This is a genomic window from Pelagicoccus sp. SDUM812003, assembly GCF_031127815.1.
GTDB lineage: Bacteria > Verrucomicrobiota > Verrucomicrobiia > Opitutales > Opitutaceae > Pelagicoccus.
Map to the genome: position 1 here is coordinate 230,685 of NZ_JARXHY010000006.1, position 57,671 is coordinate 288,355.

Consider the following 57,671-nt stretch of genomic DNA (forward strand, 5'->3'; position numbering starts at 1 on the left):
AGCGCTCGAGCGCTTGTCGGATCCCCAGCTTGCGTTGACAACGGAAGCCCCGCTCAAGCCTGCGTAGTCCAGAGCGCGTATCATATCAGCGGTCGTACCTCGACCGTCTGAATTGAGCGCTTTGATGGCCATCAAGCGTGTGCTCCATGCGACGCCTGCGATGCCGATCCCGTTGTCGCCTACCGCGCCTGCGATGCCGGATACGTGAGTGCCATGGCCATTGTCGTCGCTGGGATCTCCGCTGTTGGTGATCGCGTTGATGCCATGTATGTCGTCGATGTATCCATTGTTGTCGTCATCTCTCCCGTTGTTTGGGATTTCGGATACGTTAGTCCAAAGGTTGGCGGCAAGGTCCTCGTGGTCGAGGCGAAGACCCGTATCGATGATAGCGATGACCGCGTTGTCAGTGTTCGTTCTGAGCGACCATCCTTCGGATGCGTTTATACCAAATTCCGACTTTGGGCCAAGTCCCCATTGGTCGTCTGCTTGGTATCGTTGATCGTTTGGCGGGTTTGTAAGGGCGTAGACGATAGGGTTCGCTTCTGCCGTAATCAAATCTCGAAACTCGGCCAAAGCTGAAATTGCTTTGTCGGTAGTGCCGATTCCCGTCTCATCAGTCTGTAGCACTGCTAGAGACGATTCTGGCGAGTAGGAATGCACCTCCCATGAAATTGCTTCCGCAATGTTCTGTAGGTCTTTTTCAGATACATCCTTTTCGAATGAGATCAGAACCTGATTTGCTACATGCGAGGAAATCAGTTTCTCGACTTTGGAGCTCGGGGTCGCTGTGGAGACCAGTTCCTCCAGTTCGATGGGTAAGCCTAACGTATCATCGAAAACGATACGTGTGCGAATGATCAATGCTGCGTCTTTAGTCTCCGCGGCGGAAAAGCGTTCTTCTAGTATCCGAGACTTGCTCCAGTCCATCGCGGGATTTGCCTGCAAGGGAGCTCGTTGTTCAAATGAAGTCTCTGGGTCTGATGGAGCAGCACTCGGCGGAACGGCTTCGGAGACGTAGCCTCCATCGATCGATTCATTCGGGGAAATGCGTGTAGGCTGGCCTGAGTAGCCATCAAGCGTAGGTTCGGACGCAAACCGGACAAGTGTTGCTAGAAGCAACAAGAATATAACTGTGGAAGCGATGAGCCTCCATGGGGCAACAGCTTTTTTCATGAGGTATAATGATTCGCGCTATCGATCTTTGGAGTGGTGAGCGCTTTGGTTGCGGGAATTTTCCGGCATCGCGAGTCTCCGAGCAAATTGATAGGAATCTATATTTGGCTATATTTTATCTATACCTTGTATTGCTGCTGAACAACCAGTCTACGGATCGTTTCATCGTCATGAGATCGGAGGACGCTCAGTGGTCCAATGGGAGATCAATGGTCCTCAATCGGGCTACTTGGCCCAGGCTTTGCCTTCGGGGGTGCGGCGCCATTCGAAGTAGTCGTCGAGGACTTCCAGAGCGCAGGCGCTGGGGACTTCGGTGACGGAGGCGGTGTCGTTGAAGTACATGACCTTGCGGTTCTCGAGCGTGTATTCGGGCCACTCGGGAACGCTTGGGCCATTTGGGTCGCCGCGCTTGGCGAAGTTGGTCCAGTAGGTTGATACGGTGTCCGAGATATTGAAGTCGCCCTCGTCTAGGTTCTTGTCGTTCGGATCGAGGGTTTGGAAAACGTAGGGCACGTCGACGCCGTGGGGCATGCCGTGATCGGCTGCTTCGGAGTCGGCGGGATGATCCGCGTGCTGGTCGAAGTAGTAGTAGAACACTTTGGAATCGCCAGTCTTCGCTTGCAGGGTGGCCCAGGCCCAGGTCTGCCAGCCAAAGGCGGCGTCGCGCATGAGGTCGCGGGCGGTCTTGCTCACACGGTCACCAACGGGTGGATACGCAGCCATGAGCTCCTCGGCGAAGGGACCGTAGCGGGTTTCCACGTTGGTTTTCCATTCCTCGACGGTCTTTTCGCGCGAGAAGCTAAGACCTTCGTCGGAGTTGTAGCCCACGAGAATGTCGACATCGTTGTAGTTGCCATTCTCGTACATTACATGCTGAACGTCTGGAATGACGAATCCATCGACGATGGGCCACGCGGTGCCGGTGCCCCAGCCGCCTGGAAGCTTATCTGGCGAGAGTTCGCGCAGCTTGGCGAGGCTGTCCGCTCCGGCGTTCTTAAGGTACTCGACGCCGGATTGCTCGGCCATGGCGAGGGTGCGCATGTTCTCGCCGGGATAGGTGGTGGGACGGGTTGGTCCAAAGGAGCCGCCGCTTTGCGAGATGGCGCCGCGAAATAGCCCTTTGGCTTCAGGCGAGGCGCAAAGCATGCTGACGGAGATGCCGCCGGCGGATTCGCCGAAAATGGTTACCTTTTCCGGATCGCCTCCGAAAGCGGCGATGTTTTCCTGTACCCATTTCAGACCGGCGATCTGGTCCTTTAGTCCGTAGTTTCCGGATACGCCGTGGGGCGATTCGTCGCTGAGCTCGGGATGGGCGAGAAAGCCAAGCGTGCCGACGCGATAGTTGATGCTCACCAGCACCACGCCTTTGCGGGCGAGGTGTTCGCCGTTGTGGACCGGGGTGGAGGTGGAGCCGAAGGAGAAACCGCCGCCGTAGATCCAAACCAGGACGGGCAGCTTCTCGTCGGAGTTTTGGGCGGGCGTCCAGACGTTGAGGTAGAGGCAGTCCTCGCTGACGTTTCCTTGGCCATCGCCTTGGTAGGGGTCGGGGGCGAAATCGGTGGTGGACCTCACTCCCTGCCAGGGGGTGACGGGCTGAGGGGCTTTCCAGCGCAGCTCTCCAACGGGTGGCGCGGCGAAGGGGATGCCCTTGTAGATAACGAGGTCGTTTTCGGCGAGGCCCTGAACGAGACCCGCTTCTGTCATGACGGGAGAGGGTTGGTTTGCGCTCAGGCCGGAGCTTGCGAGGGCGGCGAAAAATAGGGCTGCAATTCGGATTCTCATTTCAATCTTTGGGGGAAGTGGGTTTCTCTGCTTTCCCTTTACGGAAACGGACACGGGAAACCGCCAAACTTTGCGGAGCGACGAAATGAGGGCAGTCGCGGAGAGGCGAGGTGGCACGAGGCGGCGATACGTCGAGGCGGGTCGGCGTCCTTGGTCTATCGGGTTGGCGCCCTGCTCTACAGGGCTAGAGGAGCAGGCGCTCTGAGGATAGCGTTTGCTCGGCCTCCTGCAGCAGTATTCCGGCGGCTATCCAGTCATGCCAGAAGCCCTGCATGTGATATTCGAGAGGACCGGCGAGCGTGCTTTCGATGCGGTGTTGAGCGTCTTGAAACTGGGTGAGCGCCTCGGGGAGTTGGCCCAGCTTATACAGAGCCATGGCTTTGATGGTCTGGCAGTAGGCCTGGCGGCTGATCTGCTCGTCCTCGAAGCTCGCTCCGCGGTCGCACCAGACGATGGATTTCGCGAATTCACCCTTGCGGTAGTGCCACAGGCCGAGCACGGCGCAGCGCCAAGCCTCCAGCCAGTCCTTGGCTTGGTAGTTGTTGGCGGCGAGCGAGTCTTCAACGACGGTAGCAAGGGATTCCATCTGTGAGAGCCACGCCTCGTCTCCGGGCAAGAGAAGCCCTCCTTTCAGCATCTGTTCCGCGGCGATCGGATTTTCGGAGCTTCCTTTCCGTTTGATCAGGTCGTAATGAAAATCCCAATACTCGTCGTTGCGGCCCGCTTTGATCAGAGTCGGACCGATCGGTAGGTAATTTCGAGTGGCGTTGTCGCTTTGATCGCTTTCATCGAAGCGATTGACGCGAGCGAGGGCGAGAAGGCGTTCGCTCGCGGTTTCCCAGTTCTTGCGCAACCCGTTCCAGATGCCCAGCTCCCAGAATACGAAGGACGCTTCCACGGAGGTTTGGGTGAGGGGACCGGCCAGCTGCTCGATCTCTTGATCGGCTTCGGCAAGTTTGCCCTGCATGATGAAGTTGGCGCTTTTGGTGACGCGTTCGCGTTCCTCCGCGGCGATTCTCAATTCGGATTCCTTCCGTTCAGCGGCCTTCGCTCTAAAGAGGAGAACGGTGGAGGTGGTCAAGCCAATCAGCATCGCGACGATGGCGAGGGCGATGGCCCCGCTGGTGAGGCGGTTTCTCGCGAGCAGCTTGCGGGCTCGGTAGAGGGTGGACGGGGGATGGGCTTCGATCGGTCGATCTTCTAGAAAGTACTCGAGATCCTTGGCCAAGCCGCGAACCGTGTGGTAGCGGTCTTCCGGTTTTTTGGCGGTCGCTTTTTGGACGATCATTTCCAAGTCGCGAGGAATCCGGGCGCTTTTCGCGCGGTCGCCAGCGGTTTTAGAGTTCTCCCAGTCGCCTGCGAGGTCATCGAGAATGACGCCCAAGCTGAAGATGTCACTTCGGGTATCGCTGGTAAATTCGCCCGAAGATTGCTCGGGGCTCATGTATTTCGGGGTCCCGGCTAGACTGATCTGGGTTTCGTCGCCGTCTGAGAGGCATTGCTCTGCGATGGCTTGGGCGATCCCGAAGTCGATGACTTTGGGGATGGGGCGCTCCTCGATTTGGCTGATCAGGATGTTGGAGGGTTTCAGGTCGAGGTGGATGATCCCTTTCTGGTGGGCGTGCTGGATGGCGGCGCAGACGCTGATCAGCAGACGCAGCCTTTCCTCCAGCGAAGCGTTGGTCTCCTGGCAGAAATCGGTGATCCGGGTCCCTCGGACCCGCTCCATGACGAAGTACGGATGGCCCTGTTCGGTGGTGCCGGCATCGATGACGCTGGCGATGTTGTGGTGCTCCATCATCGCGAGGGTCTGTCGTTCGGCTTCGAAGCGAGCGATGACCTTTTGCGAATCCCGACCGGGGCGAAGAATTTTGAGAGCGACGGTGCGTTTGACGGGCGCTTCCTGATTCGCCTCGTAGACGAAACCGCTCCCGCCTTTTCCCAGAAAATGGGTGATGTGGTAGTATCCGACGGTTCGTCCGATGAAGGCATCCCCCGTGGTGGCGTCGACCGCTTCCTTTTCCATCTGGGGGGTCCAGGTCAGGCTTTTTCCGCATTCTTCGAAGACGGTGTCCGCCCGCTCGAAGTCAGCGAGCATGGACTCGACGGTTTCGCGTAGCGTGGGGTCGCAATGCTGGTCGAGATAGGCTTTCCGCTGAGCGGGATCGGCGATCTCGAGGGCGTTGCAAAAGACTTCTTCTTCTCTGTCCGAAGGAAGCATCATTGGTTTCGGGAAGCCTGGATGGGGTTTCGAACTCAGTCCGCGTTTAGGCGGGCGCTCTTTCTCTCCATCCAGCGCAGCAACCATACTTTGGAAAACGCCCAGTAGCGCTCCACGCTTCGTTCGCTGATTCCAAGCTCCTTGCTCACCTCCTTGTTCAGCAGGCCGCCGAAAAACTTGGCCACCACGACTCGCGCATGCACCGGGTGGGCGGCTTCGAGGGCGTTGATCGCCTCGTCGAGCTCGAGCAGGTGGGCCGCTGGCGGCTCCTCGTGGATGGCTTCGGTGTTCTCGGTCTTGTCGCCTATCGCTTTGCGGATGGTGGATTTGCGTCTGGCGTGGTCGATAAGGATGCGCCGCATGGTCAAGGTAGCGCTTGCGATGAAGTGCCCCTGGTTTTGCCAGCTGCGCTCGTTCTTGTTGAGCTGCAACCATGCCTCGTGGACGAGGACGGTCGGCTGAAGGGTCGTGTGTTCGGAAGGCAGGCGCGACATGCGGCTCCGGGCGATGCGACGCAGCTTTTCGTAGACCTCGTGGCTGAGACGGTACTGGCTACCCGGTTGCTTGAAAGGCGCGTGAACGTTTTCGGCCGGACTCGTTTGGTTGGGTAGCTGTTGGCTCATATGCGGGGTAGGGTGACAGTTATGCCGAGGGAAGCCCGAGAATCAAGGAAGTCTCGTTTTTCAAGCATTTTGGGATGGTCCCAACTTTTTGGCGGTTCCGCTCTTGTTTTTCCGTAAAAGGCGATTGAGTGGATGGGTCTATTTCGTATAAATCCTTTTTGAAATACCCCTTTCACGCTCTCCCCTGTGTTTCCTCGCTACGCCTTACCTCATGCGAATGGGCCGAATTCTCTGCCCTTGCCGCCTGCGAATCCCTGACTCGGTCCGCAACCATCCCCGTCGGAGTGCCGTGCGCTCCGCGCTTTGTCGCAACAACCCAAATCCTCGCTACATCATGAAACGACATCCTCATCGACCTGGCTTTCTCATATTTGATCATCCGCTCGTTGCGCGCTCGGGGCGGAGCGATTCATCCATTTGAAGTCACTGATGAGCCCGCTGCCATCCGGATCAAGACGGATGACGTCGGAACGCCTGTCCGATTTCGGGAAGGCCAGCAGGCTGCAGTGGATGCCCCTCCTCGCGGGGCGAAACGACCGACCTCCCGGTTTCGACGTTTGTTCCCAATCAGAAATCGGCGCACGGGCGAATACAGTCCCCCTCTCGACTCGCTTTCATCGAAAAAGCGCTTATTGATAATCTCGTTGATCTGCTCCCAGATCCCTACCCCTCAAACAAGAAAATGAACCCCCTTTCCCGATACTCGCAGGTCAGGTCTCGATGTGTGTTGGGGATGCTTGCGTTGGCGCTTTCGAGTCAGGTTTGGGGTGGAACGAGGGTCGGCGCTTTGGAAGGGTTGCCGCCGACGCGGAAGCACCCCTTCGAGACGATCGGTTCGGTTTCGCGCGGGGCGCGTCTGGGATTCGATTCCTTCGGTAGGCTGGTGGTGGTCGAAGAGGGCGTGTACTCGGTTTTGAACGACGAAGTTTGGCTGGACCTCGCTGGTCGGCAACGCGCTGTGCGGCGACCGAACATCGTGAGTCTGGCTCTCGGCGCGGATGGGAGCTCGTACTACGGAGGCTTTGGCGATTTCGGTTCGGTGCGCTTTGGGGTGGACGGACGGTTTTCGGGGCGTTCCTTGGTGGGCGACGTCTATCCGGAGTGGATACGCACAGCGATTTTCGACGATATCGTAGCCTCGTCGGAGGGGGTGTACTTCAGCAGCTGGAACGGGATAGCCTACCAATCGTTTGGCGGCGGTCCGCCGACGTATTTCCAATTCGAATACCTAGGCGACGTGTTTCTTGTCGGGAGCCAGGCGTACGCATCCACTGCGGACGGCGAGCTGTTTCGCGTCGATGTGGAGACCCGGAGACTAGTGCCTCATCCTGCGGTCGAGCGGAATCGAGAAATTGTGGTGGAAGACGCGGCGCCATGGAGAGAGGGACGGACCTTGCTCGCTGACAGGGAGGGGAAAACGTGGAGTTTCGATGGGCGCGATCTGCGTGCCGAGAGCCCTTTGGACCGTTACGAAATCGCGGGACGGGTGTCGGCGCTGGAGCCGCTCAAAGAGGGGGGTGTCGCGGTAGCGGTATCGGGTCGAGGCGTGTTTCTGGTGGATCGGGAGGGTGGACTGCTCGTTTCGCTCGACGCTCCCGAGTATCACCGCGTGAGCGAAATGGCCTCGAACGAGGCGGGGGTGCTGTGGGTGGTGACCTCCAATTCCGTAGACAAGGTTCACTACGGAAGCCCGCTGACGGAGTACGGGCAGCGCTTTGGCATGTTTTTGGATTGGCCGCTGGTCGGCTTCGACGGAGATCGCATGTTCGTCGTCTCGAGCGGATTGCTCTATGAGGAGGCGAAGGAGCGAGGAGTGGGAAGCGCCCGGTTTCGACTGGCGGACAACCAGCCGGAGGGAGGCGTCTACAGCGTAGCCACTGGAGGCGCTCGAATGCTGCTGGGCACCCGCGATGGCGTTTTCCAGCCGAGCGACGGCGGCGGTTTTTCACCTGTTTTGAAGATGGACGGGCTTTTGAATCTGGCCATGGTCGGCGCTGACCTCTGCTTCGCCATCGGCCGCAATGAAATCGTCGCCATCGGCTTTCGACGGGGAAAATGGGAGGAAGTGGCCCGTCATTCGGAAGGTGTCGCCTACGCCCCGATCACCCACTCCACCAATCGCAGCGCCTGGGTCGAATTGGGGCGCAAGGGAGTTCTGAGGCTCTGGATGGACGCCGATCAAACCATTCGCAAAGACTACTTCGAGAACGAGGATTGGAATAACACCTGGTGGGTGAACGTCGGTTCGATCGGAGATCGGGTGGTGCTGTCGACGCTGGACGCTCGCAAGGTCTTCGATGAAGAGCGGGAACGCTGGATCGATTCCGAGGAGGTAGACGAGTTGCTGAACCGATCGCCCAAGCGAATCGATCGCGTTTGGGAAGACCAGAGTGGGGACATCTGGGCCACGCATGGCGAGGGGGTGGTGCTCTTTGCTCGCGCCGAGGAAGGCTTCGAATTGGACTCCTACGGATTAGAGGTCATCAACGATCGTTACCCCAGAGTGGTGTTCGGCTCCGGTGACGAAGTCTGGATCGTCGCGGCGCATTCCTTGTTGAAAGTCAGAAAGGATCGGGGGCCGCTCGCCAAGGCTCTGGCCAAACCCGTGCTGGTATCGCTCAAGGCGGGGAGCGAGAACCGGGAGCTCGTGGATCATGGCGTCTCCTTTTCGCATCATTCGGTGAGTTTGTCTTATGAGGAAAACAGTCCGTCTTTCAGGTTCTTTTCTGGGGCGTACGGATGGAGGGAGCCTCCAACTTTTGAATACAGGTTTCAGAGCGAAGCTCATTGGACTAGTCTGGGCGCGGGCTCGCTTCTCGCCTTTGGCGATTTGAGGGAGGGGGACTACCTGCTCGAAGTGAGGACAGTGGAGTCATTGGGGCGAAAATCGGAGCCGCTTCAACTCGGCTTCTCCGTAGGATCGCCCTGGTATCGTACCTCGTCGGCCTTCGTCGTTTACGGGGCGGGGGCATTGTCGCTCGTGTCGTGCTTGGCCATGCTGCCGAGCTACTTGACGCGGCGGAGGAACCGGGAGCTGGAGGGGATCGTGCACGAGCGCACGCTTCAGTTGGAGTCGGCGATGGAACGCTTGGAAGAGAACACGCGGAACGCGGCTACGCTCGAGGAGCGCAATCGGCTCGCTGGCGAGATACACGACAGCCTTCAGCAAGGAGTAATTGGGGCCATCATTCAGCTGGATGCCACGCTCACCCTGCCGGACCTGTCGAAGGAGGCCGCGGCGCGCCTGAAGGTGGTTCGAAATATGGTCACGTTTGTGAAGCAGGAGGTGCAGCATTTGGTTTGGGACTTGGATTCCACGCTCAACAGCAAGTCGGAGCTGGGCGAAGTGCTTGAGGATCTCGTGCGCGCGCTGAATTCGACCAAGCCCAAGGTTTCGATCGAGCGGAGCGGGGAGCCGGTGACCCTCTCCAACGATACGAGACACAACCTCCTGAGAATCGCCCAGGAAGCATGCACCAACGCGATCCGTCACTCCGGGGCGACGAACGTCGTAGTTCGTCTTTCGTATACCCCGCATTCGGTCGAGCTCTGCATCGAGGACGATGGAATTGGATTTGAAAAAAGCAAGGGGCTGGCGGAAAGTGTCGGCCACTTCGGACTGAGAGGAATGGTGTCCCGTTCGAAGAAGATCGGGGCGGACTTCCAGCTTGATAGCGCTCCCGGAGAGGGGGCTCGAGTCCGCGTCGCCGTACCGATAGGAGAGGAGGTCCAGGTCTTCGTATGAATCAGCGCTGCGAGAGCTCGCCTGTTCGAATCATGCTGGTGGATGACCACATGGTCATTCGCATGGGTTTGGCGACCGCCATCGGCGACACCAGCGATTTGAAGGTGGTCGCCGAGGTCGAATGCGGCGAGGAGGCTTTGGAGACCTATGAACGATCTCGGCCGGATGTAGTCGTCCTGGACCTCAGGATGAGAGGGATGGGAGGCGTGGAGACGATCCGGGTTATGCGAAAGCAGTTTCGAGATGCGAAGATTATCGTTTTCAGCAACTATGCGAAAGGTGAGGACGCCTACCGCGCCATCTCCGCTGGCGCTGCCGGCTTTGTCGTGAAAGACATGCCGATCTCAGTGCTGCTGGAGGCGATTCGAAGCGTATCGAAGGGCGGCCGCTATTTGCCGGATGCCATCGCGGCAAGGGTGGTCGAGCGCACCATCGCCCAGCTGTCGCCTAGGGAGATCGAGGTGATCGAGGAGCTTGCCAAGGGCGGGAGCAACAAGGAAATCGCGAATCGGCTCGGATTGGTCGAAGGCACGGTCAAGCGTCACATCGCGAACATTCTATTGAAGCTGGGGGCGTTGGATCGCACCCATGCCCTGGTTCTAGCTATTAGAAACGGTATCATCAGTTTAGAATGATATTAGCCGACGTGGCTGGGCGCTATTTGTTGACGCCAAGAGATTGAAGGATAAATCTTTACGGTTTCGCTTCATGTCTTGGGCTCATATCATCAATATCAGGGGAACGCCTTGTGTCGAAAGGTGTAGTCTATGGTGTGTCTATTGCCCGTTTGACCGGGTGATTTGGGACGTCACCATGTAATGATATCGCAGGAGTTTCGCTTCACGAATCTCCTTTTTGTATCATAGCCTACCAACTTTATACTACCCCCCTTCCCTTTTTCTTCCTCTCTAGGAGAACTGCCTGGTCCGGTTTCTAGCTTCTCGCTGACGATCTACCTCAAATCTGCCGAGTTCCGGTCCGGCGTTCGTCTTGTTCTCGCATACCCGATAGTAAGCTGAGATTGCGCCCCTGAGTCCATGTATTTGGGATTCGGATACCCGTGGTCTGTCTCTAGGTCGGTATCGGTATGCGTCCGGTTGATGGGATTGCGATGGTGGTGAAGTCGGTACGCCTCAACCGTGAACAAACAAATCGAACAAACTATGAGATACCTTGAACCAAGGCGTCGATCATGGAGGGGACTCTGTGGGCTGGCGCTGTTAATCGCTCCTCTTTGCTGGGGGCAGTCCGATGACGTAGACGAAGAGGAAGTATTCGAGCTTTCGCCCTTCGAAGTCACCGCGGATGAACGAGAGGGCTACCAAGCGGCTGATACGCTTGCTGGAAATCGCCTGAATACCAAGCTGCGCGACATCGGAAACGCGGTGTCGGTGGTAACCACGCAGTTTCTGGATGATACGGGAGCTACTGACAACCAGACTTTGCTTCAATATACCGTTGGAACCGAAGTCGGCGGAACCCAAGGCACCTTCGCAGGTGTTGGCGATGGAGCCTTGCTGGACGAGTCGAGCAATTTTATAAATCCGAACCAAAACACTCGCGTTCGCGGACTGACGGCCGCCGACAATACCCGAAACTTCTTCACTTCGGAAATCCCTTGGGACAGTTATAATATCGATCGCGTCGAGCTGCAGCGAGGCCCGAATAGCATACTTTTTGGACAAGGCAGTCCCGCTGGTTTGGTGAACGTAGGCCTGCAGGGCGCCTCGTTCGAGGACGAAGGGGAAGTGGAAATGCGCTTCGACGAGCATGGAAGCGCTCGCTACGTTCTCAACTACAACAAGCAAATCCTAGAGGACGAGCTAGCGATTCGCGTCGCTGCTCTCTACAACGACCAGAAGTATCAGCAGGATCCTGCATTCAGTCGCGACGAGCGCATCTACGCCGCGTTGAGATGGGATCCGAGCTTTTTGAATGGCGACAATGTTAGAACCATGTTCAAGGCCAACTTTGAGGATGGCGAGGTTCGAAGCAACAATCCCAGAACCCTCCCTCCGATCGATCGTATCTCTCCTTGGTTCGATACTGGAACGTACAATGGAACCTATATATCGGATGGAAACATTCTGGTTGATGGCGAACTCGTGCCAGTTTCCAAAGGGGATACGCGCGTCTACAACGCGTTGAACCGGGCCACCTTCAATCCGCACCAGCTGCAGCAGGACAACGTCGCTTTTCCGAATCATGGACAGGGCAGGCCTGGGATTAACGGAGGGCCGTTCAGCGGCGCGTTCAATCCCGACTACAATCCCCGGCTGGGGAACTTCGCGAATAGCTTCGGCGGCCCGATGCACTTCTATGGCTCCGATGGGGGCGCGCCAGACATCTGGTCGCTCGAAATTCGGCAGACTGGAGGGATCAATTCCGCTGGCGAGGTAGACGGCGGCATTGGCGGGTATGACTTCCACCGAGCCATGGGCATCGCCACGGAGTCCGCTTTCGCTCGTAACGCTGGCCTCCCGTTTGGCGAGTTCGGCGTCTACAAGAATAATTCTATAACGGATTCGTCGATATTCGATTACTATAACAATCTGATCGACGGTCCGAACAAGAACGAGTGGCAGAACTTCGAGTCCCTGAATCTCAGTTTCTCGCAGACCTACCTGAATGACATGGTCGGCTTCGATCTGTCGTATTACAAGCAGGACTACGACAATGGTCAGGTCTCGCTGCTGTCGGGAAGCCAGCAGGCGATCTACATCGATATCATGAAGGTCTATCCGGATGGCGATACCAACACCTGGACTCCAGGCGAAATCCCATTCGACAACGGAACGCCCAACCCCAACGTTGGTCGGCCCTTCGTCGCGGACAGATCTCAGTTCGGAAACAATTCGCACGTCAGCGAGAGAGAGGCCTTCCGCGCCACTCCGTTCGTGAAGTACGACTTCGTGAAAGGGGATGGTGGAAACTGGTTCACCAATTTCCTGGGCAAGGGAACCTTCACGGGGCTCTACAGCGACGAAACCATCGAGCGAGAGGATCGCTCCTGGCAACAATATGCGATCCTCGATCAATCGTTTATCGAATTCGCTGATTTCGCGGGCGGACTCACCGACTTCACGACCGACTTCCTCGCGCCGACTCCTGTGATCTACTTGGGAGACTCGCTGATCAATTCGTCGAGCGCCGCTGGAGCGAACATCCCGCGCGTCATGCAGAAAGCCGTTCTTCCGCGGAACGCCACCATTTCCATATTCGATTCCACTTGGGCTGGAGGCGATATCGATCCGGCGGCGGAGTGGATCAACAACGCCTACCTGCCACCGGAACTCGAGTATCCTGACTACAACCCGGTTGATCCAAACAACTTGACCGAAGCGGAAATGGAATTGTGGCCGGATCGTCGCTTGAGCACGCAGGCTGAGAATCCGGCCAATTACGTAGGCTTTAGAGAGGTGCCCTACACCTTGACGGCGGCCGAGGATTCGGCGGCAAATCGCGAGCTGCTGGGCCGTTCTGCCAGGTTGGACAAGCGTGAGACCAAGTCCGAAGCCTTGATCTGGCAGGGACATTTGTGGCACGAATCGATCGTAGGCACCTACGGCTGGAGAAAGGACACCACCAAGTCGTGGGGCTTCAGCCAGACCAATAGCAACCACACAGGGCCGGACACGTTAGGCCACCTGAATTTCGATCCTTCGTATTACAGGTTGCCTGACGAGAACGACACCGAGCTCACCGTTCAATCCAGAGCCTACAGCGTGGTGGCGCACTTGGACAACATGCCGTTTTTGCGCGAGACGTTCGCGGACCTGCCGTTCCGTTTGAGCTTGTTCTACAACAATTCCACAAACTTCCAGCCAGAGTCGGCTCGTGTGGACATTTACGGACAAGCCATTGCTCCACCGTCCGGGGAGACCATCGACAAGGGAATCCTCATTCAGTCCAGGGATGGTCGCTACTCCTTCAAAGCCAATAGCTACAAGACGGAAGTGACCAACGCCACCAGCACCGCCCTCAGCGACGAAGGCTTCATCGGCGCTTCCCAAGCGTGGGGAGCCAATTGGGCGAATCAGTACGAGTACGACATGTCGATCGATAACTTCTCGCACATCGTCACCCATGTGGCCCGCAATCGTCCGGCAGGCGCCGCCGTGCCCCCGAACTACTCGGAAGATCGCCTGCTCGACACAGTCGATGTTTGGAACGACGGGCAAGGAAACGACATCAACGGCAATCCGGTGGATGGCGGAAGAGGCTCGCTGTACAACTACGGACTCGCTCCAGGGGAGACGGCTGCGGATGCGGCGGCTCGCGAGGCGGCGGCCGTCTCAGCATGGCGAGCGTGGCAGGCCCAGGTCGATCCTCGCTTCTACGAAGCGTGGCAGATCGATCTGGACGCTCCGTTCCGTCTGGACAACCCGTCGCGAATCGACGCTGTGAGACCTCAGAACTTCTCCATAACCGAGGATAGCGTCTCGGAGGGGTACGAGTTCGAGTTCGCGCTGCGGCCGGTCGACAACTGGAACATCATGATAAATGCCGCTAAGACCAAAGCGACCCGCAACAACATCGGCGGGGTGTATCTCAGCGAGTTTATCAATTCCTACCAGGACGCCTTGCGCAACACCGCTGCCGGAGACCTGCGCATCTGGTGGGGCGGCGCCGGCAACGAGACCTCGCTCTTCCAATGGAACTCGAATGTGGGATCCGAGTGGACCGCCCGCAAGCTCCAGGAAGGCACAAACGCGCCGGAGCTGAGAGAATGGCGTTGGAACATCATATCCAACTACGAGTTCTCCGATGGACGATTTAAGGGCTTGAGCGTCGGAGGAGGTCTGCGCTGGCAGGACTCGGTGATCATCGGGTACCGGCCGATTCCGGGAGAGACCGACGCCGAGATCTCCTTCGATCTGGGCAACCCCTATACCGGACCCACCGAGACGAACCTCGATCTATGGGTCGGTTATGGGAGACCGATTAACGATTGGCTGGATTGGCGAATACAGGTGAACGTGCGAAACGCCTTCCAGGATAACGATTTGATACCAATCACCACTCAACCGGATGGCACCCCGGCCGGGTACAGAATCGCTCCAGCGGAGACCTGGTCCATACGAAATACCTTTTCGTTCTAGTTATCAACGATACACGGTAGCATGTTCAAGAGTATCGCTTGATCGGTTGGCCCCTGGAGATTCCAGGGGCCTTTCCGTGTCCCACTCCCGCCGGAGGCTGCACGGACTGGCGTCGAGCGTATGGGCGTTCGCATGCTAGAAAGCCTTTTTCTGGCGGATTTGCGGGGCGCGTTTCGTTATGCGGGATATGAGGCCAAGCGGGATGGCGGTCGAGCGAGACGAACTCGATTGCTCGTCGCCCAACCGATGCGGGCAGGGGGACCTTTTGCCCCGACATTCTGGTTTGGCCGTTGAAATTCGCATGATTATGAGAAAGACGCTGAGAAACTTAGTACGAGCAATCGCTGCGATGGCCGTTTCCCTGGCCGGATACGCCTCGGCCCAGGAGCCGACGCAGTATGAATGGCAGAGCAATCCCATCTTGCGCGATGTTTGGACCGCCGATCCCGCGCCTTTGGTGGTGGGCGATACCCTTTACGTCTACGTCGGTCACGACGAGGCCAAGGAAGGCGAGATGTTCAACATCACCGAGTGGCTGTGCTATTCGACCAAGGACATGAAGACCTGGACCGCTCATGGTTCGATCATGAAGCCGACGGACTTCGAGTGGGCCATTCGCGACGCCTGGGCGGCTCAAGTAGTGGAGCGCGATGGGAAGTTTTATTTCTACACTACCGTACAGCATGACGATACCCATGCAGGCAAGGCCATCGGGGTGGCGGTTTCGGATAGCCCGACCGGTCCGTTCGTGGACGCTCGCGGATCGGCTTTAGTGACGGAGCAGGACACCCCGTCGCCCTACGGCTGGGATGATATCGACCCCACGGTGCTCATCGACGACGACGGCACTGCTTGGATGGCTTGGGGGAACCCCAACTGCTACTTAGTCAAGCTCAAGCCCAACATGATCGAGCTCGACGGTCCGATCCAGAAACTTCACGTGCCCAACTACACCGAAGGGCCTTGGTTCCACAAACGCGATGGGCTCTACTACCTTTTCTATCCAGCCTTCGCTCATCAAGGCATGTGGGAGAAGATCTGCTACGCTACCGCGGAGAATATCACCGGACCTTGGACCTACCAAGGCATCTTGACTGACCAAGCGGAAAACAGCTACACCATTCATCCCGGTGTAGTGGAGTTTCAAGGACAGACTTATCTGTTCTACCATAACGCCACGCTCTCGCTCAATGGCTTGGAAGGCACGCTCGGGCGACGCTCTGTATGCGTGGAGTACCTCTATTTCAACCCCGATGGTACCATCCAGCCCATCGAGCACACCAAGGAGGGAATCAGCGTGCCGCCCTCGCCAGCGAGCGGATCAGTCGCGGAGGAGCCATCCTTTCAAAAGTCGAGTCCAGGGGTTAAGGTGATGCAGTCGATCGAGCCGGATCCGAAATCCTGGCCAGGCGCCCCTCGGCTGGCATCGGTCGCCAACCCCTACTGGAACGCTCCGCGAGTGCTTGGCTTCAACATGGATGGGGGCTCATCGCGCATGGGGCAAACCTTCGTCGTAGATCAAGACTTCCGTCTGACGCGCGTACTGCTCTATGCGGGTGACGGCATGGGGGCAACCAAAGAGGAGCCGGTACGCTTGGCCCTCTATGATCTCGGTCCGGGCGATTCCACCCCAGAAGCCTACGAACCCGGAGAAAACCTGCTCGGCGAAAGCGGAGTCGAAATCGCCTACACGCCTCAGGCCCGCGGCTTGTTGCGCATCGACTTCAACGGGAAGAAACGCGTTCATCTAAAGAAGGGGCTCGTCTACGCCTTCGAGCTTCAGGGCGAGCCCGGTACTGCGCCGCTCTTCTGGCGTCGTAGTGATGAGGACGTTTACTCCGCGGGCGCTGCCTACCGGGACGGGAAACCGATCACCGTAAGAGAGAACCAGTGTGACTTCGCGATCGCGCTCTACTGAAAGCGCAACTCGAGTATTCGAAGGGGCATTACTCTGACGCTGAAAAGGATTGTTATTTATACTCTGAATTCGTTGTTTGGACGAATATAAAATGAGTTATAAAGAAATGATATACAAAAGATATATAAAAGGTTTTACCTTGGTTATAGCGGGCTTGGCGCTTCTCTCCAAAGCGAGCGCGGATTACCCGATCGTGTCGCATCGATACCTAGCGGATCCCTCTGTTTTGGTGACGGAGGATCGGGTTTATGTCTACTGTTCGAATGACGATCTGAGCCCGCTGGAAGGCGGCTACAATATCCCCAACGTGGTCTGCGTCTCCAGCAGCGACATGAAGAACTGGACTGACCATGGCGTCGTTTTCGATGCGGAGCGTGACACTTCCTGGTCCAAGAAAACCTGGGCTCCTTGCGCCATCGAGCGTGACGGCAAGTTCTACATCTACTTTGGAAACAGCGGGGCCAACATCGGCGTAGTTGAAGGCGAGAGCCCCGTCGGCCCATTCAAGGATGTGCTGGGCGGTCCGCTCATCACCCACGGCACGCCGGGCGTGCAACCGGCTAAGAACATGTGGCTCTTCGATCCCGGCGTCTTCATCGACAACGATGGGCAGGCCTACATCTACTTCGGCGGAAATGGCGATGACAACGTACGAGCCGCCAAGCTCAACGAGGACATGGTTTCGCTCGATGGCGACGTCATCAAGATGCACGCTCCCAACTTCTTCGAAGCCGCTTGGGTGTGGCGCATCGAGGATACCTACTACTTCTCGTATTCCACCACGCCGCGAGCGGAGATGCGCATCGACTACATGACCAGCGATCACCCGACGGAAGGGTTCGAGTACGCGGGCATCGTTGGGGCTCAGCCGCCTTTGAATAACAACAACAACCATGCCGCTCAGTTTCTCTTCAAAGGAAACTGGTATCACGTATATCACAACCGCATCGTGGCCACCGAGGCTGGCATCCCCACGGGATTCCGTCGCAACATCGCGGTAGAGGAATTTGGATACGACGATGAAGGCAACATCATCGAAGTCGAGTACACCCGCGATGGGGTGGAGCAGATCGGCTCCTTGGATCCCTACGTTCGCGTGGAGGCGGAAACCTTCGCTGAGCAGAGCGGCATCGAGACCGAGCCAAGTTCCGCTGGCGGTATGAAAGTAACGGATACGCAAAACGGTGACTGGTTCAAGGTGGCAGGTGTCGATTTCGGCGAAGCCGGAGCATCCAAGGTATCCGTCATGGCTTCCGCGGCCTCCAAGGGGTCACGCATCGAGATGCGACTCGATAGTCCAGACGGTGAGCTTATCGCCGATATCGCGGTTCAGCCGACCGGCGGAGAAGGGAAGTGGAAAGCTTCCAAAGCCAAGGTGTCCGGAGCCCAAGGCGTGCACGACCTCTATATTTCCTTCGTGGGCGATGGCGATGTCGCCGATCTCGATTGGTGGCAGTTCAGTCCCAAAAAATAGAATACACTTTATCGCAGGCGTCGTGGAAGCATGACGCCTGTTTTTTCATTCAACCCCCTAATTTACCTCAACCCCTTTTCCCCAATGACCCCAGGTCCATCCAAACCCCTTTTTCGAAACGCCCTCTTCGGCCTCGTTTCCTGCTGTGCCGCAGCGCTGAGTCACGCCGCTCAGGAATCCGAGCTATGGCTCTCCGAGCTCGACGTTTCCCGCATCGAGCAAGGCTGGGGCACCGCCACCAGCGACGCCACCGTCTACTCGCAGAAGATCAGCATCGCCGGCCAGGTTTTCGATCGCGGGATCGGCACCCATTCCGAGTCGATCATCCCGCTGGCGCTGAACGGACAAGCGGTTCGCATTTCCGGTCTGGTTGGCTTGGACGATGAGACGGAAGGACGCGGCTCGGTGGTCTTCAGCATCGTGGCCGACGGAATCGAACTGTGGCGAAGCGGCGTCATGACGCCGGGCGTGCAGGCGGAACCGTTTGCCCTCGATCTTTCGGGAGTCAACTCGCTGCAGCTGGTGGCCGGAGACGCGGGAGATGGCACCGACTACGACCACGCGGATTGGGCGGATTTGAAAATCGTCATGCTCGGCGACGCCCAGCCGACCCTCGATCTTCCACCCGAGGAGGAACCCGTTATTTTGACCCCGCCAGCTCCCGCGACGCCCAGAGTCAACGGTCCCAGCGTGTTCGGCGTGCGCCCGGGAGCTCCGTTTCTTTACAACATCCCCGCCAGTGGAGAGCGTCCCATGAGCTTCGCGGTGGACGGCCTGCCGGAAGGACTGTCCATTGACGCTGATTCGGGCCACATCACCGGTGCTATCGCTGAACGCGGCGAGTACACGGTGACGCTGCGGGCGGAAAACGATTTGGGTCAGGACGAGAAATCGTTTCGAATCGTGGTGGGCGACAAGATCGCTCTAACCCCGCCCATGGGCTGGAGCAGCTGGAATTGCTGGGGCGATGCGGTCAGCCAGGAAAAGGTGCTCAGCTCGGCTCGGGCTATGGCGGAAAAAGGCCTCAGCCAGTACGGCTGGACCTACATCAACATCGACGATGGCTGGCAGGGCAAGCGCGGCGGACCGCTCAACGCCATCCAGCCTAACAAGAAGTTTCCCGACATGAAGGCGCTCGCGGACGAGATTCACGAGCTCGGGCTGAAGTTCGGCATCTACTCCGGTCCTTGGCGCGGCACCTACGCGGGGTACGTCGGCGGCTCCTCCGACAATGCGGACGGCACCTACGACTGGGTGGAGTCCGGCGACGTCAACGAATTCTACAAGCTCAACAAAGACCCCGACGCGCCCGACGCCAAGCCGAACTGGGTCAACTGGAAGTTCGGCGAATATTCCTTCGCTGAAAACGACGCCAAGCAGTGGGCGGAGTGGGGCGTAGACTATTTGAAATACGATTGGTTTCCCAACGACCCGCCGCACGTGCGCGAGATGTCGGAAGCCTTAAGAGCTACGGGTCGCGACATGATCTACAGCCTTTCCAACACCGGCATCTACGACTACGCTCCCGATTACGTGGAGTTGGCAAACCTCTGGCGCACCACCGGAGACATCATCGATCGCTGGGAAAGCGTGGAGCGCATCGGCTTTCTGCAAGACCGCTGGGCGGGCTACACCGGGCCGGGGCACTGGAGCGATCCTGATATGCTGGTGCTTGGCAAGGTCGGTTGGGGACCGAGTCTGCACGACACGCATCTGTCTCCAGATGAGCAATACACGCACATCAGCCTGTGGAGTCTGCTGTCCGCACCTCTGATCCTTGGCTGCGATCTCGCTCAGCTGGACGAGTTTACAATCAGTCTGCTGACCAATCACGAGGTGCTGGCCATCAACCAGGACGTGCTTGGCAAGCAAGCGACCCAGATCAGCAACGACGACGGAAAGGTCGTCTATGCCAAAACCCTGGAAGACGGTTCCTACGCGGTCGGGCTCTTCAACCGAAGCGAAAACGAAAAGGTGGTTGAGGTGAAATGGGGTCCGTGGGGCACGCTCGCCACTCCCGATGCGGGCGAAACCTTCACCGTACGCGATCTTTGGAGACAGGAAAATATTGGCGACTTCTCCAGAAGCTTCGATGCGACCGTCGCTCCGCACGGGGTGGTGCTGATCCGTTTGATTCCCCAGGACTGAGGCTATATCCCTTAAACCCCAATTCGTAATGAAAAGTAAACTACGCTCATCGATCGTACCTATCGCCATCGCTGGCTTGATTGTTTCTCAACTTCACGGAGCGTCCGAGCTTTCTCCGCTGCCGCAAGCTGCGGTCGAGCCTGCTGTTTCCTATCAGCTGCAAGCGTTCGATCTGGCGGACGTCACGCTGGGCGACGGTCCGTTTCGCGACGCTATGGATCGCGACAAGGTTTACCTGCTCAGCCTCGATCCGGATCGTTTTCTGCACACCTTCCGTCTCAATGTCGGTCTGCCGTCCGACGCCCGCCCATATGGCGGATGGGAAAGTCCGGGCGTCGAGCTGCGTGGGCATTCCGCTGGACACTATCTTTCCGCATGCTCCTTGATGTATCGAAGTACTGGAGACGAGACGTTCAAGAAACGGGCTGACGCCATGGTTTCGGGGTTCGCTCAATGCCAGGCCGCATCCGTCGACGCTGGGTTCAATGAGGGCTACCTCTCCGCCTTTCCGGAATCGTTCATCGATCGGGTGGAGAAAGGCGAGTGGGTCTGGGCTCCCTGGTACACTTTGCACAAGGTGATGGCCGGTTTGTACGACGCCTACCGGCTGACCGGCAACGAACAGGCTCTCGACGTTTTGGTCAAGATGGCGGACTGGATTGCGATCCGCGTCGACGGCATCAGCGAGGAGCAAATGCAGAAATCGATCGACATGGAGTTTGGCGGCATGAACGAAGTGCTGGCCAACCTTTACGAACTGACCGGCGATCCAGAGCACCTACGCCTCGCCAAAGCATTCGACCACCAAGTCCGCTTCGATCCTCTTGCCGCGGGCCGGGACGAGCTCAACGGGCTGCACGCCAATACGCAGATCCCCAAGATCCTCGGAGCCGCCCGCGAGTATGTTCTCACTGGCGAGCAGCGCTACGCGGATATCGCAGCGTTTTTCTGGGATCGCGTAACCCAGAAGCGCAGCTTCGCTTTTGGCGGAAACAGCCACCGCGAGCATTTTTATCCCATTGACGAATTCGGCGATCATACCGGTCCGGAGTCGGCAGAGACTTGCAACACGCACAACATGCTCAAGCTCACCCGCGAGCTCTTCGCTCAAGAGCCGGACGCCGCTCACATGGACTTCTACGAGCGTGCCCTGTTCAATCACATCCTCGCTTCCCAGGAGCCGGCCCAAGGCATGTTCATCTACATGATGCCGACCGAGTCAGCGAGTTTTAAGATCTATTCCACGCCGGAAAACTCCTTCTGGTGCTGCGTCGGCACGGGGATGGAAAACCACACCAAGTACGGCGACACCATTTTCCATCATTCAGACGACGAGCTCTTCGTGAATCTCTTCATTCCAGCGACGGTGAGTTGGAAGGAGCAGGGAGTGATCCTCACTCAAAGCACGGACTTTCCCAACAGCGAAGAAACCAAGCTGACGGTTGAATGCGAAAGACCAACTCGCTTCGCCCTCCGCCTCCGTCACCCGAGCTGGATCGAAGGACCGCTAGATGTTTCCGTAAACGGGAAAAGCGTTACGCTCGAAAGCGAGCCGGGTAGCTACGCCAAAATCGAACGCAAGTGGAAGTCTGGCGATTCGGTTCGTATCCATCTGCCCATGACGCTGCACTCCGAGCCGCTGCCGGGCGTGGACGATCGTGTGGCCATTCTCTATGGACCGATCGTTTTGGCGGGCACCCATGGTACTAATGGACTGCCAGCTCCCTTTGTATCCGATACGCATCTACAATTCCGCGATCCGGAGCCAGCGGGGTCGGCATTGGTGAGCGATAGTGACGATTGGCTAGCATCGATCGAGAAGGTTTCCAGCTCGCCGCTCGTTTTCCAGACGCGCGACCTCGCCCGTCCCTTCGACGTTACCCTGCGTCCGCTTTACGCCATCCATCATGAGCGCCTGACTATCTACTGGCCGCTCCTCTCGCCGTCGCAATGGCAAGCTCGCCAGGATCAAATCGCGGCAACCGAGGCCGAGCTCGCATCGGCCCGCGAGTCCGCCCTCGATCATGTCGATGTGGGCGACCCGGCCTCCGAGTCCAGTCACGCCTACCAAGGCAAAGATACCCTGAGTGGAGCATTGTCGGGCAAGGCCTGGCGTCGCGCCTTGCGCGAAGGGTTCTTCAGCTACCAGCTAAAAACGGAAGGGGAGGGCGACCTCGAACTCCTCAGCGTGATCGGAGCTCGCGATGAAAATCGCACGTTTTTCATCCTGGCGGACGATACGAAGCTCGAGTTGCCAGAGTGGAAAGACGCAGCGCCCGGCGAGCATCGCTTGATCCGCGTTCCCATCCCGCAGGAACTCGCGGAAGGCAAGGATACGATCACCATTCGCTACGAAACCGAAGGCTCCTGGAATACCACCACCGCGAACGTCTTCGAATGCATGCTCGTCCCAGCTGCGAACTAATCAGCCCCCGAGAAAATGAAACAGCCCCCGAAGTACCCAATCAATCGTTTCCACGTCTCGCGCCGTTCCTTCCTAAAACGCTGCGCCACCGTAGCGGCCGCCACAGGTCTTCCGCTTTGGTTCGTGCAACGCGAACTTGGCGCTGCCGACCCGAAAGGTAACAAGTCGCCAAATGATCGACCCGGCGTCGCCCTCATCGGATGCGGCGGTATGGGCGGAGCGGATACGGAAGCTGCCTCGTATTGGGGCGACATCGTGGCCGTTTGCGACGTCGACAAGAATCACGCCGAGGGAACTGCCAAACGATTCACCGACAAGGGACGCGCGCCAAAAATCTACTCGGACTTTCGGCAGTTGCTTGAAAACAAGGACGTGCACTGCATCGTGAATGCGACGCCAGACCACTGGCATACGCTGGTCAACCTTGGGGCGGTCCAAGCGGGCAAGGACGTTTATTCCGAAAAACCGCTCACGCTGACTATCGACGAAGGACGCCATCTCATCAAAGCGGTTAGAGAAAACAACGCGGTTTTGCAGACCGGGACCCAGCAGCGTAGCAATGCCCGGTTCCGTCTCGCCTGCGAGCTGGTGCGAAACAAGCGAATTGGCGACCTGAAAGAAGCCAACGTCTGGCTGCCTGCGGGGCTGGTCGAAGGGCCGTTTAGCGTAGCTCCCGTTCCTGCGGAGCTCGATTGGGACTTTTGGCAAGGACAGGCTCCGGCCGCGGACTACGTTCCCCAACGCTGCCACGCGACCTTCCGTTTCTGGTACGAATATTCGGGCGGCACCATGACTGACTGGGGCGCTCATCACAATGACATCGCCTATTGGGCGATCGGTTTGGTTGCCCCGAACAAGGTTTCGTCCAAGCGCCTAAGCGAGCCTGTTCCCGGTGGATACAACGCCTATGGCGATTACGTGGTCAACTACACTTATGCCAACGGCATCGCCCTGAACATTCGTACCACGCGTGATGATAGCATCTACGGCGAGCATCTCAATCCGGATGGTCAGCCAAATGGTATTCAATTCGTGGGCACGGAAGGAACTATCTGGGTCAACCGTGACGGCATCGAAGCCAGCGACCCGGAAATTCTCAAAGCCGAGCTTTCCGACGACGCGGTGCGTCTCTACAAAAGCAAGCACCACATGGGCAACTTCTTCGACTGCATGCGAAGTCGCGAGATTCCCATCTGTGACGTCGAAACTGGCCACCTCTCCGCTAACATGTGCCACTTGGGCGCGATCTCGCTCCGCACGGGCAAATCGCTCACTTGGGACGAACACACGGAACGGTTCATCGGCGAACACGCGGCCGAGGCCAACACTTATCTCGCCCGTGAGATGCGCGCTCCCTACGACTACAGTTTCGTTAGCTAGCGGATCACGCATGAACGATCCTCGCTGCCAGTTAGTCGCTTTCTTTGTGACCTAAATCCATCTACATCGTACTACCCCTTTTCTTATGACGCATTCACTCCGACGACGTTTAGTTGTCTCTGTATTCGCGCTTCTGTGCTCCGCTGTCACGTTCGCCGACACCACCGACCGCTCGGAAATACGCATCCGCGATCCCTTCGTGCTCCCGGATCCGTCCTCAGAAACCTACTACATCTACGGTACTACCACTTCCGGCATTTTCGATGGCGACATCGAGCGCAAAGCGGTGATGGTTTTCCAATCGAAAGATCTCAAGAATTGGGAAGACCCCGTACCCGTTTGGGAAATCCCCGAAGATCATTGGGGCCGTGAAACCGTCTGGGCCCCAGAAGTCCACCAATACAAAGGACGCTACTATCTCTTCGCTACTGTCACCTCCAAGGAAACGCTGCCCACGCCGCCTGGGCGCCCGCAAAATGTGCGCCGCGGCACCGAGATCCTAGTGGCCGATTCGCCGCTCGGTCCGTTCGAACCCTTTGAAAACGGACCGCAAACGCCGCACGATTGGATGGCTCTCGATGGGAGTCTTTGGGTCGAAGAGGGCGTACCCTACATGGTCTTTTGCCATGAGTGGGCTCAAATCACCGATGGCAGTTTCGACATCGTGCAACTTAGCGAAGACCTCTCGCATCCCGTGGGCGAACCGCAGCTCCTCTTTCACGCGTCCGCAGCGCCTTGGGTGCGTTGTCGCGGCGATATCGGAGAGCTGTATCAAGGAAAGCGCTACCACGCCTACGTCAGCGACGGAAACTGGCTCCACTACACCAAAGACGGCACGCTGCTTATGCTGTGGTCCAGCTACGGCCCCACCAAATACGCGGTGGGAGTTGCCCGCTCGCAAAGTGGCAGCGTATTCGGTCCATGGGAACAGCTGCCTGATCCGATCTGGTCCGACGACGGCGGTCACCCCATGCTTTTCAACACCTTCGACGGACGTCTCGTCATGGTTATTCACCAACCGAACCGCAAAGTCGAACGGGCCCGTTTCTTCGAAATGGAAGACCTGGGCGATACGCTGAAAATCAAAGGCGAAATCGCCGACGACTAGCCTAGACTTTTAAATTGTACCCATGAAGTCACTACTCACTCTCTTAATCGCCGCTGTATGCTTCGCCGGATTCGCCCGGTCCGAGGCCTCTACCTTTGTCATGGTCCATGGAGCCACCGCTGGTGGTTGGGAATGGAAACGAACAGGGCAGTTTCTCCAGGATGACGGACACACCGTCTACCGCGTCACGCTCACTGGACTTGGAGAGCGTACGCACCTCGCGGATACGACGGTCGACCTCGATACCCACATCAATGATGTCGTCAATCTGATCCTGTTCGAAGACTTGCACGACATCGTGCTCACGGGCCACAGCTACGGCGGCATGGTTATCACCGGTGTCATGAATCGTATTCCAGAGCGTATCAGCCACGTCATTTTTCTCGACGCCGCCGTTCCTAACCACAATCAGTCCATGTTCGATCTCGTTGGTGGAACGCCACCCGGCTCCAAGGTCGTGAACGGCCTAGTGCAGTTTCCCTGGTACGACCCTGACGCCACTCCGCCAACCGGTGTTGCTCATCCCGTCGGAACCTTCCGTCAGCGCGTTTCCTACGACAATTCCGAAACCTTCAAACTCCCCGTTACCTACGTCGCCTTCGTGCCCGAAGGGCAAGACGCGGAAAAGCGCGCTGAGACCGACCAGAGCTGGCAACGGGCCAAGGCGCGTGGCTGGACCATCCGCACCTTCCCTGGTGGCCATGTGGCCCACCAAGAAGATCCACGTGGTGTAGCCTCGCTCATCGAGGAGGCAGTCGCTGACGAAAATACAGCGGCGGATCCCGGCGCCTTTGACTCGCCCGCGTTTTCTTGGGACACCAGCTCCGAGCGTCGTCCCACCGGCATCGAAATCGTTTCTAAACTGGAGAAGCCCGCCTACGCCGGTTCCAAGTCTGAAGAGGATTTCGGTGGATACGTCATGGTCTACTTCAAGGACCAAACGCAATCGGCCTACATGGCTGTCAGTCGTGATGGATACACCTTCACCGATGTCAATGAAGGCGACCCCATTTTCGACGGCACCTTGCTGGCCGAGCAGAAAGGCGTGCGCGACCCGCATATCGCGCGTGGACCAGACGGTGCCTTTTACCTCGTCATGACCGACCTGCACATCTTCGGGGACCGCATGGGCTTCCGCGAAACCCGCTGGCAACGCCCCGAGGAAGAGCACGGCTGGGGTAACAATCGAGCGATCGTGATGATGAAGTCGTGGGACTTGATCCATTGGACGCATTCCGATTTCCGCGTCGATCTGGCGTTTCCTGAGCTGGGCGATATCGATTGCTCCTGGGCTCCGCAAACGGTGTACGATCCAGCCGCGGACAAGATGATGGTGTACTTCACCATCCGATACGAAAACGCTCGAGCTAACATCTACACTTCCTACGCCAACGATGATTTCACCGCCTTGGAAACCACTCCGACCATGATTCCCAACATCGGTGGTATTGACAGCGATATCACCTTCGCCAATGGCCGCTGGCACCAGTTTTACGTATCCAGCGCCACCATACGCCATGCCGTTTCGGACGACATAAAGTCCGGCTACGAAACCACGCCCGGACGCATCGATCCCAACACTGTTTCTACCGAAGCTCCCAACGTATTCAAGCGCCTCGGTACCGACACCTACGTCCTCATGTACGACGTCTACGGCGGTCGCCCCAACAACATGGGATTCAGTGAAACCACCGACTTCGAAACCTTCACTGATATCGGCCGCTTCAACGAAGGCGTCATGCGCGGTACCAACTTCAACCGGCCCAAGCACGGCGCCGTTTCCTACCTGACTCTCGACGAGCTAAAGACCGTCGCCGAGCACTGGAATCTATCGATTGATCTCGATTAGACGTCCACCCGATATCGCCATCGCTCTGGAACTGCTCCGAGTTTACAAACCATAACCAACCCTAACATTATGACAGTACCCAATACGTTTCTGAACCTGACTAAATCGGTCGCTCTCACGCTCGCCTGCGCGGTGGCAGTATCGGCAAATGCCCAAGACGGCACCATCTATCCGCTCGACGCTCCCGAGGAGCCCAATGCCATCGTTCTTGGCACTGGTGGTGTCGAGGATCAGCCCTCCGAGGAGAGCTGGTTTCGCCAATGGGGCGAGCCCATGGCACGCAATGTAACCACGGCCACGCTCACTCCCTTTCTGCCCGATCCGGACAAGGCAAATGGCGCCGCCGTTATCGTCACCCCAGGAGGTGGTTTCCGCTGGCTTTCTATGAACAACGAAGGTTGGAAGGTCGCCAAGGCCCTCGCTGATCGAGGCGTCGCAGCATTCGTACTCAAATACCGACTACAGCCAACGCCGCCTACGCTCGATGGCCTCAGAGAGTCGATGAATCGGACCTTCTCCTCCGTGACGCCCGCTGAAGGCGAAGAGGCTCCACCGCCGCGTCCTCGCTGGGACCTTTCCAATCAGCTCGAAGATGCGGAAGCCGCTTACGCTCTCATCGTCGAAAACGCCGAGGAATGGGGCGTCGATACTGATCGGCTGGGCATGATCGGCTTCTCCGCTGGCGCTGGATTAACCATGCACAGTACCCTGAATTCGGATACTATGGACCTCGCTTTCATCGGGCCTATTTACGGAGGTATGGGTCCGCAAGAAGTGCCCGAAGATGCGCCTCCCATGTTCGCTGCAATTGCTACCGACGACTTCCTCTTCAACGGCGAGTTCGGGCTAATCAAGTCTTGGTACGACGCGGGTATTCCGGTGGAGTTTCACCTGTATCAGAACGGTGGACACGGATTCGGTCTCGGTTATCCTGGCAACACCGCAAATGGCTGGTTCCCAGTGTTCATGCACTGGCTCGATGTGAACGGTTTTCTCGAAGCTGAATAGGAAGCCTAAATATAAGTTTCGTTTTTCGGGATCCTCGCCGCGATTGTGGCGAGGATCTTTTTATGTGAGAGAGAGGGAACCGAATTCTAAACGTGCCCGGAGGTCACGTTCCACCTTTATGCACCGTCAAGATGGTGGAGCGGGACCTCCGGGCACGCTCTTTCTTCGGTTAGAAACTCAGCTGACCCCTATACGAATAAAGACCCGCTATTTAGCTTCCTGTATAAACTCGACGGAATGCAGGAGAGACTCATCAGCCGGTTCTTTCTCGAATCGGAAAACGAAGTAGACGTCTTGCGGGCCATCGCTGAACGCGGAGCTCCCCAAGTCGATAACGGTTTCTTCCCCTTCGTTCACTGGCGCAGAGCTGATCATCGACCCTTCTGGAGAAGCAAGTCGCAGTTCGATGGATACACCCAGTGAAGATAGTTCCGAATGGCTTAGGGCCACCTGAGCGATGTTTCGAAGATCGACCTGCTCGATTTTGAAAGAGGAGAGGGTGTCGGCAAATCGCGCCGAACGACCCGCCTGTTCGATGCCTTCCATCTCTTCGAAAGCGAAACGGGTTAGTCTGCTAGGGCGAAGCCCCACGGCGTCTTGTCCGGGAAGGGCTTGAATGCCCGCGGCAGGCTGATCCGTGTAGGAAGCTCGAATCGTGAAAACCTGTCGCCATGGATTGCTGTCGAGCGTCGCGGGGTCGAAGCTCCCTTTAAGGGGAAGGCTTTGCAGTTCCTCATCCGTTTTGGCTTTGGATAGAATCCAATCAACGATCTTAGACACTTCGGTCTCGCTCATTGAGGCGTGCCCTGGCATGGGCACTTCGCCCCAGTTTCCGGCGCCCCCTTTGATGATCTTGTTCGCTAGCAAGGAATTTGCCCCGTCCATGTCTCGATAGCGAAGGGCGATCTGCTCGAAGGACGGACCGATGGAGGTTTCCTGCTCTTTGTGGCAAGCGAGGCAGTCCGACTCTGTCATGGCGATTCGTCCTTGTTCCTCTCGCGTGAGGATTTGGTGGCCTACCTGCTGTATCGGGCTGGAGCTTTCCATGGACGCTGAAATGAAGATGTTCTCCTCGACGACTTCGCTATCATCTTCCACGGAGACCTGATAGGAAACGGGTGTATTCGGAAAATAAAGACTTTGGTTTCCATCCACGGTGACCGTGACCTTCGGTTGGTCGTTGCCTGCATAGACTTCGATGGGATCCGACTCGTTGACTGACCCGTTGGAGTCTGTGACTCGAAGCGTCAAAGGATGCATGCCAAGGGTCGTTAGCTCAGTGCGCAGTTCAGGCCCTTCGGTCTTCACGACCCTGCTACCGATCTGCCATTCGAACTGCATGGCATCGCCTTCTGGATCTGAAACATCAGCGGTGGCGGAGAGTCTGAAAGGCAGTCGACCGCTTGTTTTTTCCACTGAAACGGATTCGATCTGTGGAGGAAGGTTGCCCCTTATGAAATCGATGCGCGACAGGCCGGAATCGGGGTTTCTGGAAAACCAGCCAGCTCCGTATTCGAGCACGTACAATCTGCCGTCCGGCCCCATCTCCACGTCGATAGGACCCGAAAATTCCAGCTTCTCCAAGAAGGGCTCGACGCTGGCGAGTTTACCTTGCTCGTCAAAGTCAACCACTACGAAGTGGTTACGTATCCAATCGTGCATGATGACTTTGCCATCATAGTAGGCAGGCAAGCGCGTGGACTCAGGATAGAGGTCTTCGTAATACACAGGCCCCGCCATGGCGTTTCGCCCGCCTGATCCCATTTCAGGAAACATTTCAGATTCGGCGTAAGGATACCAGATGAACGGGGTTTGCGCCGGTGGCAGCTCCTCTAAGCCTGTATTGTGCACCGAATCGTTCACGGGATTTTGCGGATCGAAGAGATCGCCGCTTTCTCCGGTTTCGTAGTCGAAATCGCGATACGGGTAGTTATCGCCGATAAACAACGGCCAACCGTAGTTGCCCGGCTCTGACGCACGGTTCATCTCGTCGTAGCCGCGAGGACCTCGATTTTCTTGGTCAGAGGAAGCGTCGGGACCGACATCTCCCCAGTAGACGGTGCCATCCAGTGGATCGACGGAAATGCGATAGGGATTTCGATGGCCCATGGTAAAGATTTCGGGACGCGTCTTGTCGGTCGCGGGAAAGAGGTTTCCTTCCGGGATCTCGTAGCTCCCGTCGGGCAGGATGCGAATGCGCAGGATTTTTCCTCGCAGGTCATTGGTATTCGCGGCGGTGCGACGGGCATCGTACTGGTCCTTGCCCTCGATGTCGTTCAGCGGAGCGAAGCCGTCTGTGGTGTGCTCTACGTCGCGTTCGTTGAAAGGGGTGGAGTTGTCGCCGGTGGAGAGATACAGCAAGCGGTCGGGTCCGAAGGCCAGCGAGCCTCCGGTGTGGCAGCAGATGTCACGCTGCGAGTAGAATTCTAAGATCACCTTTTCTGATTCCATGTCCAGAATCCGATCCTTGAATACAAAACGCGATAAGCGATTCACTACCTTGTCGCTCGGGCTGTAGAAGATGTAGATGAAGCTGTTCTCTTCGAAATCCGGATCAGCGGTGATGCCGAGCACACCTTCCTCCGCATTCACTCCCGGGGCATCGCTGGAGTAGTAGGCGTCCAAGAAGCCGACGCGGTAGATTTGATCGTCCTGCTGGTCGTAGTGAAGGATTTCGCCGCGACGCTGCACGATGAGTACATCCAGATTTGGCAGGATCGCCATCTCGATAGGTTCGAAAAACTCGCCTTTGGATAGCGAGGTTTTGGCGAAACGGATGGGGTCTGGCCTTTCGTCAACCGCTTCAGCTGCGGTGAGGGCAGGCAAGGAAGCGGCCAGGGTCAGGCATGCGGGCAGGGAGCGAAAGAAGGTTTTTACAGGTGACACAGTATGAACGGATTAGAAGCGAGGCGTTTTGAATAACACAGGTTTTGGGAGAGGCTTGTTAGTCGATGCGAAGGGGGCAACTCAGTTTGCGTTCGGACGTGATTGACCCGATTCCCTCCGCTCGGTTCGCGTCATAGCGCCGGCCGTCTTCGAGGCGCGGTTCGCTGCGGAATTGGGTTTTCCCTTCGCGCAAGAAAGCGAAAGTGCATCGACTTTCGTCTTCGTCAATCGATCTGGATGATGCCGCGTTTGACCGCAGCCAGGATGGCTTGCGTGCGGTCCGATACCTGGAGTTTCGAGAGGATGTTGGTCAGGTGAACTTTCACGGTTCCTTCCACTAGGCAAAGATTGGAAGCGATTTCCTTGTTGCTCTGACCTTTGGCCACGAGACCAAGCACTTCGAGCTCGCGCGGCGAGAGTTGAGATACGACGCGGCGACTCACGCGCGCGGAAATTTCGGGGGGCATGTATTGATCGCCTTGATACACGGAGCGTATGCCTTCGAGCAGGCTTTCGAGCGGCATCTCCTTGACCACGAAACCTTGCGCTCCCGCCTTGAACGCTTGCAGCACTTCGTCTCCGCTGGCGTAGTTGCTGAAGATCAGGATCTTGGCCGCAGGTTCGATCTTCTTGATCAACTGGATGGTGTCGACGCCGTTCTGAACGGGCATGCGCAGATCCAGGACCACTACATCGGGACGGAGGCGTTGATAAACGTCTACCGCGTCCCGTCCGTTTTCGGCCTCGCCCACAACTTCCATATCGGGCTCGCCGTTCGCTGCGGTGACCAACCCCATGCGAAGGACGATGTGGTCGTCGACGAGGAGGATTCTAATTTTCGTTTGGGTCGTTTCCATTTTTGCTAGAATGCTGTGGCGTCTGGTTCAAAGGCGCGACGAGCTGGACGCTCGTCCCTTTTTGGGGGACGCTGGAGATGGTGAGGTTTCCATTGATCTTGGACGCCCGGGTGCGAATGCCTCGCAGACCGAAATGGCCTATTCCGCTGGAGAAGACTTCGCTCGAGTCGAAGCCGTTTCCGTTGTCGCTGATGGTAAGCGTGACCTTGTCGGATTGGAATTCCAGGCAAGCTTGGATGCGGGTGGCGCCGCTGTGCCGTACCGAGTTGGTAATGGCTTCCTGAGCGATTCGGAGCAAGTGGTGCTTGGTGGTGGAGGGGATCTCGAGCGGCTTCCCGGTCGTCTTGACCTCCAGGCTCATTGATCCGGTGCCAAGCAGCTCGGCCATGCTGCGCAGTGCTTCTGCGAGATCGTCGTTTTGGAGGAGAGGAGACTCGAGGTCCCAGACCGCCTGCTGCACTTCCTGGCGAGTGAAGGACACCATGCGGCGGGCGACCGATAGGCGGGACTCGAGATCTGGGTCGAGATGGTTTAGCTTCAGCGTGGCGTCCAGCTGAAGGGCTAGTCCGCTGAGGCCTTGCTGAAGGCTGTCGTGAATCTCGCCCGCGAGGCGGTTGCGTTCCGCCAAGGTGGCGGAGTTTCGCGCCTCTTCGGTGAGTTTTTCCATGGTAGCTCTGAGCTCTTCGGTTCGTTCACGGACGAGCTTCTCCAGGTAGTCCTGTTTGCTCTTCGCTCGGCGAGCGGCCCAAATAGCGATGGCGAGGCAGCTGAAGATGGCGCTGCTCCAGTAGCCGAAGTAGGCGAAGGCGGATCGATACCAAGGTGGCGCGATGGTGAAGCGAGTGACGATCGGATTTCCAACGGGGATGTTGCTGCTAAGAAGTCGAGCGGTGAGCTGGTATTCTCCTTCCTCTAGGCTCGGAAGGGTGAGCAGGGAATCGGCGCTGCGTAGCTTCCAGTCGCTGGAGTTGTTTCTCATGGAGAACTCGTAGACGAGATCTTGAAGCGGCATGTATCCGCCAGCGAAATACCGAAAAACGAGGTGGTTTTGCGAATAGGGCAGACGGCCGAGTGAATGGTTGGCCGGCGGAGCGGAGATGAGCTCGGTCTCCGTCTTGCCGTCGGAAACGGAGACGAGGAAAGGCTGTTGCGTGGATCCTTCGATCGACTCGAAATCCTGGTTGACGTGGTAGAGGGCGGATTCGGTGGAGATCCACGCGTGCTTTTCATCGATCAGAGTGATGACGGGATACTGATCGCGGATGCTGGTGAGCGAGTCGGTGTCGACCCGATAGCCGTCGCCTTCAGGGAATACTGTGAGCACGCCGTTCGGGTGGGTGACCCAAATGACTCCGTTCGCATCTTCGGTCGCGCGGAGGAGAACGTAGGGAATCTCGGCTAGCGTCTTTTCTATGTCTGGTGGCTCGACGACCTCGAGCGTTTCCTTGTCGCGGTAGATGCGTTGGTTGTGGGCGCCGCTGAGGACGACGTGATCCTTGAGCAGGCCGATATTGATCCAGACCGGCTCTTCCCAGGGGTGGTCTTGGAATACGCGTTTTCGCAGCTGACCGTTTTCGAACCACACGCGGGCGATGAAGTCGAGGCCGAGCTCTATCCAGACGGAGTCGTGGCTGCTGTGCATGATGGCGGGGAAGCCGACGCCTTGGAGCTTCGGGGCGCATTCGTACCATCGGTTGCCATCCCAAGCCAAGGCGGCGATTTCTCGCGATCCGATCACGATGCAGATATCCTTTTCTTGCAGCACCAGGCGGTTCGCCTCCTCGATGCCGGGAATCTTCTCGAAGCCGCTACCGTCGTGTCTGAAGACGCCCTCGCTGTTGCCGATGAGCAGGTGCTTCTCGTTTCCTGCAATGGCCCAGGCTCCGGAGATGGGCACGTTTTCGAACTCTTCGAAGGTGTACTGCCAACCAGTCTCAGCCAGCCGCATCTCGTAGAGTCGTCCATTGGAGGCGATGACCGTTTTATCGCCCCACTGGCTCACTTGCGGCCAGCCGATGACGACTTCCGAGCGTTGATCCACCACGGAAACGGGATCGTTGTAGAGCAGTTTCTGCACGGAGCTTTCTCTGGAAATCCAAAGGATGCCCGGCTCCCGGGAGGCGATGGCGAAAATGCGGCGATAGTCGGAGGTGGTCAGGGCTAGCTTTCGTTCTCCATCTGCGGAAAAGACGAAGACGCCCTCGCTGTCGACCGCGACAGCGAACCCTCCGTCGGGCAGCGTCTCCAGGCAGGAAATGCGCACGATGCTGTTCTCGCCGAACCCGAAGTCGAAAAAACTGAATTGCTCGCCATCGAAGCTGACCAACCCGGTGTCGTTGGTCGCCCCCACGATGGTGGTGTCGTCCAGGTAGGCGACCTCGTGGATCGAGACGGTCGGGGCGACGTTTGTCGATTCGCCGCTCTTTGGATCGAACTCTATGGTGCCGAAGGCGTTGGAGGAAACGAACACGCGCTGCCCCAAGGTGAACACCGTAGCGATGGACATTTGATGAAAGCTCTGTTCGCCTGTTTGCCGGTTCAGGCAGACGAGGCCGTTCTGTCCTGTGAAAAGCGTGTAGTCGTCGGTGAAGACGATCTTGGTGAAATTGGTGGTATTGATCCAGCGCGGGTACTGCTCTGGACGATAGGAGAGGGGGTCGATCCTGCCTTGTTCGGTGAACTCGATCTTTCCCCATGAGGCGAGGGCGCCGAAGTAGTAGTTTTCGCCGTCGTCCTCGATGACTTCCATCAGAGGGGGGTTGCGGTCGTCTTTGTCGGAAATATCCAGCCAAGTGTTGTCGTTCAAGACCACGTAGTTCGCTCCGCTGATCACCGCGAGGCGTCCGATGTGGTCGAAGCCAAGCTTGGGTCCGCGAGAGACTCCGATCTCCTCGATGGCGTAAGTGCGCGTCACGGGTAGCCCGATGGTCGGCGTGGAAGCTCCAAGCGCGCTCGCGACGAGCAAGGTCGCTAGCCCGAACCCGGCGCGAGCCAGCGTGGCGAAGAGAGATCGTCCGGGGTTTGCGAACGCTCGCCATGTCGAAATGGAGGGGTGTGTTTTGCGCTGGGGCACGGTGGCGGGCGATGCGGTTCGTGTTGAGGGTGAATACAGACCTATGGGGCGAGACGGTCTCCGCTGACAGAAGGTCTGATCGCAAGGAAAAGGCCTGCGATGCGATTGGCAAGGAGTCTGTTCTATATCTAAGGTTATAGGGAGTGGTCTGGAATGGCGTCCTCGGGAGGGGGTGGTTGCTTTATATATAACTTAGGCTATAGGTATTCGCCGCTAAAATGTCTTGAGCGAAAGGAGTTTTATAGAGATCATATGTTCGCATTCAGGGTTCGGGTTTCGTGTTCGGCAGTCACTTGCTTTATGCGCCCGTCGATCGCTGGATAATGATATTATATTTCTAGTTAGGTTATTCGGTTTGTTGATTGTAAGATCTTCCGCTGAATATATCGGAAGTCGCGGTTCGTCGTTCTAGCGAACCGCGGCTTCTTTCGTTTTCTGGTCGATGCTGCCGGTCGCTTGCAGAGCAAGGTGGCAGCCTTATGGTTCAAGGGCCGCCGTACTCGGAGGAGCGCAGTCGCGCCAGCTCGCGGAGTTCGAGGTTTGGAAAGCCCAGCTCGTAGCGTTCCAGAAGGCGTCTCAGATGATAGGTTTGCAGCGGGGTCAGCTGATAAAGTCCATCTTCGCTCATGGTATCGACACAGGCCTGCAATTCCTGTTTCGCGAGCTCGTGGCGTTTGCCTAGGGCGAACACTATCGCTCTCAGCACGCGCCGATCCCAATCCCTGGAGGCGAACCCTTCTTCGGCATCGCGGGCCAGCCTCTCCAGTTTCATGCGAAATCCTCTCATGTCTCGAGTCAGAGCGTAGGCGAACGCTTGTCCGATCGCGGCGTTGGGATCGTTGGGGTAGGATTCGGCTAAGGCCTTGGCGGCGAGGTTCGCGGGCTCGTCCCGATTTGCCTCCGCGAAGTATTCCGCGAGGCGACTCAAGGAGAGGGCCGAGTCTTGGTCCGGAGACATTTCGAAGACGGCGAGCTTTTCGGTTTCGTAGCCCGGGATCGCAGGAAGCGGGTAGGGAACGGGTCGGAGGTAAAGGGGGAGCAGCCAGCGCAGCAGCCGATGGTAGAAGGTGCTCTGATCTTCCGTTGCCGGAGCCTTGACCAGCATGGGCAGCACCGGGTCCCAAGAGGGCAGGACGATGTGCGTGACCTCGTGACCGTCGAGCACCGCCTCCGCTTCCGTCGATTCTGGGGAGCTGAGCACGCGGACCGCCGCGAGCTGCCCAGGAAAGGATTCCCAGGCTGTGGACATGATCGCGCGGCAACCGCCATGAAAGATGATGGAGTCGGAGAACTCGGGCGGAGCCAGCGCGATCGGATCACGCGTGGGGTTGTGGACCGCCAGCCAGTGCGAAAAATGCCGTTGGATCAGGGTTTCGACGTCAGAAGGGCGGGCCAGCGACTCTTGGTCCGGTCTCTTCAGGTAAGCGGGCAGCGATCTTCCCCATGCGAAGAAGCCGAAGAGAAGCACGCACCCGATCACGCCTGCGATGCTTCGAGCGGCGCGGGGCAAGCCAGCGCTCACGAAGGAGCAAAGAAAGATCAGGGCGAGCAGGGAAAGGGCGAAGCCCCATTTTATCTTGAAAACCGTCAGCAGCCCGACCGCCGCGAAGCCTGTGGCGACGGGCAGAGCGGAATTCAGTGACCCCCAGGCGTCTGTCTTGGAGCGGGATAAGCAGTAGGCGATGGCCGCGAGGGCGGTCAGGGCAGGCAGTCCGGCCAGGAGGACCGTGGTGAATTCGGCGCTCGCGATCCAGCTGAATAGGTTTCCGTAGATGCGGGTCTGATCGAGCGAACTGGGCCGAAGAAGCGAGGCGCTTGAAAACAGCCAACCCGAGTAGCCGTGGCTCAACTGGGTGTATGCGAGCGGCGCCATCAGAAGAAGGCCGAGGGCGCCCAAGGCGATGGAGCGGACGCGGGAAAAGCTTTGAAGCAGCATGCTTTGCCAAGCCCCTAGCAGCATGCCCAGTCCGAGCCAGGCCAGGGGGTAGACGGGGTGCAGGTAGCGCAACTCTCCCGCGGAGCTCTCTAGGGGATTGGCGTCGATGAGGCAGGCCAGCAGGCTTAGACCGACGCCGCAAAGCGTCCACCCCCAGAACGGTCTTGGAGTTTTGGTAGCCAGCAGGTCAACGGCTTTGGCGGCGACGATGACCAGCAGGACGCTGAAGCCGATCGCGGGATCAAGCCACAGGGACAGGGCGATTGCCAGGGCGTTGAGAGGACCTGGCTTAGGAGGCTGCGTGGAGTCCTTGGTCGGTATCAGTTGAGCGAGAGCCAGAGAAGCGAGCAGAAACGCCCCGATCTCCGGACTCAAGCTACCGGGTATGAACTGGGCCGAAAAGGGAGGGAAAAGGGCGAAGAAGAGGCCTGCTGCGGTGGCGAAGATCGCTCCATATCGTTTCCAGACGAACGCCGAGAGTCCGATGAATGCCATGCCGTGAGCGATAAGCGGCTCCCACAAGGCGGCCCTTTCTACCGCGATGCCGAGCGAGTGGTCGGTCATCAGGTGAATGATCCAAGCGATGCTCGCGAGCCAGAAGGCGTAGAGCCTGGGCATCAACTGCGGCCGACCGTCTTGCGCGGAGTCTCCCAGGTAGGGGTCCGAGCTGAGCAAGCCTTCTTGCAAGAGCTCTTGGGCGTAGGCGATCCAGCGGTAGGTTTCGCCGCGGTTGGTGACTCCCAGAAAGTGTCGCTGCCCGAATTGGTAGCCGGTGGGGGAGCTTGCGTCGAGTTCCGGAGGCGGGTTGCCTTCGAGGCTCAGGTCGCTGGCCCAGCGGAGGTGCGAATGGTCGACGCGCAGCATCAACATCAGCGTCAGCAGCATCGCCGCGGCGCAGAGAGTCTGGATCCAGGGAAAGGTGCGTTTCATGGGAGGAGGGAGGGCGAGGCGTCGTTTTTTTTGAAGCTATGGCTGATTCGGTTTGATCAGGAGCCAGTCTTTGTCGTTCTCCGGCGCGGGGTGGGTGGACTGCGAGCCGTCGGGCCACTGGACGCGCGCTCTGACCAGCGGATTCTCGTCTTGGCTGGCGACATGAAGACGAGGAGCGCTTTGGCTGTGCCAGCCGCCGCCCAGCCCGATTTCGTAGTAGCGGGCGCGACCATCGGCAAATTCAAGCTCGATGCTGGCTCCTACGCCCTTGGAATTGCCGGAGCTGTCTTGGAGGGCGATCGTCAGCCAATCCGCATCGGTCTGGCTCTGATTGATCAAGCAGAGGCTGCTGCCGGCATGCTGCGTGATGAACAGGTCCGGTTTTCCGTCCTTGTTGGGATCCACGATGGCTTGGGCTCGACCATTTCCAGTCACGACGTAGCCGGATTCGAGCGGTTCCAGGGCGGCGAAGGTACCGTCGCCCAGGCCTTTGAGGTATAGGCCGACCCCGCCTTGGGAGCGTGGCATGGTGGTATCGGTGTTTTGGCTGAGTCCGAGGTCTGGAATGTTGTCCCCGTCGAAGTCGGCTGCGACCAGTCCGATCACGGGACCGATTTGGGCTACGGGAGGAAAGGGCTGGAAGCGGTAGTCGCCACCGACCTGGCTGAGAAAGAGACCGGATTGGAAGTTGTCCGCTTCGAAGCGCTGGGCTTTTTCCAGAGCGGATGAGCCGAAGACCTCCGCCAAAGTGGCCTTCGCGTAGTCGTTGGCGCTCGGATAGGCGCGCTTCACGAAGGGGAGGTAGGCGGCGAGATCGTTGAGCGATCGCAACGGATAGAGCTTTCCGGCGTCGTGCTCCGCTTCCGCGATCATGCGGGTGCCGTTTTGAGCGAAATCGCCGTAGAAAAGCAGAGCCGGTTCCTCGGGGCTGGCCTCATAGGTGGTGTTCAAGCCCAGGTTTCCCACCGCGAAGTCCAGTCGGCCGTCGAGGTTGAAATCGGCCGCCGCGATGCCGTTCCACCAGCCTTTGCCCCCGTCCAGAAAGCCGGCGGCCGCGCTTTGGTCGGCGAAGGCGCCGTCTCCCTCGTTTCTGAAAAAGCGCACGCTGTCCCACTCCAGGGAGACGATCAGGTCGATTCGTCCGTCCCGATCCACGTCCCGAAACAGGGCATCCTTGACCAAGCCGACGTTTTTCAAGCCTCGGCTCTGATCGGAAATGTCGGTGAATCGTCCGCCATCGTTTCTGAGAAGGTAGCTGCGAGGCGTCTCCGGATAGCGATCGGGGATCGAGCGCCCGCCCAGAAAGAGGTCGAGATCTCCATCGCCATCGATGTCGCCTGCAGCGGCCGCGCCCGCATTGAGCGGAAGGGAGGGGAAGTCGGTTTTTGAAAAAGCGCCGCGTCCATCGTTCAGGTAGAGTTTGGTCGCAAAGGCGTCGGGCCATTTTGAACCCTGAGAGCTGGATGTCGTGACGAGCAGGTCGGGGCTACCGTCTCCATCTGCATCGAAGAGAAGACTGGGGCCTGTTTCCAGAGAGGTCTTGAAGGTTGCAGGCAATGGCATTTCTTTGTATCCGCCTTTTGCGTACACGAGCAGTCTGGCGGGCGAGCCAGTCGTGGCGCCGAGGAAAATATCATCGATCTCGTCTCCGTTGACGTCTCCGACTGCAATTGAGGGGCCAGCTCGATCGGTTCGAAAAGGGATGAACGCTTGCTCGCTGTCTGGCACTTGAGGCTCTGAGGCATCTTCGAATTTGAGGCCGAAGCTCTCGCTCGTCTCTGCGAAGAGTGGAGGCTCTGTCGACGGAGGGGGCGGTTGCGTCGTTTTATCCTCCTTGATGGTGAAACTATGGTTGACCGGGAGATCCTCGTACGTTTGCAGCGTCCCAGATGGCCATTGAACGGTGAGGCGATCAATGCGTTGATCGTCGCCCAATCCGAAATGAGCCACAAGTTCGCTGCCCGAAGCGTATCCGCGGGTCACGACCATCGCACGGGTCTGTTGTCCGCAGGACGCGCTCTCGATCCGCACTACCGCGCCCACCCCGAAGTGGTTCGAAGGATCCCCTTGCAGGTAGATCTTAACGCGATTCCCGTCGGTAGACCGATTTTCGAAGAGGCTGAGATTGTCGTCGAGATTGATGTAGGCGATGTCCAGGTCGCCATCTCCGTCGAAGTCCGCGGTCACGGCTCCAAAGGCCACGCCGACTTCATCCAGCCCCCATTCCTCAGCGACGTTCTGAAAGCCCTCTCCCTGAAGGTTTCTGTAGGCAAGGTTGGCTTCGTTCAGCACCGGAGAGCGCTTCATGATTCCGATTCGTTGCATGTCCGACAAACCACGCATCATGCGAGCGAGCAGATCGCTATTGTTCGCTTCCCGAATCATTCCGTTGGTGACATGCAGGTCCTCCCAACCGTCGTTGTCGAAATCCTCGAAACGCACGGACCAGGTCCAGTCGGTCGCTTCCAGTCCAGCCCAGCAGGCCGCTTCGCGGAAAAAGTCCATGCCTGTGCCCATGTATAGGGCGTTTCGGGTGTACTGCGGAGCGATGCCCTCGGTGGTGCCTTCTCGCAGCATATCGTTGCGCGAGGCGGCTAGTCCGCGGCGATCCCGCTCACGTGTCGTAGTCGCCATGTCGGCGGCGAGCAAATCGAAGTTTCCGTCCTTGTTGATGTCGCCGATATCGGCTCCCATGGAGGAGTAGGGCGTGTTGTGGAAGCTCTGGTTTAGAACGTTGGTGAAGGTGCCATCCCCATTGTTACGATAGAAGTAGTCGCCCTCGGAAAAGTCGTTGCAAAGGTAGAGATCCGGCCAAAGGTCCCCGTTGTAGTCGAACCAGGTCGCCGCATGGCCGAAGGTGATGGCGTCGATGCCCGCCTGCTCGGTGACTTCCACGAAACGACCGTCGCCCAGATTGCGAAACAGCCGGTCCGGACGACCCGTCGGTTCGGTTCCATCTACTTGATTTGTAAGCAGTAGCATGTCCACCCAACCGTCGCGATCGTAGTCCGAAAAGGCTCCCACCACGCTGCCGTCCACGATGGCCAGGCCGCGCTTTTCCGCTTCCTCCTCGAAGGTGCCGTCGCCTTGATTGATGTAGAGCAGATTGGAGGCGTTGTTGCGACAGACGTAGAGATCGAGCCAGCCATCGTTGTTGACATCGACGAAGGTCGCACCCTGCCGCCAAATCACCGAATCATCCGACTTGAACCAGCTGAAGAGGGAGCGTCCCTCGTCCAGGCCGGCCTTTTCGGTGACGTTTTCGAAAGTCCAGTCCCCTCGGTTGCGAAAGAGGATTCCGGGCTTGGTCTTGATGCTCACGAACAGATCGACGTTTCCGTCCCCATCGTAGTCGCCTGCCGCTAGACCTGAGCCCATGGCTCCACCCATGTACTCGCGGTAGCGACTAGACCACATCAGTGGATCGTCGTAGGGATTCATGGCCTGGATGCCGGTGGACTCCGCGGATCGCTTCGCAAACAGCGAGCCACCGTCGTTCTCGATACGAGACTTCAGAGGAGCCTGGGAAATGGTCGCACTCGACGGCGAAGCGAACACGGCGGTTAAGCCTGCGAAAAGGATAGAGCGAGCGCCTGGGGTGAATCTCATGTGGTTTGGTTCAGGGAAAATCGACGCTTGAATCAGGCTGGATTGGAGCGGGGCGGCCAGCATTTCGCGACGATGTAGGCGGTGAATGATTGGCATGCTGAAAATGCCGCATTTAGGTGCAACCTGACATTGGTTATATCTTAACTTATGACCTAGGTTATATCGATCGTATAACTGGTAATGTTAGGTCGCAATCGGGCGCTTGGATGTCGCAAAAAGCCCGTAGACCGGAGGGGAAGGGGCTTGGTATGATAGCGGTCCCTATACGTGTGGCTGGATGGTTGTTTTTTCACTCTCCGGCAGATTCATTTTCGCCCCGCCCTTACTTGATTATATTCCCCTCAAACGGAACTCGAGGTCCGGTGGGTCGCATTTGTTTCGTCAGCGTTTGGGACCATTGAACTACTCACTAAATATAGCAAAACCTGATGATAAACAATATGCCTCATAAGCTTATAAAGCCTGCCGGATGCGTCCTCGCTTCGGTAGTTTTGCCTGTGGCGGTGATGGCTCAGAGTGGTGGCAGCGAAGTCGACGAAGAAGAAGTGTTCACACTGTCTCCTTTCGAAGTATCCGCTGACGCCAATTCCGGCTACTCCGCTGCCACTACCCTGGCTGGCAACCGTCTGCAGACTGAGCTCAAAGACCTGGGAACCTCCCTTTCGGTTTACACCGAGGAGTTCCTCAACGACATTGGCGCTACCGACAACAGCACCTTGCTGAAGTACACGCTCGGAACCGAAGTCGGCGGCGTGTATGGCAACTACTCCGGCTCCGGAGGGGGAACCGATCCTAACACCAGCGCCTCCCTCAGCCCTCAGTCGACTAACCGCGTGCGAGGCTTGGTCTCTGCTGACAACACCCGCAACCTCTACCTCTCCAGCATTCCTTGGGATGGATACAACGTGGATGGCGTAGACATCCAGCGTGGTCCTAACGCGATCCTGTTCGGACAAGGCAGCCCCGGCGGTGTGATCAACACCCGCATGAAGGAAGCCCAGTGGGACAACTCCAACCAGGTTTCCATCCGTATCGACGAATACGGTAGCGTGCGCGCTTCAGTCGACCTCAACCGCGTATTGATCGAGGATCAACTGGCGGTGCGCTTCGCGGCAGTGGACAACAATGCCAAGTTCAAGCAGGACCCGGCCTTCGATGACATCCAGCGCCAGTACTTCACTGTCCGCTACGAGCCGGAATTCCTGAAATCGGAAAACGCCCGCTCGATCTTCAAGGCGAGCGTCGAAATGGGCGACGGGGAGAGCAATCGTCCCCGCAACATGCCGCCGAAGGATCGCGTCACTCCGTTCTTCACTGATCTGGACAAGCAACTCTTCGACGTGGCTTGGGGAAATGACCGCACGTTAGAGATTCCAGGACGTGGCGCTGCGGAGAGTCAGGACTGGGACAACAATGCGAATCCTAATTACGTAGAGAGAATCGGAAATCAAACCAATGGCACTGGCTACGCTGGTTACTTTGGTGGCTCGATTTTCTATTACATGCCGGGTGAGTCAGAACCGGTGTTCGGACTAGCCCCGAATGCCGTTTCCTACCTCGGGCTAGATTCTACTGGAGAACGCGACGGAACAATTGGCGGTCTCGCCAATGGAAATCCTCATGGACTCGGTGGCTATCGCGAATACGCCCAGTACAAAGGCCTACCATTCGCAAGTTTGACCAAGGACAAGTTCATCACTGATCCCTCCATATTCGATTTCTACAACAACCTGCTCGATGGCGACATCAAGCGTGAGTGGCAGAATTTCGATTCCGTGGAAGCTTCCTTGAGCCAGACCTTCTTCGGCGATACCATGGGCTTTGACATCGGTTACCATAAAGAGAGCTACCTCTCTGGTGGATACAACCCGGTGCAAGATACACTCAACATCGATGTTAACAGCCGTTTTGCTGATGGTTCCAATACCCCAGAAACGGGCTGGTATACCGATGGCACCGTCAACCCAGGCGCGGGCCGCGCATTCGTCCGTCTCGGCAATGCCAAGGGCGAGTCCGTTACGGATCGCGAAAGCTGGCGAGCGACTGCCTTCTTCTCACACGACTTCAACAAGGCAGATGGAAACTGGCTGACTCGCTTCCTCGGCAAGCACACCATCACCGGAATGGGCTCCAAGGACGAGTATCTGAACACTTCGCAAAGATGGCGTTCCAGCACCTTTGTCGGTGATTACTACCAGCATCCACAGTTTGCAGAGATCAAGGACAACAACGGCCGTTTCTGGGCGGACTTCGTGCCGATGCAGAATGTCTACCTCAGTGGAAATCTGCAAGGAGCGACGCTTGGACAAGATCTCGGAATTCGGTATCCGACCGCAGCTCCGCAGTTTGCGGACACCATGAACCTGCGTTACTTCGACTCCACTTGGATTCACCCAACGGATCCGGAAGCGGCAGGTTATGTCGACCCGGGCGCAGTTTGGTATAACCAAATATCCGCTGGTACTGAAGGTGGTCCAGTCGAGTCAACACAGTCAGAGAACCCCGCCAACTATGTCGGATGGGGCACACGCCAAGTTCGGCTTATGACGGATTCGACCGCTCAGAATCGCGATTTCCTCACCGAAAGCCGTGCCTGGGACGATCGCTACAACGATGCCTACGCCTTTGTTTGGCAGGGTAAGTTCTGGGATGATTCCCTCGTAGCTACTGCTGGTATTCGTAACGACGAAGTCGGGCAGGTACGCACCACTTGGGAAACGGACGATTCCGCAGTTTATCCAACTGAAATCCCTTACACGGTGAACGAAACGGGACCGTTTGAAGAAGAGTCGAAGAGCTGGGGCTTGGTTGCTCACTTGAACGATCTGCCATTCCTTGGCGAGGTGGTCGACAAGCTGCCAGTCAACGTCAGCGTGTCGTACAACAAGTCCAACAACTTCCAGACCGGTCAGGTCTACGTGGACTATTGGGGTCAACCTTTGCCGCTTCCTGAGGGTAACACCGAGGATATGGGCATCATGGTCGCGACCAAAGACGGCAAGTACTCGGTTAAGCTCAACAAGTTCGAATCTGACGTGCAGAACAACGTGGGCACCGGTTTGGCTTTCTGGCTCTACGGAAACAACATCGGCATCTACGCTTCTGCGTATCACCAGCACAAGTACAACTACGAGGTTCGCGGTAATCCCGATAGCACTCGTCATGGAGATGGCATCATATCAAATCTGCCAGCTCCTACTAACGAGAATCCAAACCGGAGATGGAACTTCGACTACCAGCCTTTGGACGGACAAACTCAGGCTGAAGCCGAAGCCCTCGAAATCGCAGTTATCAATGCTTATGACCAATGGCTTGAGGAGATGGCTCCTCTGCCGCAGTTGATGGCGGAAGCTTGGAGCTTCGCTTGGGATGGTTCCGACTTCACCGAGCAGGGACTTCCATTCCGTTTCACGGATGACATCAAGGCCGAAGGTTACGAGCTCGAGCTTCATGCTCAGATCACCGAAAACTGGCGCATGACCATGAATGCCTCTCGCATCAAGTCCTACCGCGACAACCTCGGTCAGACATTGGCCCCTGGTGGTGAAATGACCATGATCGACTATTTGCTCGATTTCAACGAACGCTTGAACACCACCGCTATGGGCGATCTTCGCATCTGGGCTCCCGGTGGCGCAAATGCTCGCGACAACTGGAATGGCTATGCAGATGGCGACATCAAGGCTCGTCTGGCGGAAGAAGGAACAGTTGTTCCTGAAAACCGTCTCTGGCACGTGAACTTCGTGACCAACTACGACTTCAACGACGGCAAGTTCAAGGGCTTCAGCATCGGTGGTTCCGCTCGCTACCAGTCCGCGGCTACGCTCGCCTACAAGCCATACTACGACGTGTCCGAGTTCACTGGTCGTGAGTTCCTCGCGTACGATCTGGACACTCCCTACAAGGACGATGCTCAGTTGGACTTCGACCTTTGGGTTGGTTATGGAAAGCCGATCATGAACGACAAGATCGACTGGAGAGTACAGCTCAACATAGCCAACGTGGGTGTTGGAGACGAACTCGTCCCCATCACGGTACAGCCCGACGGCACCCCTGCAGCGTATCGCATCAAAGCTCCGCAGCAGATCTTCCTGACCAATACATTCTCGTTCTAGTCTAGGAAAATACGCTATTACTACTCGCCCCCGGATCCGTCCGGGGGCGATTTTAGTTTTCAAGGATTGGCTGTATACGAATTACAACTACCATGGCTGATCTAAACTTGTTTGTTAGATACACTCCTCGATGGAGGGATGCCTCAGATGAAGTACCAGTTGTTTAAGATCTCTCTCGGCGTAATAGCAGGGGCGTTATGCCTAAACTCCGTTTCAGCGGGGTCGGACTCCTTGCAGCCCCTAGCGGTGGGAATGGAGGCGAAAGGCGAACCATGGGTGAGCAACGTGCGCATCGCGGACTTGAACCAGGATGGCCTGCCCGATATTTTAGCCTGCGAAGGACGGCTCAACCAGGTGAGTTGGCTTCGCCAAGAGTCTCCCGGCGTGTTCGAGGAAAGCATCATTGCAGAGCTCGCTCCCGGACCCGTTTTTACGGAAATCGTCGATCTGAATGACGATGGGCTGATGGACGTGCTGGTGGCTTGTATGGGAATCGTGATACCGAATAATGGCCGGATCGGCTCGGTTCTCCTGTTGGAAAATCAAGGAGATGGAACTTTCGAGCAGAGCACGTTGCTGCAGGATGTCCCTCGCGTCACCTATGTGACTTGGGGCGACTTGAATGGCGACGGATTGAAAGACTTGGTCGTTGGAGCCTTCGGCTTCTTCGATGGGGAAATTCGATGGATGGAGAATTTGGGAAACAACACCTTTAAGAGCCACCCGTTGCTTGACCTTTCGGGCACTATCCACGCCCCCGTTTGCGATGTGGATGGAGATGGCGACCTGGATATCGTGGCCCTGGTATCTCAGGACTGGGAGGAAATTCATGTTTTTGAGAACGACGGAGCCGGCAATTTCGAGGGAAGAGTCGCGTACGGCGCGCTCAATAAGGATTTTGGAAGCAGCGGCCTTTGCGTCGCTGACGTAGACGACGACGGAAGTATCGACATTGTGTATACAAATGGCGACGGTCTGGACTATTCCACTCCTGGACCGCGATCTTGGCACGGACTGCAATGGCTGCGCAACGATGGCACGGGCCAGTTCGAATATCGGCGCATCGCGGATCTGCCGGGAGCTCACAGCCCGCTGGTAGTGGATTACGATGGAGACGGAAGAAAAGACATCGTGGTCGTCAGCGCCTACAACGACTGGAGTTCGCCCGATGCGGTGTCACTAGTCTGCTATTTGCAGATGGCGAACAAAGAGTTCGAGAAAACGGTTCTAGCTCACGAACCAACGCATTTGATTTCGGTGGATGGGGCGGATATGGATGGAGATGGACAAGTGGAATTCGTCACCGGAGCTTTCATGTACTATCCACCTTTTGACAACATTAGCCGCGTGACCTACTGGGACCGCCCTCTCTCTAGCAAGAATCGTTAAGATGATCCTCTTTCGCAGTGCAGCTATTTCGCTGATCCTCGGCTCTGGAGCCTTTGTTATGGAAGGCCAGTGCTCTGATGGACGCGATGCTCAACAAGAAACGCTAACGTGGGCGATCTCCGCGCCAGAAGCATTCGTTTCGGAAGACCCTATGGGGCAACGATTCGCCTCAATTGCGTCTACTCTCGATGAAGAAGCGCAGAATCGGACGGCCCTGTTCGATCTAGCGAATCTGTACCATGCAAATGAATACGATGATCGGGCACAGTTTCTCTACAATTGGCTGATAGAGAGCGAGTCGGATCCAGAAACCTTGGCCCGTCTCAACTACCTCGCTGCCCAGCTGGTTAAGGAGCGCGGGTATTCAGAAGAAGCCTTAGCCTATCTGGAAGCGTCCGTGGCCGCCTTCGACGGTTATGGCCAGGCCATCGTTCAACTCGGCGAAGCAAGGCTCAAGACTGGCGATCTGGAGGCTGCGGAAACCCTTTTTCGAAAAGGCATGGCTAACGATTCTCAATTGGTTTCGGCCTATCTGGGACTCGCGAGGGTCCACGAGCAGCGAGGGCAACTAGATTTGGCGATTGAGGCCCTGGAAAAGGTCCTGACCTTCGACGCCGAAAATACTCCGGCCAAGGCCTTGCTATCCCAGTTGTATGCTCGTTCTGGAGACAAGAGACAAGCCTACCTGATCTCTGAGTCGATCGCGTATTCGACCAGTCCTCCCGAGTCGGACCCTTGGCTTCAGGAAGTGAAGGAACTTATACTGGATACGCAGCGCCTGGATTTCCTGTTCCTCGACTACTTCATGGTTGGGCTGTACGAGGAAGCGGAGCCTTACCTGCAACGCATGGAGGAAATCGAGCCCGAAAACCCTCGTTGGTCGCGCTATCGAGCGATCATGTACATGAGTTCTGGATACTTTGAGAAAGCCGAGTCAGAGATTCGCGAGGGACTCGAGAACGGCGGTGAGGTGGATGTTTTTTATCCCTTGCTCGTCAAGTCGCTCAGTCTGCGCGGCCAGTCTTCTGAGGCAGAGACGGTGGCCCGGGAAGCTATCGAACGCTTTGGGCCGAGTGGGGAGCTGAATCTGGAATGGGCCCGACTCCTCATGGAAAAACAATCGTACGAGGAGGCGATGACAGCGCTAAATCAGGGTCTGGAAGCGAAACCCTATGACCTTGAGCTTCATTTCACCAGGGCCCGTCTTGGCCTCAAGCTGGGAAAGACAGAAGAGGCATCGGAAAGTCTGAAGATGGTGCGCCAGCTGGCACCCATGGATTCTGAAGCCCAGGTAAGGGCAGCTTTGGTGTTGATGGAAGCGGGGAGATTCGATGAAGCCTTGCCGTTTTTGAATCAGGCTCGCAACGCTAGTCCTTATTATGCGGACGCGATCGAGCTCCTTGCGGATGCTTACTTCGAAATAGGTAGAGTAGCGCAATCGAAAGGACGGATCGACCAAGCTTTGGAGAGCTACAACCGCTCCTTGGAATTCGCACCGCGGCGTCTTGATGTTCTCGGAGCCCGAGCTCAATTGGCGATTGAAAGTGGACGTCTGGAGGTAGCAGAGGTCGCCCTGCGAGAACTGCTTTCGGTAACAGGAGAGAAACCGGGAATGCTGCTCATCTATGGCGATATTCTATTTCGAAGCGGCAAGGTAGCGGAAGCCCGCACTCATTGGCGAATCGCTCTGGGGCGTCTTGGAGAGAGTGAACAGGAGTCCCAGCTTCAGCGTAAACTGGATGTCCGACTCCAGCAGTCATCCGCTTTTATCAGGGGCGGAAAATGAGATCCGTTTCCGATTCTCGAAACGAGCTTGAGAACAAAAAGGCCCTCGCATGTCGCGAGAGCCTTTGATGAGCTTTTTTAGAGAATATCTCTACCAGGTGGCTGTCACTTTGGACGTGCCGTACGAGCCGGGTGCGTAGTGAGCGTTGATTGCAAGATAGACACCGACGCTATCGCCCGCATACGCGGTTCCAGTATCTATTTCATTCACTGAACCGGAGAACCACCCAGCGATGAAGACAATTTCCCCATTTTGCGAATTGGCGTTGGCGGTCCCGCTGATGGAACCAGATCCTGTGATTTGGGCTACGAACTGTGTTGTAGCTGTGGGATATAATGAACCTCCTCCACCGTTTTGCTGCTGCCCGGAGTAGGAAGCTGAGCACTGCCAGACTTTGCTGCCGGCCTGCAGGCAAGTGGCGAATCCGATGAGGGTGATGAGAGCTAGGATCTTTCGTTTCATATACTATCTTTTGGGTTTAGTTATACACGTGTGCCACCTCTGGCTAGCGAGCCTTCAGCGGCGGAGAGTTGAATTCCTATCTAAAAAGTTATGATGTCCGAAACTGTCCGCTATGGGATGGTGGGAGCCTCTTTCAAACCGTATCGCGAGAAGTCCATTTGCAGTCTTAATCCCAGCTTTCGGGCCCGTTGCTGGACGTCTTTAGAAATCAGTTCCAAGAAGCGTTCTTCTTTGATTTCCCGTTCTAGACGTGGACGTAGCTCCTCGAGTGTGACCGATCGCAGCTCGAGAGTTTTCGCCTTTTCGAATATCGCGACCCCATCGTAATAGGGGGCCGGTCCGGTTCTGGCTCCATCGGCAAGAGCGAGTAGCGCTCTGTTGGGCCAGGCATCGGTGATCGGTGGCGAATCTTCGGTGACTTGCAGGTTTGGTCGAGATTTCGATGGAGGGTTCCCGTCGGAAAAAGATTTCCAGGAATCGAAGATCAGGAGGGTTCCTTCGATTCGTGATGCTTTGGTCATATCGCTATACCTTTGTTGAAACCCTTGCATTATTTCCGTTTCGCGAATGCGGCCTTCGCCTTCGAAGAGTTCCGCTTTGTACGCTTCAAGCATGCAGTTGTTTTCGTAGTTCAAACGATTCTGAGAGAATCGGGGTTCGGAGGTCATCCCGCCCGAGCGACCAAGTCGCAGACACAGCCTCGAGAGCACGTAGAAATCGATCGCTCTTTCGATCTTGTCTGGATGGTCAAGCAATTGGCGTTGAATAGCGTGGTTATAGTCTGCGATGAAATCGTTGACGCTCACTGGGTGTACGCTTTCATCCAGCCTGTATTCGAAGAGGCGACTGTTTCCTAAATTCCTGTCTGCCAAGCTCAACTTGCCTCGATCGTCTATAGAAAGGCTTTGCGCAATCGTGGGTAGGAGTTGACCTTGGATCCTGAGCTGAGCCTGATCTTTGAGAAGATATTTGTATTTCTCCAATCTAACGGCTCGATCGATTAGAGAAGCATGCTCAGAAAATGACGCGTCATGCAGATGGTCGTAGAGAGTACTGGACGACTCTTTAGCGGTAAGTTGAAAGTAGAGGAGGGTTCCTAAGTGGGAGAAAGGGCCATAGAGCTTTCCGGTTTCCGCTTTCGAGATTTCCTCTCGAATCGACATGTGCGGATTGAATGGCCAATTTAGGCTTGCGACGGAACGTTTGCTGCCCGGTCTTTCTTCTCGCGTTATGTATGACTCGAGCTCTGAAAGCGCTTTGAAATCCTGTAGGCTACTTGTCGACTCGGCTGCATCCAACTCAATGAAGATTCCGGTGACCTTGGTCTTAGCTTGAAGACGGGTTTCTTCGAGTTTTTCGGGATGTATCGGTATGGTGGGTACAGTCCTTTTCAGGACAGGGCTATCGTCTTGAATCAGCAAATAGCGCTCCATGGAGTCGACTGCGAGTGCGACTTCAGGTCGCTCGGACCATCCTTCCTTACGCAATTCGGCGATCAAGCATTGTTCGGCGATAAAACGAGTAAACCATTCCGATTTCTCCCGGGTGGATGGAGGTTGGGGGGCGGACGATAGGAATAAGTTGTAATTCTTGTCTACGATGTATTGCGAAACAGCATAGCCATCGAATTTCAAAGCAGTTGAGAGATCGACTGTTTTAGGGTCGCTGGTAAAACAGCGTCCGGAGGGCAAGATGAGAAAACTTGCAACGAACGCTACGAGGGAAACGACCAAGGAGCTAAAAAGCGGGTTCGGCCAACGAGGATCTAGGTTTCTTGCTTCGGTTCTCATTCGTACTGATAATCCAAATACAAGTCAGTGAACGCGGTGAATGTATCTTCTTCTAGGATGCTTGCGACCTCCTCCAGAAACAGTTTATCGAAGGAGGACAGATCGTTGCTGGACGAGTCTTCAGATTGCTGGCTGTCGCTTTCCAGAGCAGCTTGATATTTCGTTATCGATTCCTCGTAGCTTCTCGCCACCGCCGCGGCTTTTTCTTCGCTTAGGTGTCGTTGCCTCGCTTTCATCTGGCTACGGATTTCCGGAAGCTTTTCGCGGAAGGTCAGCGAAGCGACGTAGGTGTCGAAACGGGAAATGTCCTGCTCGGTCATAAGAGCCTCAAGGCGCTCGCGTTTACGTCTCTCGATGGTTTCGACAGCTGCTCTCAGCTCCTCCTTGATGCTGGGCGATGTGTAGTCGATGGATTGGAATAGGAATCTGAGTTCCGTTTCCGCTTCGATCAAAGAGAGGCGAATGGCTTCCAAGGCCTGAGGGGAGTATCCGTCAAGCTCTGACAGAAGGTCGGCGTAGCGAATGTCGGCGCGTTTCTGCGATTCACTCGTAAGGCGTTCAAGCTGTTCCGTACGGATTTTTAGGGCAGGGTTAGCCGAGGAGTCGCTAGCAATAGAACTAGCCTCTTCTTCGACGTGGTCAACGTTTCCTCTTAATTCTAAAGAGGTGCCCGGACTGGCTATTTTTGAATTGAGATTGTCTGTCTCGGTTTGTGGCTGCAGCAAAGCAATGCGAAGGCTTAGACCCGCGCAGAGCAAGCAACCGACAAAGATGCAGACAAGTCGGGTCCAGCGACTCGGCTTATTCATCTATGTGAGGTCAGGGTTAGGTAGGGAGTTACGAGAGTTGGGAAATGGGCTGTTCGATGCCCGGAAACAGGTAAGTAAGGACGCTGGCTAGCGAGTGTTTTCTCTGGTGGTCTTCTCGCGGTAGGAAGCAGGCGTGTGTCCAAACCGTTTTCGGAAGATACGGAAGAAATTTCCAGAAGAGTAGATTCCAACCAAGCGGGCTATCTCGCCCACGTTCTTATCGGGTTGATCGATCAGTAGTCGCGAGGCTTCGCTCATGCGAGTGTCTTCGATGTATTCGCGAATCGTATACCCTTTTTCCGTACGAAAATCGCGTTCTAGCTGTCTACGGGAAATTCCGAGCGCATCTGCGACTGAAGTGACGCTTAGGCTAGGATCCGAGTAGCTTTCCGCGATGAAGACCATCGCTTGCTGAATGCGCGGATTCTCTTCCGCCGATAGGGCGGTGCTATCGCGAGCGACTATCTGCTTGGGTGCGATCTTGATACTCTCGATCGCGCTGGGCTGGCCATTCAAGATGTCTGACAGCAGGGACGCCGCCTGATAGGCCATCTCCTCGACGTTTGGGTCGACGCTGGAGAGGGCTACGGGTGAGGACTCGCATTCGACGTGTTCGTTGCCTACGCCGAGAATGGCGAGTTGTTCCGGGACCTCTAGGCCTACTTCGCGAGCGATGGTGGCGAGTTCCGCGGACAGGCAATCGTTGAAAGCGAAAAGGCCTACCCGGTTGGATAGGGTTGAAAATAGACTTCCGACTTTGGATCGCCAATCCTGCCAGTCATCTTGCCAGTGGTGACCGGATCTCTTGTGGGCCGGCGGCAGTTGCTGGATGCGGCAGCCGAGCTTTTCGATTTCCCGCTGGAATCCTATGAAGCGATCCCGGTTTTGCGAATCGTTGATGAAGGGGGCCCAGATGAATTCGCGGCAGTTGCGCCTTATGAGGTGCCGAGCAGCCAGCCTTCCGATCGCGATGTTGTCGGGTTCGATTCGCGGTACGGATTTGCATTCGTCCGTCATGCTAACTGTCACGCAGGGAATATCCGTACCTGTGACATAGGAGGTGATGTCCGACTGGTAGGGAGCGAAAGCTAGAACGCCATCTCCGTCCCATCTACGTGGGAGCACCCCGGTGTGGAGCATGTCGGTGATCAGTTGCCATCCGCTTTCGCGGGCGTACCGAGCGATCCCTTTGAGGAATCCGCTGTGAGTGAGCTGAGTGGCGACTAGGATTCGGTGTTGCTGGTGAACATTGGGGGAGCGGTGGGAAATCGAGACGCGGTCGTCCGCGGCGAAACAGTTGGCAGTGAGGCGTTCATCGCACACTTCGATCGAAGGGGCGTAGATGGCGTTGCTGGCAACTGGAGTATTTGGAATACCGGTTGCGTTCATGGGGTAGGGTGTAGTTTGATTCTTCGGATTAAGCGGCAAGTCCCGTGTCGAATCCGATTTTAGCAGCGTCTTTATAATGACCGAATGGGGGGAGGCGTGGTCAAGCGAGCGATGGTTAGGAAAGCTCTATGACTGAGGTTATAGCCGGTGGGGCGAAGTGGGTGAGAGCGGCCGTAGGCGTTGAGTGGATACTCTATGCCAACGCCTTGTTCGTTTCGGGTCCAATGCTTGATGGCTCTCGTTGGGGATCCTATTATGACCTAAGTAAGGGTTAATTGCTAACCATTGTGGGCTTGAGGGAATCGCCCGATTCCAGCCCGCTTGTAGGGTTGGTTATTCTCACCCCCTAATAGAACGAACCAGGCTGCGGTTTGGCGTATCGGCCCGCCTGGGCGTCTCGGTTCTTTGCGTTTTTACAATCATGCCCCATCTATCCCGAATCATTGCTAAGTCGTGTCTCGTCGATCGCTGTGCGCTTCCGCTCGTTGGGCGGATCGCGCTCGCGGTATCCGCTCTCTTCGTTGTCCCGTCGCTGCTGGCATGGCAATCTGACAACGGGGACGGAACGTTCAGCAATCCGGTATTGTACGCGGATTACCCCGATCCGGATATCATTCGAGTCGGCGACGACTTTTATATGGTTTCCACCACTTTTGTCGATGTGCCCGGAATTCGGATACTGCACTCTCAAGATCTCGTGAACTGGGAAATCGCAGGCCATGCAGCGATCGAGGTCGACGGGGGCGAGGCTTACGACCTAGAGGGCGATACCGCCTACCGAGGCGGCTATTGGGCTTGCAGTCTGCGCCATCATGACGGGACCTTCTATGTGCTGGTGAATCCCACCTTCGGCAATGCTCGCCTCTACTATGCGGACGACGTGAGCGGAGACTGGCAGTATCATCAGCTTGATCGCCCCGCGTACGATCCGGGGCTCTTCTTCGACGACGACGGTACCGGCTACATCGTCAGCGGCCACTCTCGAATGACCTTGATGGAACTGAGCTCCGACTATTCCAGCGTGGTGTCGCAGACCAACGATGTCTTCGACGCAGGCGGCGAGGGCGCTCATGTGATCAAACGCGGCGACTACTACTACGTTTTCAACGCCAATCCGACTGTATGGCCATTTCAACTACGGTGCTCGAGAGCTACGGACCTGCAGGGACCTTGGGAAACGGGGCATGTAGTCCTCACCGCGACCACCGGCGGGCATCAGGGCTCGGTCGTGGAGTTGGCGGATGGTAGCTGGTTCGGCTTTGTGCACCAGGACAGCGGAGCGATCGGCAGAATGCCCAATATCGGACCTGTGTTTTGGGAAGACGATTGGCCAGTGTTCGGAACGCCCGACGCGCGTGACCAGATCGCGGATACCTACGAGAAGCCGATACTCGGCAAGGCGATTGCCCAGCCTGCGACCTCCGATGACTTTACTTCCTCAGAACTCGGTCTGCAATGGCAATGGAATCACAACCCCGACGCCAGCAAGTGGTCCCTGTCGGAACGATCTGGATACCTGCGACTGAAACCTTCGCAGGCGGATCGTTTCTGGACAGCCAGGAATACGCTGACTCAAAAGGGGCAGGGTCCAGAGAGTCACGGCATCGTGAAGCTGGATGTGAGCGCCTTGCAGTCGGGCGATCGGGCGGGCATCGGCACGCTAGGCAAGGTCAACAGCAACATATTCGTCAGTGTCGATAGCGAGGGCAGCAAGACGCTGCGATCCAGCATGGATCACCGTGGTGTGGGCGCCCATGATGGAGCGGTGCCGATCGCGCTGGAGAGTGACACGGTCTATCTCCGCGTCGACTTGGACTTCGTGGAGGAGCTCGGCATGTGTTCCTATAGCTACGATGGGGAGTCGTGGACGCGTTTCGGGGGGATCTTCACCTTGGGCTTCGACATCACTCACGCCACCTTTCAGGGCCAGAAGTTCGCCCTCTTTTGCTATAATACGGAGACCGATGATAGCCCCGGCTACGTGGATGTAGACTCGTTCACCTTTGGCGAAACCGCGGATCAGGTCACGCTGCAGCGCGGCTGGGCGGTTTTGAACGAAGCGGGCACCACCTTCGTGGCGGATAACGGACAACTGATACGCGGACCTTTCGCCTCTACCGAATGGGGTAACCCGCCGCCACGAGAGAATCTCGCCAAACTCAAAGAGCTCGGACTTAACGCGGTGCACCTCTACGGCGAGGTCTTCGATCCGGATTACCCCGCTGAAGGAAGCCAAGCTCCAGGCTATTCGGCTGCCCGCATGGATAGCATGGTGGAAATGACGCGGGAGCTGGGTCTCTACCTGGTCATCACCATCGGAAACGGAGCTAACAACGGAGACTACAACTACGACTACATCATCGATTTTTGGGATTTCTACGCTCCACGCTACGCGGACGAAACCCATGTGATTTTCGAAATCCAGAACGAGCCAGTGGCCTGGACGCCACCGTATTCACAGGCGGTGCTTGATATGGAGGTGGACGCCTACAATACGATTCGTAGCCACGCGCCGGATACGCCGGTTCTGCTCATGACCTATGCGGTCTTGTCGAATTGGAACGCGGCGTTGAGCGACCTTTCGAAGATTCACGATGACATCGATTGGAGCAATGCGGCGGTCGGTTTCCATGGATACGCGGGCCACGAAGAGACGCCGCCTGCCTTGGAGGAGATCTTGGACGCGGGCTATCCTATGTTTATGACGGAGTTCACCACCTCTGAGTGGGGCTACAGTTTGGATCACATCGATCTGGAAATGACCGCCACCCTGGAGCGCTTGCAGATTTCCTGGCTAAACTTTCTCCATGTTCCGCCCAACTTTATCAACGAAGCCATCAGCGACCCCACCGCCTACTCGGACATTGTCAATCGCTCCGGCCTCGGATGGGTGCCCGACTATGGGGATTGGCCGCAACAACGCGGCGTATTCGGAAATCAAGGACTGCCACGAGAGACAACGAGCGAGTGGGTGAATGACAAACTGACTGGAACGCTGCGCGTGGAAGCGGAGGATTTCGACACCGGCGGCCAAGGCATCGCGTACAACGATCGGGACTCCGAGAATAGCGGCGGTCAGTACCGGCTGGAAGAAGGGGTCGATATCCAAAGCGTGAGCGATGGAGGCAGCGCTTATGCGGTGACTTCGACCGAGTCCGGCGAGTGGTTGGAGTATACGATATTTGCCAAGGAGCCTGGCTTGTACACCTTCAGGTTGCGCTATGCCTCGAATGTATCCGACGGAGCGATACGAGCGGATTTCAATGGCGTCGATGCGACGGGAGTGGTCGATCTATCCAGCACCGGCGGCTCTGGCAATTGGAGCTCCATCGAGGAGGAGGTCTTTCTAGACTATGGGCAGCAGAAGGTACGGTTGAGCATTGAGTCTGGGGGAGTACGTTTGAATTGGTTCGAGCTGACTCCGGTTTCGAATGGGCCGATCGCTGATGGAACCTACCGCTTCGTGAATCGAAAAAGCGGGCTTGCCGCCGGTGTCGACCTCGGCTCCTACGAGCTGATTCAGGAGGCCTACGAGGGCGACGCCCAGGAATGGGAGGTGACTCATCTGGGAGCGGGCAACTATCGCGTGACCTGGGTGAACCAGAGCTTGAACTGGAGCATTGGACTCGAGCAAAACAACGATGATCCGGTGGAGGTGGTGCCTTGGAGCGACCTTACTCGCTTCCGGCGAATGCTGGTGGTGCCTTCGACGGACGGCTACTATCGAATCCGTAATGCCGCGAGCGGTTTGGAAACCGTGCCTCTAGGCGCTTCGGTGGAGCAGGACGCTGGCTTGGTGCAATACGTTTTCGACGGCAAGCCGCATCACTATTGGGCGATACAAAGCGGATCCGAAGCGCCTTTCCCGACGGGACTGACGTTAGACGTCGCGAACGACGGATACGAAGTGAGCTGGAGCGCGGTGGAGGGAGCGGATAGCTACTCGGTCAAGCGTTCGAGTACGCCCGGCGGACCCTATGCGGTCATCGCCCAAGGAGTGACGGATACCCGCTACAAGGATCAGGACGTGACGATCGGCGAGATCTGGTACTATGTGGTCAGTTCGAAGAGCGGCGCTACGGAAAGCCCCATCAGCGCTGAGGTAGTGGCCAATCCGCCTCGCTTGTTCGCGAGCTTCCCGCTGGATGAAGGCAGTGGCGTCGCGGTTTATGACGACTCCGGCTCTGGTTGGCAGGGTGAGCTCATGAATGGGGCGACTTGGGCTGAGGGCCGAGGCGGCTCGGTGGTCGAGTTCGACGGGACCAACGACCACATTCTACTCTCGCAAGGGATTATGAGCGAGCTGACGGATCTCACCCTCTCGGTGTGGACGTATCTCGATGCCACCCCGACTTGGTCGCGCATCATCGACTTTGGCTCGGGAACAGGAAACTACATGTTCATCACCCCGAGCGGGGCGGGAGGTGTCGCGCGGTTCGCTATGACGATCGGTTCTGGAGAGCAGTTGATCAACGGGCCCGAGGCGCTGCCAATCGGCGAATGGGTCCATGTGGCGGTGACCTTGCAGGGCTCGACCGGGATACTGTATGTCAATGGCGAGGAAGTGGGGCGCAACGAGGAGATGTCGATCACTCCCCAGGATTTGGGCGTCACCACGCAAAACTACATTGGCAAGTCTCAATGGCCCGATCCTCATCTCGATGGCAAGGTCGACGATCTTCGC

27 protein-coding genes and 1 pseudogene (2 of these 28 cut by a window edge) are annotated in these 57,671 nt (G+C 57.0%); 15 read left to right on the forward strand and 13 right to left on the reverse strand.

The window, feature by feature from the left end; all coding sequences use genetic code 11:
* The 4 genes from QEH54_RS10730 to QEH54_RS10745 all read right to left on the reverse strand — a co-directional run.
* Nucleotides 1-945 carry the 5' end (the start) of a S8 family serine peptidase gene (locus QEH54_RS10730; protein ID WP_309018671.1) on the reverse strand. 4,704 nt of this gene lie to the left of the window's left edge, so 945 of the gene's 5,649 nt are visible here — the first part of the coding sequence; it begins with the start codon at nt 943-945; the stop codon falls past the left edge of the window.
* 453 nt (nt 946-1,398) lie between these two features.
* Entirely contained in the window at nt 1,399-2,955 is a 1,557-nt protein-coding gene (locus QEH54_RS10735; RefSeq protein ID WP_345785649.1) for a carboxylesterase family protein, read from the reverse strand.
* A gap of 184 nt (nt 2,956-3,139) precedes the next feature.
* Nucleotides 3,140-5,179, reverse strand: a complete 2,040-nt coding sequence (locus QEH54_RS10740) for a serine/threonine-protein kinase (RefSeq protein WP_309018673.1) — start codon at nt 5,177-5,179, stop codon at nt 3,140-3,142.
* 32 nt (nt 5,180-5,211) lie between these two features.
* The gene (locus QEH54_RS10745) at nt 5,212-5,799 is read right to left on the reverse strand and encodes an ECF-type sigma factor (RefSeq protein WP_309018674.1); all 588 of its coding nucleotides are present in this window, start codon (nt 5,797-5,799) and stop codon (nt 5,212-5,214) included.
* A 682-nt stretch (nt 5,800-6,481) separates the two neighbouring features.
* Here QEH54_RS10745 and QEH54_RS10750 point away from each other — a divergent pair.
* The 11 genes and pseudogenes from QEH54_RS10750 to QEH54_RS10800 all read left to right on the forward strand — a co-directional run bounded on the left by QEH54_RS10750 (nt 6,482) and on the right by QEH54_RS10800 (nt 27,956).
* Entirely contained in the window at nt 6,482-9,544 is a 3,063-nt protein-coding gene (locus tag QEH54_RS10750) for a sensor histidine kinase (protein WP_309018675.1), read from the forward strand.
* Nucleotides 9,541-10,179, forward strand: a complete 639-nt coding sequence (locus tag QEH54_RS10755; protein WP_309018676.1) for a response regulator transcription factor — start codon at nt 9,541-9,543, stop codon at nt 10,177-10,179. The genes QEH54_RS10750 and QEH54_RS10755 overlap by 4 nt, the downstream gene beginning before the upstream one ends.
* A gap of 528 nt (nt 10,180-10,707) precedes the next feature.
* Nucleotides 10,708-14,646 carry a TonB-dependent receptor plug domain-containing protein gene (locus tag QEH54_RS10760; RefSeq protein ID WP_309018677.1) on the forward strand — a complete coding sequence of 1,313 codons (3,939 nt, stop codon included), beginning with the start codon at nt 10,708-10,710 and terminating at the stop codon, nt 14,644-14,646.
* A gap of 349 nt (nt 14,647-14,995) precedes the next feature.
* Nucleotides 14,996-15,952, forward strand: a pseudogene (locus QEH54_RS22915) (glycoside hydrolase family 43 protein); the annotation flags it as partial.
* A 718-nt stretch (nt 15,953-16,670) separates the two neighbouring features.
* Nucleotides 16,671-18,038 carry a glycoside hydrolase family 43 protein gene (locus QEH54_RS10770; RefSeq protein ID WP_309018679.1) on the forward strand — a complete coding sequence of 456 codons (1,368 nt, stop codon included), beginning with the start codon at nt 16,671-16,673 and terminating at the stop codon, nt 18,036-18,038.
* A gap of 84 nt (nt 18,039-18,122) precedes the next feature.
* Nucleotides 18,123-20,186, forward strand: coding sequence for an NPCBM/NEW2 domain-containing protein (locus QEH54_RS10775; protein WP_309018680.1), 2,064 nt, complete (start codon nt 18,123-18,125; stop codon nt 20,184-20,186).
* Nucleotides 20,187-20,214: 28 nt separating this feature from the next.
* A complete protein-coding gene (locus QEH54_RS10780; RefSeq protein WP_309018681.1) occupies nt 20,215-22,611 on the forward strand; it encodes a beta-L-arabinofuranosidase domain-containing protein in 2,397 nt (798 codons plus the stop codon).
* Nucleotides 22,612-22,626: 15 nt separating this feature from the next.
* Nucleotides 22,627-23,991 (forward strand): Gfo/Idh/MocA family oxidoreductase, encoded by a 1,365-nt coding sequence (locus QEH54_RS10785; protein ID WP_309018682.1) that lies wholly within the window; start codon nt 22,627-22,629, stop codon nt 23,989-23,991.
* 85 nt (nt 23,992-24,076) lie between these two features.
* On the forward strand, nt 24,077-25,099 hold the full coding sequence (locus QEH54_RS10790) for a glycoside hydrolase family 43 protein (protein ID WP_309018683.1): 1,023 nt from the start codon (nt 24,077-24,079) through the stop codon (nt 25,097-25,099).
* A 22-nt stretch (nt 25,100-25,121) separates the two neighbouring features.
* The gene (locus tag QEH54_RS10795; protein ID WP_309018684.1) at nt 25,122-26,948 is read left to right on the forward strand and encodes an alpha/beta fold hydrolase; all 1,827 of its coding nucleotides are present in this window, start codon (nt 25,122-25,124) and stop codon (nt 26,946-26,948) included.
* Between the two features lie 69 nt (nt 26,949-27,017).
* Nucleotides 27,018-27,956, forward strand: a complete 939-nt coding sequence (locus QEH54_RS10800) for an alpha/beta hydrolase (protein ID WP_309018685.1) — start codon at nt 27,018-27,020, stop codon at nt 27,954-27,956.
* Nucleotides 27,957-28,163: 207 nt separating this feature from the next.
* On the opposite strand, the gene QEH54_RS10805 is transcribed toward QEH54_RS10800, so the two are convergent.
* The 5 genes from QEH54_RS10805 to QEH54_RS10825 form a co-directional block, all read right to left on the reverse strand.
* Nucleotides 28,164-30,842, reverse strand: coding sequence for a PQQ-dependent sugar dehydrogenase (locus QEH54_RS10805; RefSeq protein ID WP_309018686.1), 2,679 nt, complete (start codon nt 30,840-30,842; stop codon nt 28,164-28,166).
* Nucleotides 30,843-31,066: 224 nt separating this feature from the next.
* Entirely contained in the window at nt 31,067-31,699 is a 633-nt protein-coding gene (locus tag QEH54_RS10810; protein WP_309018687.1) for a response regulator transcription factor, read from the reverse strand.
* On the reverse strand, nt 31,674-34,613 hold the full coding sequence (locus QEH54_RS10815) for an ATP-binding protein (protein ID WP_309018688.1): 2,940 nt from the start codon (nt 34,611-34,613) through the stop codon (nt 31,674-31,676). Before QEH54_RS10815 ends, QEH54_RS10810 begins: the two co-directional genes overlap by 26 nt.
* A 643-nt stretch (nt 34,614-35,256) precedes the next feature.
* Nucleotides 35,257-37,638, reverse strand: coding sequence for a hypothetical protein (locus QEH54_RS10820; RefSeq protein ID WP_309018689.1), 2,382 nt, complete (start codon nt 37,636-37,638; stop codon nt 35,257-35,259).
* A gap of 36 nt (nt 37,639-37,674) precedes the next feature.
* The gene (locus tag QEH54_RS10825; RefSeq protein ID WP_309018690.1) at nt 37,675-41,247 is read right to left on the reverse strand and encodes an FG-GAP-like repeat-containing protein; all 3,573 of its coding nucleotides are present in this window, start codon (nt 41,245-41,247) and stop codon (nt 37,675-37,677) included.
* A 440-nt stretch (nt 41,248-41,687) separates the two neighbouring features.
* Between QEH54_RS10825 and QEH54_RS10830 the strand changes: the two genes are divergently transcribed.
* From QEH54_RS10830 to QEH54_RS10840, 3 genes are all read left to right on the forward strand, one after another.
* Complete coding sequence (locus tag QEH54_RS10830) at nt 41,688-45,362, forward strand: TonB-dependent receptor plug domain-containing protein (protein WP_309018691.1); 3,675 nt, start codon at nt 41,688-41,690, stop codon at nt 45,360-45,362.
* A gap of 147 nt (nt 45,363-45,509) precedes the next feature.
* A complete protein-coding gene (locus QEH54_RS10835; RefSeq protein ID WP_309018692.1) occupies nt 45,510-46,751 on the forward strand; it encodes a VCBS repeat-containing protein in 1,242 nt (413 codons plus the stop codon).
* 151 nt (nt 46,752-46,902) lie between these two features.
* A complete protein-coding gene (locus QEH54_RS10840) occupies nt 46,903-48,537 on the forward strand; it encodes a tetratricopeptide repeat protein (RefSeq protein ID WP_309018693.1) in 1,635 nt (544 codons plus the stop codon).
* A gap of 90 nt (nt 48,538-48,627) precedes the next feature.
* On the opposite strand, the gene QEH54_RS10845 is transcribed toward QEH54_RS10840, so the two are convergent.
* The 4 genes from QEH54_RS10845 to QEH54_RS10860 all read right to left on the reverse strand — a co-directional run bounded on the left by QEH54_RS10845 (nt 48,628) and on the right by QEH54_RS10860 (nt 52,987).
* Nucleotides 48,628-48,999 carry a hypothetical protein gene (locus QEH54_RS10845; protein ID WP_309018694.1) on the reverse strand — a complete coding sequence of 124 codons (372 nt, stop codon included), beginning with the start codon at nt 48,997-48,999 and terminating at the stop codon, nt 48,628-48,630.
* Nucleotides 49,000-49,109: 110 nt separating this feature from the next.
* Nucleotides 49,110-50,789, reverse strand: a complete 1,680-nt coding sequence (locus QEH54_RS10850) for a hypothetical protein (protein ID WP_309018695.1) — start codon at nt 50,787-50,789, stop codon at nt 49,110-49,112.
* On the reverse strand, nt 50,786-51,598 hold the full coding sequence (locus QEH54_RS10855) for a hypothetical protein (RefSeq protein WP_309018696.1): 813 nt from the start codon (nt 51,596-51,598) through the stop codon (nt 50,786-50,788). Before QEH54_RS10855 ends, QEH54_RS10850 begins: the two co-directional genes overlap by 4 nt.
* Nucleotides 51,599-51,685: 87 nt before the next feature.
* Nucleotides 51,686-52,987, reverse strand: coding sequence for a substrate-binding domain-containing protein (locus tag QEH54_RS10860; protein ID WP_309018697.1), 1,302 nt, complete (start codon nt 52,985-52,987; stop codon nt 51,686-51,688).
* A gap of 421 nt (nt 52,988-53,408) precedes the next feature.
* On the opposite strand from QEH54_RS10860, the gene QEH54_RS10865 reads away from it, so the two are divergent.
* Nucleotides 53,409-57,671: the 5' portion of a family 43 glycosylhydrolase gene (locus tag QEH54_RS10865; protein WP_309018698.1), read on the forward strand. The gene runs 306 nt beyond the window's last position; only the first 4,263 of its 4,569 coding nucleotides appear in the window; it begins with the start codon at nt 53,409-53,411; its stop codon lies off the right edge, out of view.

Coding starts and splice junctions, on each gene's coding strand:
- QEH54_RS10735 (WP_345785649.1), bottom strand. CDS start 2,955: ATGAGAATCCGAATTGCAGCCCTATTTTTCGCCGCCCTCGCAAGCTCC.
- QEH54_RS10740 (WP_309018673.1), bottom strand. CDS start 5,179: ATGATGCTTCCTTCGGACAGAGAAGAAGAAGTCTTTTGCAACGCCCTC.
- QEH54_RS10745 (WP_309018674.1), bottom strand. CDS start 5,799: ATGAGCCAACAGCTACCCAACCAAACGAGTCCGGCCGAAAACGTTCAC.
- QEH54_RS10750 (WP_309018675.1), top strand. CDS start 6,482: ATGAACCCCCTTTCCCGATACTCGCAGGTCAGGTCTCGATGTGTGTTG.
- QEH54_RS10755 (WP_309018676.1), top strand. CDS start 9,541: ATGAATCAGCGCTGCGAGAGCTCGCCTGTTCGAATCATGCTGGTGGAT.
- QEH54_RS10760 (WP_309018677.1), top strand. CDS start 10,708: ATGAGATACCTTGAACCAAGGCGTCGATCATGGAGGGGACTCTGTGGG.
- QEH54_RS10770 (WP_309018679.1), top strand. CDS start 16,671: ATGATATACAAAAGATATATAAAAGGTTTTACCTTGGTTATAGCGGGC.
- QEH54_RS10775 (WP_309018680.1), top strand. CDS start 18,123: ATGACCCCAGGTCCATCCAAACCCCTTTTTCGAAACGCCCTCTTCGGC.
- QEH54_RS10780 (WP_309018681.1), top strand. CDS start 20,215: ATGAAAAGTAAACTACGCTCATCGATCGTACCTATCGCCATCGCTGGC.
- QEH54_RS10785 (WP_309018682.1), top strand. CDS start 22,627: ATGAAACAGCCCCCGAAGTACCCAATCAATCGTTTCCACGTCTCGCGC.
- QEH54_RS10790 (WP_309018683.1), top strand. CDS start 24,077: ATGACGCATTCACTCCGACGACGTTTAGTTGTCTCTGTATTCGCGCTT.
- QEH54_RS10795 (WP_309018684.1), top strand. CDS start 25,122: ATGAAGTCACTACTCACTCTCTTAATCGCCGCTGTATGCTTCGCCGGA.
- QEH54_RS10800 (WP_309018685.1), top strand. CDS start 27,018: ATGACAGTACCCAATACGTTTCTGAACCTGACTAAATCGGTCGCTCTC.
- QEH54_RS10810 (WP_309018687.1), bottom strand. CDS start 31,699: ATGGAAACGACCCAAACGAAAATTAGAATCCTCCTCGTCGACGACCAC.
- QEH54_RS10820 (WP_309018689.1), bottom strand. CDS start 37,638: ATGAAACGCACCTTTCCCTGGATCCAGACTCTCTGCGCCGCGGCGATG.
- QEH54_RS10825 (WP_309018690.1), bottom strand. CDS start 41,247: ATGAGATTCACCCCAGGCGCTCGCTCTATCCTTTTCGCAGGCTTAACC.
- QEH54_RS10830 (WP_309018691.1), top strand. CDS start 41,688: ATGCCTCATAAGCTTATAAAGCCTGCCGGATGCGTCCTCGCTTCGGTA.
- QEH54_RS10835 (WP_309018692.1), top strand. CDS start 45,510: ATGAAGTACCAGTTGTTTAAGATCTCTCTCGGCGTAATAGCAGGGGCG.
- QEH54_RS10840 (WP_309018693.1), top strand. CDS start 46,903: ATGGGGCAACGATTCGCCTCAATTGCGTCTACTCTCGATGAAGAAGCG.
- QEH54_RS10845 (WP_309018694.1), bottom strand. CDS start 48,999: ATGAAACGAAAGATCCTAGCTCTCATCACCCTCATCGGATTCGCCACT.
- QEH54_RS10850 (WP_309018695.1), bottom strand. CDS start 50,789: ATGAGAACCGAAGCAAGAAACCTAGATCCTCGTTGGCCGAACCCGCTT.
- QEH54_RS10855 (WP_309018696.1), bottom strand. CDS start 51,598: ATGAATAAGCCGAGTCGCTGGACCCGACTTGTCTGCATCTTTGTCGGT.
- QEH54_RS10860 (WP_309018697.1), bottom strand. CDS start 52,987: ATGAACGCAACCGGTATTCCAAATACTCCAGTTGCCAGCAACGCCATC.